The organism is Microbacterium sp. (assembly GCF_047602155.1).
In the GTDB taxonomy this organism is placed as follows: domain Bacteria; phylum Actinomycetota; class Actinomycetes; order Actinomycetales; family Microbacteriaceae; genus Microbacterium.
This window is the reverse complement of the sequence record NZ_JASGHZ010000001.1, coordinates 1,076,253-1,133,923: the sequence shown is the minus strand read 5'-3', so window position 1 is coordinate 1,133,923 and position 57,671 is coordinate 1,076,253. Positions and strand designations below refer to the sequence as shown.

At 72.1% G+C, this 57,671-nt stretch carries 48 protein-coding genes and 1 pseudogene (2 of these 49 cut by a window edge); 24 read left to right on the top strand and 25 right to left on the bottom strand.

Annotated features, from left to right (window positions below; all coding sequences use genetic code 11):
- Positions 1-538: the 3' portion of a universal stress protein gene (locus tag QM720_RS05400; protein WP_415125126.1), read on the top strand. It extends 353 nt beyond the left edge of the window; only the last 538 of its 891 coding nucleotides appear in the window; the start codon falls outside the window, past its left edge; the stop codon is at positions 536-538.
- Between the two features lie 135 nt (positions 539-673).
- Here QM720_RS05400 and QM720_RS05395 read toward each other — a convergent pair whose 3' ends face one another.
- The 3 genes from QM720_RS05395 to QM720_RS05385 all read right to left on the bottom strand — a co-directional run bounded on the left by QM720_RS05395 (position 674) and on the right by QM720_RS05385 (position 4,600).
- Positions 674-1,168: a methylated-DNA--[protein]-cysteine S-methyltransferase gene (locus QM720_RS05395; protein ID WP_415125125.1), complete on the bottom strand. Its 495-nt coding sequence runs from the start codon at positions 1,166-1,168 to the stop codon at positions 674-676.
- A gap of 346 nt (positions 1,169-1,514) precedes the next feature.
- Positions 1,515-2,903 carry an APC family permease gene (locus QM720_RS05390; RefSeq protein WP_415125124.1) on the bottom strand — a complete coding sequence of 463 codons (1,389 nt, stop codon included), beginning with the start codon at positions 2,901-2,903 and terminating at the stop codon, positions 1,515-1,517.
- The gene (locus QM720_RS05385) at positions 2,900-4,600 is read right to left on the bottom strand and encodes an amidohydrolase (protein WP_415125123.1); all 1,701 of its coding nucleotides are present in this window, start codon (positions 4,598-4,600) and stop codon (positions 2,900-2,902) included. The genes QM720_RS05390 and QM720_RS05385 overlap by 4 nt, the downstream gene beginning before the upstream one ends.
- 90 nt (positions 4,601-4,690) lie before the next feature.
- Here QM720_RS05385 and QM720_RS05380 point away from each other — a divergent pair, with 90 nt between their 5' ends.
- The gene (locus QM720_RS05380) at positions 4,691-5,290 is read left to right on the top strand and encodes a TetR/AcrR family transcriptional regulator (protein ID WP_415125122.1); all 600 of its coding nucleotides are present in this window, start codon (positions 4,691-4,693) and stop codon (positions 5,288-5,290) included.
- Positions 5,291-5,311: 21 nt separating this feature from the next.
- Here the strand turns inward: QM720_RS05380 and QM720_RS05375 are convergent, their stop codons facing one another.
- On the bottom strand, positions 5,312-8,476 hold the full coding sequence (locus QM720_RS05375) for an aminotransferase class III-fold pyridoxal phosphate-dependent enzyme (RefSeq protein ID WP_415125121.1): 3,165 nt from the start codon (positions 8,474-8,476) through the stop codon (positions 5,312-5,314).
- Between the two features lie 55 nt (positions 8,477-8,531).
- A complete protein-coding gene (locus QM720_RS05370; RefSeq protein WP_415125120.1) occupies positions 8,532-9,179 on the bottom strand; it encodes a DUF4386 domain-containing protein in 648 nt (215 codons plus the stop codon).
- Positions 9,180-9,247: 68 nt separating this feature from the next.
- On the opposite strand from QM720_RS05370, the gene QM720_RS05365 reads away from it, so the two are divergent.
- Positions 9,248-9,904: a TetR/AcrR family transcriptional regulator gene (locus QM720_RS05365; protein WP_415125119.1), complete on the top strand. Its 657-nt coding sequence runs from the start codon at positions 9,248-9,250 to the stop codon at positions 9,902-9,904.
- Between the two features lie 15 nt (positions 9,905-9,919).
- On the opposite strand, the gene QM720_RS05360 is transcribed toward QM720_RS05365, so the two are convergent.
- The gene (locus QM720_RS05360) at positions 9,920-10,855 is read right to left on the bottom strand and encodes an aldo/keto reductase (protein WP_415125118.1); all 936 of its coding nucleotides are present in this window, start codon (positions 10,853-10,855) and stop codon (positions 9,920-9,922) included.
- 44 nt (positions 10,856-10,899) lie between these two features.
- Positions 10,900-12,531, bottom strand: a complete 1,632-nt coding sequence (locus QM720_RS05355) for a sulfatase (protein ID WP_415125117.1) — start codon at positions 12,529-12,531, stop codon at positions 10,900-10,902.
- A 323-nt stretch (positions 12,532-12,854) separates the two neighbouring features.
- Here QM720_RS05355 and QM720_RS05350 point away from each other — a divergent pair, with 323 nt between their 5' ends.
- Positions 12,855-13,616: an HAD-IA family hydrolase gene (locus tag QM720_RS05350; RefSeq protein ID WP_415125116.1), complete on the top strand. Its 762-nt coding sequence runs from the start codon at positions 12,855-12,857 to the stop codon at positions 13,614-13,616.
- Between the two features lie 238 nt (positions 13,617-13,854).
- Here the strand turns inward: QM720_RS05350 and QM720_RS05345 are convergent, their stop codons facing one another.
- Positions 13,855-14,781 (bottom strand): DUF808 family protein, encoded by a 927-nt coding sequence (locus QM720_RS05345; protein ID WP_415125115.1) that lies wholly within the window; start codon positions 14,779-14,781, stop codon positions 13,855-13,857.
- A gap of 197 nt (positions 14,782-14,978) precedes the next feature.
- Here QM720_RS05345 and QM720_RS05340 point away from each other — a divergent pair.
- Positions 14,979-16,534 (top strand): annotated as a pseudogene (locus QM720_RS05340) (MATE family efflux transporter).
- A gap of 50 nt (positions 16,535-16,584) precedes the next feature.
- A complete protein-coding gene (locus QM720_RS05335) occupies positions 16,585-17,352 on the top strand; it encodes an alpha/beta fold hydrolase (RefSeq protein ID WP_415127821.1) in 768 nt (255 codons plus the stop codon).
- Positions 17,353-17,359: 7 nt separating this feature from the next.
- Here the strand turns inward: QM720_RS05335 and sufU are convergent, their stop codons facing one another.
- The 7 genes from sufU to QM720_RS05300 form a co-directional block, all read right to left on the bottom strand.
- Positions 17,360-17,803, bottom strand: coding sequence for a Fe-S cluster assembly sulfur transfer protein SufU (sufU, locus tag QM720_RS05330; protein WP_415125114.1), 444 nt, complete (start codon positions 17,801-17,803; stop codon positions 17,360-17,362).
- A gap of 5 nt (positions 17,804-17,808) precedes the next feature.
- A complete protein-coding gene (locus QM720_RS05325; protein ID WP_415125113.1) occupies positions 17,809-19,128 on the bottom strand; it encodes a SufS family cysteine desulfurase in 1,320 nt (439 codons plus the stop codon).
- Between the two features lie 466 nt (positions 19,129-19,594).
- Positions 19,595-21,673 carry an APC family permease gene (locus tag QM720_RS05320; protein ID WP_415125112.1) on the bottom strand — a complete coding sequence of 693 codons (2,079 nt, stop codon included), beginning with the start codon at positions 21,671-21,673 and terminating at the stop codon, positions 19,595-19,597.
- A 60-nt stretch (positions 21,674-21,733) separates the two neighbouring features.
- Positions 21,734-22,639 (bottom strand): hypothetical protein, encoded by a 906-nt coding sequence (locus QM720_RS05315; protein WP_415125111.1) that lies wholly within the window; start codon positions 22,637-22,639, stop codon positions 21,734-21,736.
- Positions 22,636-23,850: an amidohydrolase gene (locus tag QM720_RS05310; protein ID WP_415125110.1), complete on the bottom strand. Its 1,215-nt coding sequence runs from the start codon at positions 23,848-23,850 to the stop codon at positions 22,636-22,638. The genes QM720_RS05315 and QM720_RS05310 overlap by 4 nt, the downstream gene beginning before the upstream one ends.
- A gap of 24 nt (positions 23,851-23,874) precedes the next feature.
- Complete coding sequence (locus tag QM720_RS05305; RefSeq protein ID WP_415125109.1) at positions 23,875-24,888, bottom strand: LacI family DNA-binding transcriptional regulator; 1,014 nt, start codon at positions 24,886-24,888, stop codon at positions 23,875-23,877.
- Between the two features lie 70 nt (positions 24,889-24,958).
- Positions 24,959-26,638, bottom strand: a complete 1,680-nt coding sequence (locus QM720_RS05300; protein ID WP_415125108.1) for a glycoside hydrolase family 13 protein — start codon at positions 26,636-26,638, stop codon at positions 24,959-24,961.
- Between the two features lie 98 nt (positions 26,639-26,736).
- On the opposite strand from QM720_RS05300, the gene QM720_RS05295 reads away from it, so the two are divergent.
- A complete protein-coding gene (locus QM720_RS05295) occupies positions 26,737-27,255 on the top strand; it encodes an adenine phosphoribosyltransferase (protein ID WP_415125107.1) in 519 nt (172 codons plus the stop codon).
- Between the two features lie 153 nt (positions 27,256-27,408).
- On the opposite strand, the gene QM720_RS05290 is transcribed toward QM720_RS05295, so the two are convergent.
- Together QM720_RS05290 and pucL are read right to left on the bottom strand one after the other, a co-directional pair.
- Positions 27,409-28,935, bottom strand: coding sequence for a nucleobase:cation symporter-2 family protein (locus tag QM720_RS05290; RefSeq protein ID WP_415125106.1), 1,527 nt, complete (start codon positions 28,933-28,935; stop codon positions 27,409-27,411).
- Positions 28,936-28,986: 51 nt separating this feature from the next.
- Complete coding sequence (pucL, locus tag QM720_RS05285; RefSeq protein WP_415125105.1) at positions 28,987-29,904, bottom strand: factor-independent urate hydroxylase; 918 nt, start codon at positions 29,902-29,904, stop codon at positions 28,987-28,989.
- Positions 29,905-30,064: 160 nt separating this feature from the next.
- Between pucL and QM720_RS05280 the strand changes: the two genes are divergently transcribed.
- On the top strand, positions 30,065-30,697 hold the full coding sequence (locus QM720_RS05280) for a helix-turn-helix domain-containing protein (protein WP_415125104.1): 633 nt from the start codon (positions 30,065-30,067) through the stop codon (positions 30,695-30,697).
- Positions 30,698-30,706: 9 nt separating this feature from the next.
- Here the strand turns inward: QM720_RS05280 and uraH are convergent, their stop codons facing one another.
- Both uraH and uraD read right to left on the bottom strand, forming a co-directional pair.
- Positions 30,707-31,027 carry a hydroxyisourate hydrolase gene (gene uraH / locus QM720_RS05275; RefSeq protein WP_415125103.1) on the bottom strand — a complete coding sequence of 107 codons (321 nt, stop codon included), beginning with the start codon at positions 31,025-31,027 and terminating at the stop codon, positions 30,707-30,709.
- Positions 31,028-31,053: 26 nt separating this feature from the next.
- Complete coding sequence (gene uraD, locus QM720_RS05270; protein WP_415125102.1) at positions 31,054-31,554, bottom strand: 2-oxo-4-hydroxy-4-carboxy-5-ureidoimidazoline decarboxylase; 501 nt, start codon at positions 31,552-31,554, stop codon at positions 31,054-31,056.
- 198 nt (positions 31,555-31,752) lie between these two features.
- Between uraD and allB the strand changes: the two genes are divergently transcribed.
- The 6 genes from allB (at position 31,753) to QM720_RS05240 (ending at position 40,152) form a co-directional block, all read left to right on the top strand.
- The gene (gene allB, locus QM720_RS05265; protein WP_415125101.1) at positions 31,753-33,147 is read left to right on the top strand and encodes an allantoinase AllB; all 1,395 of its coding nucleotides are present in this window, start codon (positions 31,753-31,755) and stop codon (positions 33,145-33,147) included.
- Positions 33,137-34,240, top strand: a complete 1,104-nt coding sequence (locus QM720_RS05260; protein ID WP_415125100.1) for an acetamidase/formamidase family protein — start codon at positions 33,137-33,139, stop codon at positions 34,238-34,240. The genes allB and QM720_RS05260 overlap by 11 nt, the downstream gene beginning before the upstream one ends.
- A complete protein-coding gene (locus QM720_RS05255; RefSeq protein WP_415125099.1) occupies positions 34,237-35,847 on the top strand; it encodes an AtzH-like domain-containing protein in 1,611 nt (536 codons plus the stop codon). Before QM720_RS05260 ends, QM720_RS05255 begins: the two co-directional genes overlap by 4 nt.
- Positions 35,848-35,944: 97 nt before the next feature.
- Entirely contained in the window at positions 35,945-37,102 is a 1,158-nt protein-coding gene (locus QM720_RS05250) for a pyridoxal-phosphate-dependent aminotransferase family protein (RefSeq protein ID WP_415125098.1), read from the top strand.
- Positions 37,099-38,391 (top strand): allantoate amidohydrolase, encoded by a 1,293-nt coding sequence (locus tag QM720_RS05245; protein WP_415127819.1) that lies wholly within the window; start codon positions 37,099-37,101, stop codon positions 38,389-38,391. Before QM720_RS05250 ends, QM720_RS05245 begins: the two co-directional genes overlap by 4 nt.
- A 114-nt stretch (positions 38,392-38,505) precedes the next feature.
- Positions 38,506-40,152, top strand: coding sequence for a MinD/ParA family ATP-binding protein (locus QM720_RS05240; protein WP_415125097.1), 1,647 nt, complete (start codon positions 38,506-38,508; stop codon positions 40,150-40,152).
- 609 nt (positions 40,153-40,761) lie between these two features.
- Here the strand turns inward: QM720_RS05240 and QM720_RS05235 are convergent.
- Entirely contained in the window at positions 40,762-41,694 is a 933-nt protein-coding gene (locus QM720_RS05235) for a 2-hydroxyacid dehydrogenase (protein ID WP_415125096.1), read from the bottom strand.
- 61 nt (positions 41,695-41,755) lie between these two features.
- On the opposite strand from QM720_RS05235, the gene QM720_RS05230 reads away from it, so the two are divergent.
- Positions 41,756-42,187, top strand: coding sequence for a DUF1761 domain-containing protein (locus QM720_RS05230; protein ID WP_415125095.1), 432 nt, complete (start codon positions 41,756-41,758; stop codon positions 42,185-42,187).
- 17 nt (positions 42,188-42,204) lie between these two features.
- On the opposite strand, the gene purQ is transcribed toward QM720_RS05230, so the two are convergent.
- Positions 42,205-42,912, bottom strand: a complete 708-nt coding sequence (purQ, locus tag QM720_RS05225; RefSeq protein WP_415125094.1) for a phosphoribosylformylglycinamidine synthase subunit PurQ — start codon at positions 42,910-42,912, stop codon at positions 42,205-42,207.
- The gene (purS, locus tag QM720_RS05220) at positions 42,909-43,157 is read right to left on the bottom strand and encodes a phosphoribosylformylglycinamidine synthase subunit PurS (RefSeq protein ID WP_415125093.1); all 249 of its coding nucleotides are present in this window, start codon (positions 43,155-43,157) and stop codon (positions 42,909-42,911) included. The genes purQ and purS overlap by 4 nt, the downstream gene beginning before the upstream one ends.
- A 471-nt stretch (positions 43,158-43,628) precedes the next feature.
- Here purS and QM720_RS05215 point away from each other — a divergent pair, with 471 nt between their 5' ends.
- From QM720_RS05215 to QM720_RS05195, 5 genes are all read left to right on the top strand, one after another.
- The gene (locus tag QM720_RS05215) at positions 43,629-44,912 is read left to right on the top strand and encodes an ABC transporter substrate-binding protein (protein ID WP_415125092.1); all 1,284 of its coding nucleotides are present in this window, start codon (positions 43,629-43,631) and stop codon (positions 44,910-44,912) included.
- A gap of 178 nt (positions 44,913-45,090) precedes the next feature.
- A complete protein-coding gene (locus QM720_RS05210) occupies positions 45,091-46,155 on the top strand; it encodes a carbohydrate ABC transporter permease (protein ID WP_415125091.1) in 1,065 nt (354 codons plus the stop codon).
- Positions 46,152-47,069 (top strand): carbohydrate ABC transporter permease, encoded by a 918-nt coding sequence (locus QM720_RS05205; RefSeq protein ID WP_415125090.1) that lies wholly within the window; start codon positions 46,152-46,154, stop codon positions 47,067-47,069. Before QM720_RS05210 ends, QM720_RS05205 begins: the two co-directional genes overlap by 4 nt.
- Before the next feature lie 44 nt (positions 47,070-47,113).
- Positions 47,114-48,613 carry a GH1 family beta-glucosidase gene (locus tag QM720_RS05200; RefSeq protein WP_415125089.1) on the top strand — a complete coding sequence of 500 codons (1,500 nt, stop codon included), beginning with the start codon at positions 47,114-47,116 and terminating at the stop codon, positions 48,611-48,613.
- A complete protein-coding gene (locus QM720_RS05195) occupies positions 48,610-49,629 on the top strand; it encodes a LacI family DNA-binding transcriptional regulator (RefSeq protein ID WP_415125088.1) in 1,020 nt (339 codons plus the stop codon). Before QM720_RS05200 ends, QM720_RS05195 begins: the two co-directional genes overlap by 4 nt.
- A gap of 174 nt (positions 49,630-49,803) precedes the next feature.
- On the opposite strand, the gene QM720_RS05190 is transcribed toward QM720_RS05195, so the two are convergent.
- The gene (locus QM720_RS05190; RefSeq protein WP_415125087.1) at positions 49,804-51,147 is read right to left on the bottom strand and encodes a uracil-xanthine permease family protein; all 1,344 of its coding nucleotides are present in this window, start codon (positions 51,145-51,147) and stop codon (positions 49,804-49,806) included.
- A 277-nt stretch (positions 51,148-51,424) separates the two neighbouring features.
- Entirely contained in the window at positions 51,425-52,306 is an 882-nt protein-coding gene (locus QM720_RS05185) for a phosphoribosylaminoimidazolesuccinocarboxamide synthase (RefSeq protein WP_415125086.1), read from the bottom strand.
- 134 nt (positions 52,307-52,440) lie between these two features.
- On the opposite strand from QM720_RS05185, the gene QM720_RS05180 reads away from it, so the two are divergent.
- From QM720_RS05180 to QM720_RS05170, 3 genes are all read left to right on the top strand, one after another.
- Positions 52,441-53,388, top strand: a complete 948-nt coding sequence (locus tag QM720_RS05180) for an intradiol ring-cleavage dioxygenase (RefSeq protein ID WP_415125085.1) — start codon at positions 52,441-52,443, stop codon at positions 53,386-53,388.
- A 65-nt stretch (positions 53,389-53,453) separates the two neighbouring features.
- A complete protein-coding gene (locus QM720_RS05175; protein WP_415125084.1) occupies positions 53,454-54,077 on the top strand; it encodes a helix-turn-helix transcriptional regulator in 624 nt (207 codons plus the stop codon).
- Between the two features lie 146 nt (positions 54,078-54,223).
- Positions 54,224-55,633 (top strand): DHA2 family efflux MFS transporter permease subunit, encoded by a 1,410-nt coding sequence (locus QM720_RS05170; protein WP_415127817.1) that lies wholly within the window; start codon positions 54,224-54,226, stop codon positions 55,631-55,633.
- Between the two features lie 499 nt (positions 55,634-56,132).
- On the opposite strand, the gene purD is transcribed toward QM720_RS05170, so the two are convergent.
- Positions 56,133-57,404: a phosphoribosylamine--glycine ligase gene (purD, locus tag QM720_RS05165; protein ID WP_415125083.1), complete on the bottom strand. Its 1,272-nt coding sequence runs from the start codon at positions 57,402-57,404 to the stop codon at positions 56,133-56,135.
- Between the two features lie 126 nt (positions 57,405-57,530).
- Here purD and QM720_RS05160 point away from each other — a divergent pair, with 126 nt between their 5' ends.
- On the top strand, positions 57,531-57,671 hold the 5' portion of the coding sequence (locus QM720_RS05160; protein WP_415125082.1) for a sterol carrier family protein. Its footprint extends 228 nt past the window's final position; the window shows 141 of its 369 coding nt (coding positions 1-141); it begins with the start codon at positions 57,531-57,533; the stop codon falls past the right edge of the window.

Genomic DNA, 57,671 nt, shown 5'->3' with positions numbered 1-57,671 from the left:
CGTACGACTGACCTCGAAGACCGACCGGCTGGTGCACTCCTCGACGCTGCCGGTCGCGATCGCGCCGCGCGGCTACCGCACGACGAGCTCGGTCACGCGGGTCACGGTGGGGTTCCGCGACGACGATGCCAGCTGGTCGCTGCTCACGCGCGTCGCCGAGCTCGTGCGCGAGGTGGGTGCGCGACTGCGGGTCGTCACCTTCATCGTCACGCCCGCGGCGCCGGTGACCAACAGCGTCACGCACGCGCAGACGCAGGTGATCGAGCTGTGGTCGATGCAGGCGACGGCGGCGCTGCGCGAGGCGGAGGAGTACCTGCGCTCGCTCGACCTCGGCGTCGACCTGGAGTTCCACGTCGCGGCCGGCGTCGACTGGCCCGCCGCCGTCGCGGCGGCCGGCTGGGAGGACGGCGACGTCCTCGTGGTCGGATCGTCGTCGACGCACCGGCTCGCCCAGGTGTTCCTCGGGTCGAGCGCGTCGAAGATCCTGCGCAGTTCGCCGGTGCCGGTCGTGATCGTGCCCGGCGCGCGCGCCGACTGACGCCGCGGCGGGCGCGGGTCGCACGCGAGAACAGGAGATTCACCGAGAACAGGACGAAACCGGCGGCATCCGTCCTGTTCTCGCGTGATCTCCTGTTTTCGGCGGCGGATGCCGGTGCCGCTGGGATGCCGGCCGTCAGAAGAGCGCCGGGGGCAGGACGCCCTCGAGCTCGAGCAGCCGGCGCTTCGTGGCGAGACCCTGGCCCGGCGCCCCGCCGGAGTAGCCGCCGAGGCCGTCGCCGGCGAGCACGCGATGGCACGGGACGACGATCGGCAGCGGATTCGCGCCCATGATCGCGCCGATCCCCCGCGCCGGGATGCCGGTGCCGCTGCGCGCGGCCAGCTCGCCGTACGTGACGGATGCGCCGTAGCCGACGGTGTCGTACAGGGTGGTCAGCACCGCTCGCGTGGTCTCGGACTGCGCGCCGAGGTCGAGCGGCAGCTCGAACCGCCGCAGCGCGCCGGCGAAGTACGCCGCGAGCTGCCGCAGCGCCTCTTCGAGCAGCGGACCGGGAGCGTCCCCGGCATCCACCGGAGGCGTCGCGGACCACGTCACGCGGGTCACGGCGTCGCCGCTGCACGCGACGCCGAGCGTGCCGAGGGGGGTCGCGAGCGTGCCGAACGACGACATGCCCGAAGCGTACCCCGCGCGTCCGACACGGACGCGCCAAGATGCAGGAGCACCTGTGACAGAAGTCACCTCGACCCGCCGCTGCGGCGGGTTCTGTCACAGGTGCTCCTGCATCCTGGGGCGGTGACGACGGATGCCGGGCGCCGCCGCGTCGGTAGACTCGATGCAGCGTCGCGTGCCGCAGACCGTGAGGAGAACGCCATGTGCCAAGCAGTCACCTGTGAGACCTGCGGGAAGACGACCTGGGCCGGATGCGGCCAGCACATCGAGCAGGCCCTCGCCGGAGTCCCCGCCGAGCAGCGCTGCCCCGGCCACTGACCGCTCCGTCCCTGACCGCCCTGCCGGCTTACGGCTCGGCGCTGCCGCGCTCGATCTCCAAGGGGCCGGCGAGGGCGGGGGCGGGCTTGCGGAAGAAGCGCGTGTTCCACAGCAGGTAGGCGACGCCGACGAGGGTCCAGATGCCGCCGACGAGCATCGCACTCGGCTCGAGGCTGAACCACAGCAGCACGTTGGCGACGACGCCGACGATCGGCACGACGACCCACCCGATAATCGCCTTCGCGCCCGTCGAGCCGCGCTCGTGGCCGAAGCGGTAGTACGTGAACACGACCGACAGGTTCACGAAGATGAACGCGACGAAGGCGCCGAAGTTGATGAGGGATGCCGCCTGGAACAGGTCGAGGAACACCGCGGTGCCGGCCAGCAGCGCGACCAGCAGCAGGTTCAGCGTCGGCACGCCGCTGCGGCCGACCTGGCCGAAGACGCGCCGCGGCAGCACGCCGTCGCGGCCCATCGCGTAGAGCAGGCGTGCCGCCGACATCTGCTGCGTGATGCCGCAGCCGAGCACGGCGATCATGTACCCGCCGATGAAGACGGCCTGGAAGGCGGCGCCGCCGATGTGCTTGGCGATCTCGGGCGAGGCGCCCACGATGTCGCCGACGACGCTCACGTCGGGGAAGAGCAGCTGCATCGCATAGGTGACGACGACGAAGAACACGCCGGCCGAGGCGACGATGATGAAGATCGCGCGCGGGATGTCGCGGCGCGGGTTCTTCGCCTCCTCCGACATCGTGGTGACGGCGTCGAACCCGAGGAACGACAGCGCGAGGATCGCGGCGCCCGAGACGACGGCCGGGAACTGCCCCGGCTCGATCGTGATCGGCGCCCAGTCGAAGACGGCGCCGTCGGCGCCCTGCGCGATGTTGCGGATCGCGAGCACGACGAACGCGACCGCCGTCACGATCTGGATGATGACGAGGGCGAGGTTGACCTGTGCGGCCAGGCGCACGCCGACGATGTTCAGCACCGTGCACACGACGATCGTGCCGATGATCCACACCCACGCGGGGATCTCCGGGAACGCGACCGTCATGTAGATCGACGACAGCAGCGCGTTGATCATCGGCAGGAACATGTAGTCGAGGGTCGCCGCCCATCCCACCAGGAAGCCGACGTGCGGATTCACCGACTCGCGGGTGTAGGTGTACGCCGATCCGGCGCGCGGATAGGCGCGCACCATGCGGCTGTAGCTCCACGCCGTGACCGCGACCGCGCCGAACACGACGATGTACGCGAGCGGCACGTGCCCGGAGGTGACGTCGGCGACGATCCCGAAGGTGTCGAAGACGGCCATCGGCGCCATGTAGGCCAGGCCCAGGAAGACGATGTGGCGCAGCGACAGTTCGCGCCGCAGATGCGGCATCCCGACGGTGTCGAGGGTGGGTTCGGCGGTCATGCGGGGTTCTCCTCGGCGTGGTCGTGTTGCGCGTGGTGGGAGTGGGTGACGGGCGGGACGAAGGGGAGCGGGACGGATGCCGGGGCCTCGGCGTCGTGCACGACGACGCCGTCGACGATCGTGAGGGCGGCGTGCTGCTGCAGCAGGGCGGCCGGTTCGTGCTCGTGGGCGTAGAGGTTGTCGCTCCAGGCGACGAGGTCGGCTCGGGCGCCGACGCGCAGGGTGCCGAGCTCGTTCTCGGAGTGCCAGGCCCACGCGCCCTCGGCGGTGTAGCCGCGGATCGCGTCGTCGAGCGTGAGGCGCTCGTCGGGGGTCCAGGCCTCTCTGCCGTCGATGCTCGCCCGGGTGAGTGCGCAGTAGTACCCGACGAGCGGATCCATCTCGCCCACCTGCCAGTCGCTCGACAGCGCGACGTGCGCGCCCGAGGCCATGAGCGAGCGGAACCGCCAGGCGCGGTCCCAGCGCTCTTCGCCGACGTTGTCCATCCACGTGCCGGCGACGAGATCCGGTGAGCAGTGCCGCGGCTGCATCGCGGCGACCACGCCCAGCTCGGCGAAGCGGGGGAGGTCGGCGGGGTCGATGCACTCCACGTGCACGACGCCGTGCCTGCGGTCGATCGTGCCGTTGACGCGCGCCGCGTGCTCGATCGCGTCGAGCGCGAGACGGATGCCGCCGTCGCCGGTGGCGTGCGTGTGGGTCTGGAACCCCAGCGCGTCGAGCTGGGTGACGATGCGCGTCAGTTCGCCGAGCGCCGTGCTGGGGTGGCCGCGGTGGCCGGGCCGGTTGGCGTAGTCGTCGAGCATCCATGCCGTGTGGGGTTCGATGACGTCGTCGGCGTAGAGCTTGACGGGTCCGAACCGCAGGTGCGCGTCGACCGGTGCGCCGTCGACGGCCTCGCGGAGGGCGGCGCGGAAGGCGTCGTCGGCATCCACGGGGTGGAACAGTGCGGCGATGACTCGCGAGCGCATGCGACCTTCGCGGCGCGCCCGCAGCACGAGGTCGAGCTCGGCGAGCGGCACCTGCGGCTCGACCGCGGTGGTGATGCCGAGGGATGCCGCCATGTCGAGGCTCGACAGCATCCGTCGGTAGCGGCGCTCGGGGCTGTAGAGCGGGATGTCGCGGCGGATCGCCGCGATGCCGGCCGAGGTCATCGCGCTCGTGTAGAAGTCGGTGACCCAGCCGGTCGGCGTGCCGTCGGCGGTGCGCTCGGGGCGCCCCCAGGCGATGTCGACGCCGTCGGAGATGCCGAGGATGCGCAGCGCCACGTCGTTGAGCCAGACCGAATGCTGGTCGTACGTCGTGACGAAGACGGGCCGGTCGGTGATGCCGGCGAGATCCCGCGCGTCGGGCCTGCGGTTCTCGACGATCGAATAGACGGCGTTCTCGCCGCAGATCCAGTCGAGGTCGGGTCGGGTGTCGGCCAGGTGGATGAGCCGGCGCCGCACCTCGTCGAGGGTCTCGGCGCCCTCCAGGCTCACGGCGTCGGCGTCGAAGCCGAGCAGCAGGTGGTTGTGGCTGTCGACGATGCCCGGGGTGACGAGGGCGCCTTCGAGCGAGCGGGTCTCGCGCGCCTTCGGGGCGTCGGCGGCGGGCCCGACGTAGGTGATGCGGCCGTCGGTCATGCCGACGGCCTCGGCCCAGGGCGCGTGTGGATCGAAGGTGCGCACCGTGGCATCGGTCAGGAGCAGATCGGTCATCTGAGATCCTTCGGGGTCCTTACGGGTTTTTTGACGACAGTGTCAAAGAATTACCCGAGTGTGGCACGCCCGTTGGGATAGTGTCAAGGCGTGGCACGGCCCCGACGTCAGGAGGAGCGGCGCGCGAACCTCGTCGAGGCGACGCTCGCCGCCGTCTCGGAGCGCGGGCTGCGCGAGATCTCGCTCACCGACGTGGCCGCCAGCGCCGGGCTGACGCGCGGCGCGATCCTCTACTACTACGACGACCTCGACGAGCTGCTCGTCGAGGCCCATCGCGCCGGGGTGGAGCGGTTCTGCGACCACCGCGACGCCGAGGTGGCGGCGGCCGGCGATGCCCGGCAGCAGCTGGCGGTGGCGATCCGACACGGGCTGCCGAGCGGCCCCGACGACGCGTTGCTGCGGCTGCTGTACGAGTTCGACGTGCTCGCCGGCACATCCGAGCTGCACGACCGCCTCGTGGAGACGATGTACGACCGCCAGCTCGGAACCTACGCCGGGATTCTCGCGCGCGGGGTCGCGTCGGGGGAGTTCGCGCCGGAGCTCGACGAGCACACCCTCGCCATGACCCTCGTCGCCCTGGAAGACGCCTACGGCCTGCACATCGTCGCCGGCAACAGCCGCATCACCGTCGCCGAGGCCGACCGCGCGATGCGTGCCGCCGCGGCGGCCCTGGGGGCTGCGCCGGCGTGAGCGGTGCGGCGCGGGGAGCGGTCACCACCCGGTCGTGAGCACGCGGTCGAGGGCGTCGACGAACAGGTCGGCGTGGGCGCGGGTGAGACACAGCGGCGGCTTGAGCTTGAGGATGTTCTGGCGCTCGCCGGTGCGCTGGATGATGACGCCGAGCGTGCGCATCCGGTCGCAGATCGCGGCGGTCTCCGCGGTCGCCGGCTCTTTCGTGGCGCGGTCGCGCACCAGTTCGACGCCGAGGTAGAGCCCCGATCCGTGCACGGCGCCGATGAGCGGATGCCGGTCGGCCAGCGCTTCCAGGCGCCGCTTCAGGTGGCCGCCGATCTCGGCCGCGTTCTCCTGCAGCCTCTCGTCGCGGATGATGTCGAGCACCGTCGAGCCGACGACGCTGGAGACCGGGCTGCCGCCGGCGGACGAGAAGAAGTAGCCCTCGCCCCGGTACGCCTCGGCGATCGCGCGCGTCGTGATGACCGCGCCGAGCGGATGACCGTTGCCCATCGCCTTCGCCACCGCCACGATGTCGGGCGTCACGCCCTGCTGCTCGAAGCCCCAGAACCACTGCCCGAGCCGGCCGTAGCCCACCTGCACCTCGTCGGCGACGGCGAGGCCGCCGTGCATGCGCACCGCGGCATATACTCTCGCGAGGTAGCCGTCGGGCAGCGCCATGCCGCCCGCGTTGCCGTAGTAGGTCTCGGCGACGAAGGCGCCGACAGGGTGACCTGAGGCGGCGAGGCGGTCGATCTCGGCGACGGCGGCGTCGGCGTAGCCGCGGGCCGCATCGCCGGTGAGCCGGCCGCGGTAGGTGTTGGGCGCCTCGACGGTGTGCACCCAGTTGGGGCGGGTCTGGAGTGCGGCGGGGTTGTCGGCGGTCGAGGTGGAGACGGCGTCGGAGAGGTCGGTCCAGCCGTGGTACGCCTCGCGCATCGCGAGCACGTCGCGCCGGCCGGTCGCCGCGCGGGCGAGGCGCAGCGCGAGGTCGACGGCCTCCGAGCCGGAGTTCACGAGGAAGACCTGATCGAGCCCGGTCCGCTCGCCGTGCAGCGTCGCCGCGAGCTTCTCGGAGAACTCCACGATCGCCCGGTAGTGGAAGCGGGAGTTCGTGTTCAGCCGCTGCCACTGGCGGTGGACGGCGTCGGCGAGCCGCGGATGCGCGTGCCCCACCGACGTCACGTTGTTGACGGCGTCGAGGTAGGGGCGCCCGTCGCGATCGATGAGCAGGTCGCGCCACCCGCGCACCAGCTCCGGCGGATCGTCGTAGTAGTGCTCCTGCACGGCGGCGAGCACGCGGTCGCGGCGGGCGAGGAGGTCTGCCGCGGTGCCGGCATCCGTCGTGGGCCCGGCATCCGTGGGCGAGCCGGCATCCGCGGGCGAGTCGGCATCCGTCGGCGAAAACAGGAGATCCCCCGAAAACAGGCCCGTTTGGGGCGATTGCGTCCTGTTCTGGGTGAATCTCCTGTTTTCGCGCGCCGCGCGGGATGCCGGCACCACGAGCCCGGCCGGATCGGCGCAGAGCGTCAGCCACGCGGGGGCGGTCTCCGCGGTGGTCCACTCCGGCACGGCGGCGTGCGGTGCGGTGAGCTGGATGCGGGCGGGGATGCCGGCGGGCAGCGTGGCGAACGGCGCGCCTGGGGAGACGGCGGCTGGGGAGACGGCGGCTGGGGAGACGGCGCCTGGGGAGACGGCGGCTGGGGAGACGGCGGTTTGGGAGATCGCGCCTGGGGAGACGGAGCGCGACGGCTCCGCGCCGCGGACGACGAGGTCGGCATGCGCGGTGCGCAGGACGACCCCGTCCGGCGTCGCGATGACCTCGCCGCCGGCGGGCGCCCGCAGCGTCACCGACGCGGCGGGCGTGACCTCCAGGTGCAGCGGCACGTTGGCGGGCGGCGCGAAGCCGGCCTCACCGGACCGGGTGAGGCGCGGCGCGCCGAACGGGACGACGACGAGCTCCGCACCGGCGGCCAGTGCCGCGGCGCGCAGGGTGCCCTCGAGGTCCGGTTGCTGCCAGCGTCCGTCGTCGACCAGGTCGCTGTCGGCGGTGAGGTCGAGCACCGCGACCTGCAGCTCCGCCGCCTCGACCAGAGGGGCGAGCGCACCGGGCGTGAATTCCGCCGAAGGCATATTCACGGCACCCACCGCCCGCTGCACGAGCGCGGTCCCCACGGCGAGGGGGACGGAGGTGGCGGCATCCAGGATCGCGAGTTCGTGGGTGAGATTCTCGCGGGCGTAGTCGTTCGCCGGATCCTCCGTGAGCACGCGGTGGGCGCTGGCCACGAGCACGGCGCCGCGCACGACGAGCAGCGGCCAGAACGCGGCGACCTCGGCGCCCGACAGCGGGCGTGCGCGGTGGTACGCCGTCACCGCTTCGAGCGCCGCGACGACCGAGACGCCGTCGTGGTGCAGCAGCGACGAGAAGCAGATCGCGAGCTCGCCCACCGTCCAGGTGAGGGCGAGGTCGCCGAGGTCGATGACGCCCTCCGGAAGGCGCGTGAGCGGGTCGGTCCAGAGGACGTTGTCGTCGGTGAGGTCGCCGTGGATCGGCTGCACCGGCAGGTCGTCCGCGATGGCCGCGACGACGGCCAGGGCCTCGGCCGCCGCATCCTCCACGCGCGTGCGCAGCGCATCGTCGGCGATGAACGGCGTGAGCTCACGCAGCGCCCGCTCGGCGTGCCGGAGATCCCATTCGGTCGTGCGGAGAGGGTGCTCCGGGGCGAACGAGGCCAGCGCCGTGTCGACCTCGGCGGCCAGGGTGCCGAACGCCCGGACGACGGCGGGCGAGAGGTAGTCGCTGCCCGACCACGTTTTCCCCTCGAGGAATGTCAGCACCCGCGTGGCCATCGCCTGGCCGGCGATCACCGGCAGGGTCACGAGGTCGCCGCCGAGCGAGGGGCGGGTCTGCGGCACGCGCACGCGCGAGTGCCGGGCGAGGTGGTCGGCGGCGAGCGACTGGGTGAGGGCATCCGTCGCCGACTGCGTCGGATTCGCGAGCTTCAGCAGAAACCGCTCGTCGCCCGTGTCGACGCGGTAGTTGATGTCCTGGTGGCTGCCGAGCGGCGTGAGCGCACCGGTCAGGCCGTAGTGCTCGGCGAGCAGCTGCGCGGCCATCGCCGCATCGACCTCGGGCGGTGCGTCGGAGGTGAGTGTGGGCTCTTCGGCGTCGGCGGGGTGGGGGTCAGAGGGCGCGGGGCTCATGAGCACTCACGGTAGCGAACCGTGCCGCCCTCCTCAGCGCCGCCGCGCCGCGGTGTCATCCCGTCGCCGTCGTCCGTCCTGCGCCGCTCGTGACGGATGCCGCGGCCCACCGCCCCGGCCTGAGGATGAGGTGCAGCGCCAGCCAGATCTCGAACGCGAACACCGGCACGGCGCAGATTCCCGCGGCGGTGCCGTTTCGCGGGATGATGCCGAACAGCTGGGCGAGATTGCTCGTCAGCACGAGCAGCCCGCCGCCCACGCCGAGCAGGGCCAGCGCGCGCTGCACGACGCCGGCGTCGTGCAGCAGCCAGCCGAGCACGACCGTGTTGACGCTGATCACGAGCCCCTGACCGACCAGGAACGATGCCGTGTGCACGTCGGCGAGGGCGTCGCCGAGGGGGGTGCCGGCGGCATCCTCCGTCCACAGCAGCGCGACCATCGGCAGCGTGCCGGCGACGATGACGGCGGCCTCGACCGTCCGCAGCAGCGCGAACGTCACCGCGCGCACGGTGCCGCGGGTGCGCAGGAGCGCCCAGAGCAGGATGCCGGTGCCGACGCACCCGAGCGCGAGCGCGAGCTCGAGCGCCACACCGCCGGCGACGGCGTCGTGGGCGTAGGCGACGACGGCGGTCACCGACGTGACGTGCGTCGTCAGGTACAGGATGCCGGCGGCGCGGGCGTACGTCTGCGGGCTGCGGTGCATGGGGGCTCTCCTCGATGAGGTATACGGCGTAAACTAGTCGAGATCGACGATAGGTCTACGCTGTACACATGTCAAGGTCGAGCGCGCGCGGCACCCTCACCCGCGCCCGGATCGTCGAGGCCGCCGTCGTCTTCGCCGACCGGAACGGGCTCGAGGCGACGACGATGCGCCGGCTCGGCGAGGCGCTGGGCGTGACGCCGATGGCGCTGTACAAGCACGTCGCCGGCCGGGAGCAGCTCATCGACGACATGGTCGACCACATCGTGAGCCAGATCCCGGCCGCCGCCGCGCAGGGGTGGAAGAACGCGGTGCGCACACGCATCCTCACGGCGCGCGGCGCACTGCGCTCGCACGCGTGGGCGCAGGACGCGATCGAATCGCGGACGATGGCGAGCCCGGTCGTGCTCGGCTACATGGATGCGCTCATGGCGGCGATGTTCGCCGGCGGGCTGTCGGCCGACCTCGTTCACCACGGCATGCACGCCCTGAGCACCCGGATGTGGGGGTTCACGCGCGACGTCATGCCGACGCCGGCGATGCCCGCCGACCCCGCCGAGCGTCAGGCGATGCTCGCCGCCGCCGCCGTCGCCTTCCCGTCGATCGTGCGCATGGCCGCCGCGCACGCGGATGCGGCCTGCGACGACGACGCCGAGTTCGCGTTCGCGCTCGACCTGCTGCTCGACGGCATCGAACGTCGCCATCGGGAGGGCTGGGTCTCCCGCTGACCCGCGCCGCGCTCGCTACGGCACCGTGTAGCCGGCGGCGCGGAACAGCTCGTACCACTCGGCGCGGGTGAGGGGCAGCGCCGACCCCGCCGCCGCCGCGGCCACGCGCGAGGGCGTGGTGGTGCCGAGCACGACCTGCATGTTCGCGGGATGCCGGGTGATCCACGCCGTCGCGATCGCCTCGCCGGACACCCCGTACGCCGCCGCGAGCCGGTCGATCACGGCGTTCAACTCCGGGTAGTCGGGGTTGCCGAGAAACACCCCGGTGAAGAACTTCGCCTGGAACGGCGACCACGCCTGGATCGTGATGTCGTGCAGCCGGCAGTAGTCCACGATGCCGCCGCCGTCGAGCGTCACCGACTGATCGAGCCCGTGCATGTTGGACGCGACGCCCTGCGCGATGATCGGCGCGTGCGTGATCGACAGTTGCAGCTGATTGGCCACCAGCGGCTGCGTCACCGACTTCTTCAGGAGCTCGATCTGGCGCGGCGTGTGGTTCGAGACGCCGAAGTAGCGCACCTTGCCCGCGCTGTGCAGCTGGTCGAACGCCCGCGCGACCTCATCCGGCTCGACGAGCGCATCGGGCCGGTGCAGCAGCAGGATGTCGATGCGGTCGGTCTCCAGCGCCTGCAGCGACCCCTCGACCGACTCGACGATGTGCGCGGAGGAGAAGTCGAAGTACGGGCCGTCCTTGACGATCCCGGCCTTCGTCTGGATCGTCACCGCATCGCGCTCACTCGGCGTCAGCCGCATCGCCTGCGCGTAGCGCCGCTCGCACTCGTGCAGTCCCGGCCCGTAGATGTCGGCGTGGTCGACGAACTGGATGCCGGCATCCCGCCCCGCGTTCACCAGCTCGCGGATCTGCTCGTCGGTCTTGTCGGAGATGCGCATGAGGCCGAGGACGATGTTCGGTGCGACGATGTCGGTGCCCGGGAGGGTGAAGGTCTTCATGCTCCCATCCTGGCCCCTGCGCGGGGGCGGCGGGGTCGCCGGGCTCAGGGCGCGACGGTGCGCTCCGCGCTCGGCGCGTAGCCGAGCCGCCACGCCTTCGTCACGATCGGGCCCTCGGCGATGGGCGCCGTGTACGGCCGCCACGGTCGCGGGTCGTCCTCCAGGCCGAGCAGCGCCCGCCAGACGTCGGCGTCGTGCGTCGGCGGACCGGAGACGGCGGCCGCCGAGGCGGGCGCCGCGGATACCGGCATCCAGCCGATCATCGCGCCCTCGGTCTCGCACGTCAGCGCGAGGCCGCCGTCCGCCGCGACGGCCACCACGGGCGCCGTCTGCCGCCGCAGCCCGCCGGGCCGCCACTGCGCGATGAGGTCGCACTCTGCGATCGCCCCGAGATCTCCGACACGATCGAGCCACTCATCGAGCGCCGTGCGAAGCCGGTCGAGGTCGGCCGCGCACCCGGGGTCGTCGACGAGGTTCACGAGTTCGTGCGGATCGGCCCGGATGTCGTAGAGCTCCTCGGCCGGCTTGCCGGCGGCGACGACGCGGCGCTGCACCTCGGTGAGCCGGTCGCGCGGCTGGCCGACCGCGAGCTGGCCCGCCTCCTCGAACATCAGCCGGCGGAACTCCTGCCAGGTCGCCAGGTGTTCGGCGTAGTCGTGGTGCTGCATCGGCGAGCGGTCGGGGTGGTAGTGGCGGATGTAGCGGAAGCGGTCGTCGCGCACGGTGCGCGACCGATCCTCCTGCTCGTCCATGCGGTCGCGCCCGCTGTAGGCGTACGCCGGCAGCTGCGCACCCAGCCATGACGTCCCCGGGATGCCGGCCGGCGCCGCGATACCGCACGCCTCGAGCAGCGTCGGCGCGAGGTCGACGAGGCTGACGACGCGCCGCTCGACGCGTCCCGGGGCGATGACGCCGGGCCACCGGACGATCAGGGGCTCGCGCAGGCCCGCCTCGGTCGCCCAGCGCTTGGCGCGCGGCATCCCCAGCCCGTGGTCGCTGACGAACACGACGATCGTGTCGCCGTCGAGCCCGTCTTCGGCGAGCTGGTCCAGGAGCGTGCCCACCCAATGGTCCATCTCGGTGATGAGGTCGAGATAACGCGCCCACGACCGCCGGAACACCTCGGTGTCGGGGTGGTAGGGCGGCAGGGCGACGCGGGCGGGGTCGTGCCGCTGGTCGGCGGTGACGTGCGAGGTCGCGGCAGCGAAGGCCTCGTCGTCGAGGTAGAGCTGCGACTCGTGCGTCGTCATGCCGTGGAACTGCGCGAAGAACGGGGTGCCGTCGGGGCGGCCCCGCCAGTGCGCGCCGGGACTGATGTCGTCGAAGACGAGCGGCGGCACCTCCAGCTGCAGGTCGGTGTAGTACGCGTTGGTCGTGTAGTAGCCCGCCTCGCGGAATACGTGCGGCAGCAGCCGCACGTCGGGCGGCGGCACCGCCTTGGTGCGCATGTGCATGGCGCCGGCCTCGATGGGGTGGCGCCCGGTCATCATCGCGAAACGCGACGGTGCGCAGACGGGGGCGGCGGCGATCGCCTGGTCGAAACGCATGCCCTCGGCGGCCAGGGCATCCAGTCGTGGCGTCGTCGCCTGCTCGGCGCCCGGCCAGATGCCGGCATACGTCCCGAGATGCGGATTGATGTCGTGCGTCGTGATGAGGAGCACGTTCGGTCGGGTCATGCGGCATCCTTACCGTTCGGCGGATCGCTCGCATCCCCCGCGATCACCTGCTCACCGTACAGCTCGGCGCTGTGTGCGGTGCGGATTGCCCGACGGGCCGCTGCGAGCGCTGAGCCGGCGACGATGCGGGAGCGCGCGGGGCGTGCAGCGCCCGGCATGCGTCTCGACGAATCGTCCGCGCAAGGAATCCGCGCGAGGAAAGGGCGGCCGGCGTGCCAAACGCAGGGCGGATCGACGTTGTGGGGCTGGAATCGGGCCGGAGTGGCCGGTTCGCCCTGCGTTTGGCACGCGTCGCCCGCGCGCCGGGCTCGTAGGCTGGAGCCATGACCGACTCCGTCCGCGCCGCGGCGCTGCTGCTCGACATGGACGGCACGCTCGTCGACTCGCGCGCCGTCGTCGAGCGGCTCTGGCTGCGGTGGGCGCAGGGTCACGGGCTCGACCCGGAGCGGGTGCTCGCCGTCATCCACGGCCGGCAGGGGCAGGAGTCGATGGCCGAGCTGCTGCCCGACCGCCCGCACGCGCTGAATCTCGCCGAGAACGAGCTGTTGCTGGCCGCCGAGACGGCCGAGACCGACGGCGTCGTCGCGATCGCCGGGGCCGCTACCCTGCTGGCGGCGCTCACCGGGCCGCCCGCGCTGCCGCACGCCCTGGTCACGTCGGCGACGCTCGCGCTCGCGACGGCGCGGATGGATGCCGCGGGCCTGCCGATGCCCCGCCTGGTCGTCTCGGCCGCCGACGTTGCCGCGAGCAAGCCGCATCCGGAGGGCTTCCTCACGGCGGCGCGCCTCCTCGGCGTCGATGCGGCGGACTGCATCGTCGTCGAGGACTCCGCCAACGGCATCGCGGCGGGCCTCGCCGCCGGCATGCGCGTCATCGGCGTGGGCCCGCACGCCGCCGCGCTGCGGTCGGTCGCGACGGGCGCGCCGGGTTCCGCCGCCGCGCTGTGGGCCGTCGCGACGGGCGCGCCGGGTTCCGCGGCGCTGCGGGCGGCCGCGGCGGGCGCCGCGCCGACGTGGACGGTCGCCGACTGCACCGGCATCCGCGTGGTCCCGGATGCCGGCGCGATCGCCGTGACGATCGGCTGACGCGCTCCGCCGCGCAGCCCGCCGTCGCTTCCTCGCACCGAGACCCGCTCCGCGCATCGAGACCCGGCACCCCAACCCGGGTCTCGATGCGGAGAGCGGGTCTCGGGAACAGGGGGCGGAGGCCGTCGGGGCCGGATGCCGTCAGCGCCCGGGCCGCGGGTGGCGCGCCATCGCCGGGGCGCGAGTGGCGCGCCGTCGCCGGGCCGCGAGTGGCGCGCCGTCGCCGGGGCGTATCGCGTCAGTGGGATGCGGCATCCGTCGTCTGCGCGCGGTGGGCCTCGTCGAAGCTGACGTTCTTGCCGAAGGCCTTGCCGATCAGCAGCACGACACCGACGACGACGAGACCCAGCGCGAGCCCGGCGACGGCCGAGACCAGCGTCTCGCCGGCCCACGCCACGACGGCGCCCAGCGGCTCGAGCACGTGCGACACCCCGTGCAGCAGCTCGGCGGGCGGCGCCCAGCCGACCTCGCCGAGGTTCGCGAGCACGAGGTGGCCGCCGACCCACAGCATCGCGATCGTGCCGACGACGCTGATGACGCGGAAGACGGCGGGCATCGACCGCACGATGCGCGTGCCGGTGTGCCGCACGCGCACCGACGAGCTCTTGGCCATCTTCAGCCCGATGTCGTCGAGCTTCACGAGCAGCGCGACGGCGCCGTAGACGAGGCCGGTCATCGCGAGGGCGATGAGGGCGAGCACGGCCAGGCGCATCCAGAATCCGAGGCCGGTGTCGATCGCGGCGAGCCCGATCAGCATGATCTCGGTCGAGAGGATGAGGTCGGTGCGGATCGCGCCCCACACGAGGCGGCTCTCGTCGCGGGTCTCCTCCTCGGCATCCGTGCCGTGATGCAGGCCGAACCACTCCAGCACCTTCTCGGCGCCCTCGAAGCACAGATAGGTGCCGCCGACGATCAGCAGCCACGGCAGCACGCCCGGCGCGACGGCCGTCAGCACGAGCGCGATCGGGATGATGATGACGAACTTGTTCGCCAGCGACCCCAGCGCGATGCGCCCGACGACCGGCAGTTCGCGCGCGGGCGTCAGCCCCTGCACGTATTGCGGGGTGACGGCGGCGTCGTCGATCACGACCCCGGCCGACTTGGCCGACGCCTTCAGCGCCGCACTGAGGATGTCGTCGACGACGGCGAGCAGGCCCACGGACATGCGTGCAAGGCTACCGGGCGCCGGCGTGGGCGGCGAAACCGCCTCTGCGCGTCGAGACCCGGCATCCGGCCGCGGGTCTCGACGCGCAGAGCGGGTCTCGGGCGGGCGAGGGTGCGGATGCCGGGGCTGCGGGCGACGGCATGCGTCCAGCGCGCGGTCAGGTCCAGCCGAATCGATTCGATACACTGGAAGAACTCATGTCCCGCACGTCTGTAAACCCCCGCACCGCCACGCTCACGACGGGCCGCCCCTGGCGCGTCATCCTCGCGTTCGCGGTGCCGCTGCTCATCGGCAACGTCGTGCAGCAGCTGTATCAGGTGGCCGACGCGATCGTCGTCGGCCGTCACCTCGGCGTCGAGGCGCTCGCCACCGTCGGCGCCACCGGCGGCCTGATGTTCGTGCTGATCGGGTTCGCGTGGGGTCTGACGAGCGGTTTCGCGATCCCGACGGCGCAGGCCTTCGGGTCGGGCGATGCCGCCGCCGTGCGCCGGTCGGTCGCGGCCGGCACGATCCTCACCGCGGTCGGCGGCGTGATCCTCACGGTCGCCGGGCCCTGCTCAGCCGCCCGGCGCTCGAACTGCTGCAGACGCCGACCGACCTGCTCGACGGCGCGACGCTGTTCGCGCAGGTCAGCTTCCTCGGCGCGGGCGCCACGATGGCGTTCAACTACCTCGCGGCGATCATCCGCGCCATCGGCGATTCGCGCACGCCGCTCGTGTTCCTCACGATCGCGTGCGGGCTCAATGTCGCGCTCGTCATGCTCATGGTCGGGCCGCTCGACTGGGGTCTGGGCGGCGCAGCGCTGGCGACCGTCGTCTCGCAGGCCGTCTCGGTGCTGCTGTGCCTCGAGTTCCTGCGGCGCCGGATGCCGGCGCTGCACGTGCGGCGCGCCGACTGGGCCGTGACGCGCGCCGACCTGGTCGCGCACCTGCGGATGGGCGGGCCGATGGCGTTCCAGGCATCCATCATCTCGGTCGGGACGCTCACCGTGCAGGTGGCGCTCAACCGCCTCGGTGCCGACGCCGTCGCCGCCTACACGGCCGCGTCGCGCGTCGACGGCCTCGCGGTGGCGCTGCTGGCGTCGCTGGGGCTCGCGGCATCCATGTACGCGGCGCAGAACCTCGGCGCGCGCCGGCCCGACCGCATCCGCCGCGGTGTCGTCCAGGCCGTGTGGATCGCGATGGCCGCGGGCGCCGTGCTCGGCGTCACGCTCATCGCGGCGGGGCCGCAGATCCTCCGCCTGTTCGTCGCCGAGGGCGGCGGCGCCGACGAGGTCGTGCACCTGGCCGCGCAGATGCTGATCGTCAACGGCGTGACCTACTGGGCGCTCGGCGTGCTGTTCGTGCTGCGCGGTGCGCTGCAGGGGCTCGGCAGCGCGATCATCCCGACCGTGACCGGCGTCGTCGAACTCGGGATGCGGGTCGGCGCCGCGGTCGTGCTCGGCGCCGCGTTCGGCTTCGTCGGCGTCGCCTGGAGCAACCCGCTCGCCTGGCTCGGCGCGATGGTCATTCTCATTCCGGCATATGTCCGCGCGCACCGCGCGCTGGGCCGGATGCCGGTCGATCCGTACGAGCCGACGGTCACCGTCCCGGTCGCCGTCATCGGCCCGAAGGACGGCTCGCGAGTGGTCGATGCGGTCGTCACGCAGCCGGTGGCGGTCGTGGCGGCGCCGGGCGTCACTGCCGAGTCGTGCACGACGCGCGAGGTGCGCACCTCACGCCTGGCGCGCTTCCGCGGCAGAATCAAGGTGTGACCCCCGAGCCGTCCTCTCCTGGTGTGCCGGCTCTTCCCGCCCTCACTCAGATGCCCGAGCCGCAGTTCATCATGGTGGGCGACGGCCTGCGCATCGCCACCTACTCGTGGGGCGAATTGACGCAGCCGACGGTCGTCGTCGTGCACGGGTTCGCGTCGAGCACGAGGGACAACTGGGTCGCGACCGGCTGGGTGCGCGACCTGCTGCGGGCGGGGTACCGCGTCATCGGCCTCGACCAGCGCGGGCACGGGGCGAGCGAGAAGCCGCACGATCCGCACGACTACGACGTCCGCCAGCTCGCCCGCGACGTCGAGATCGTGCTCGACACGTACCTCGTCGACGAGGCGTGCTACGTCGGGTACTCGCTCGGCGCCCGCGTCGGGTGGGAGGTCGTGCAGGATCTGTCCGGCCGCATCCCGCGGGTCGTGCTGGGCGGAGTGCCCGACGGCGTGCCGCTGCGTCGGCTCGACCTCGACCAGGTGCGCGCGTACGTCTCGGCGGGCGTGCCGGTGACCGACCCTGTCACCCAGAACTACCTCCGCCTCACCGAACGCGTCGAGGGCAACGACCTGCGGGCGCTGCTGGCGATCGCCGAGGGGATGCGGATGTCGCACACCGTCGACCCCGACCCGCAGTGTGCGCCGCGGCAGCCGATCCTGTTCGGCACGGGGTCGCTCGACGCCATCATCGAGGGCTCGAAGGCTCTCGCGGCGGCGTGCCCGCGAGGCCGCTTCCTGGAGATCCCCGATCGGCACCACTTCAACGCGCCCGGTTCGCGGGTGTTCCGCGAGGCGGCCATCGCCTTCCTCGGGGAGTGAGGGGTCGTCACGCCTTGGCGATCGCGTCTTCCAGGGCGACCCAGGCGAGCATGGCGCACTTGACGCGCGCCGAGAACTTCGACACCCCCGACAGTGCGGCGGCGTCGCCGTAGACGTCTTCGTCGAGTTCGATCGTGCCGCGCGAGCGCAGCGCCTCGCGGAATCCCTCGACGAGGTGCAGCGCCTCCTCCCGGGTGAGTCCCTCGTCGGCGACGAGGTCGGCGAGCATGGATGCCGAGGCCTGCGAGATGGAGCAGCCGCGCCCCTCCCACGACACCTCGGCCACGACATCGCCGTCGACGTGCGCGCGGAGGGTGATCTCGTCGCCGCACACGGGGTTCTTCTGGTACGAGGTGCCGGTGCCCTCGCCGTCGGCGGCGAGCCCGAAGTGCTGCGGGTGCTTGGAGTGGTCGAGGATCAGCTCGCGGTACAGGGCATCGAGGTCGTTCATGGCTCTCAGGCTCCGAAGTAGGGACGGATGCCGGCGACGGCATCGACGAACCGATCGACGTCGTCGGTCGTGTTGTACAGGGCGGTGCTGGCGCGCACGCTCGCGGTGACGCCGTAGCGCGCGTGCAGCGGCGCCGCGCAGTGATGCCCCACCCGCACCGCGATGCCCAGCGCGTCGAGGTACTGCCCGGCATCGTGCGCGTGCACGCCCTCGACGTCGAACGACCACAGGCCGACGCGCTCGGCGTTCGGTGCGTCGCCGAGCAGGCGGATGCCGGGGATCTCGACGAGCGCCGCACGCATGCGCTCCGCGAGCATTCCCTCGTGGGCATGAATGCGCTCGAGCCCCACCCGTTGCAGGTAGCGGACGGCGGCGGCGAGCCCGATCGCTGGCCCGACGGGCTGCGTACCGGCCTCGAAGCGCTGCGGCGGCGGCAGGTACTCGGCCTCGTCGAGGGTGACGGTGGTGATCATCGACCCGCCGGTGAGAAACGGCGGCAGCGCCTCGAGCACGTCGCTGCGGCCGTAGAGCGCGCCGACGCCGTAGGGGCCGAGCATCTTGTGCCCGCTGAAGACGGCGAGGTCGACCCCGAGCGCGGGCAGGTCGAGCGGCAGGTGCGGGGCCGACTGGCACGCGTCCATGACCGTCAGCGCGCCGACGCGCTGCGCGAGCGCGACGAGCTCGGCGACGGGGCCCACGATCCCCAGCACATTCGAGACGTGGGTGAAGGCGACGATGCGCGTGCGCGCGCCGATGAGCGCTGCCGCGGCATCCAGGTCGAGCGTCCCATCGTCGTGCGCCGGAATATGACGCAGCACGGCACCCGTGCGCCGTGCCAGCTCCTGCCACGGCAACAGGTTGGCGTGGTGCTCGATGGCGGTCGCGACGATCTCGTCGCCGGGGCGGAGGGCGAGTCGTGCGCTCGCTGGGGCGCCGCTCCCTGCCGACGCATTCCCGATGGAGTATGCGATGAGGTTGAGGCCCATCGTGGCGCCGCTGGTCCACACGAGCTGCTCCGGCCGCGCGCCGACGAAGCCCGCGACGGTGGCCCGGGCATCCTCGAACAGCTCGGTCGCCTCGGCGGCGAGGGTGTGCGCGCCGCGGTGCACGGCGGCGTTGGCGTGCGTGAGGAAGTCGCGCTCGGTGTCGAGCACGGCAAGCGGCTTCTGGCTGGTCGCCGCCGAGTCGAGGTACACGAGCGGATGCCCGTTGACCTGCTCCGCCAGAATCGGGAAGTCCTCGCGCAAGCGCGCAGCATCCAGAGTCACCGGCAGGCCCGCGGCATCCCGGGTTGCGGCGGCGGTCGGGACGGGCGCGGAAGTCACCCCTCTAGGCTACGCCCCGGCATCCACCCCGGCTCCGGCGGCGCCGCGCCGGTGGCGCGCACGCGGCGGCGCGCCCGAGAACAGGAGATCGCGCGAGAACAGGACGTTGGATCGTGCAAACGTCCTGTTCTGGAGTGATCTCCTGTTTTCGGTGACGGGGGGACGGGGTGACGGGTGGGGTGACAGGGGCGGCGCGCACGCGGCGGCGCGCACGAGTACAGGAGATCGCGCGAGAACAGGACGTTGGATCGTGCAAACGTCCTGTTCTGGAGTGATCTCCTGTTTTCGGTGACGGGGGGACGGGGTGACGGGTGGGGTGACAGGGGCGGCGCGCACGCGGCGGCGCGCACGAGTACAGGAGATCGCGCGAGAACAGGACGTTGGATCGTGCAAACGTCCTGTTCTGGAGTGATCTCCTGTTTTCGGTGACGGGGCGATGGGAGACGGGGGACGGGATGCCGGCGCGCTACTCGGCGGCGTCGGGGTTGTCGGTGTGGGCCACGAGGCCGTAGGTGGCCATGCGGCCGGCGCGGTCGTCGCCGGGCAGCGGCCGCGAGCGGCGGCCGTAGATCAGCTCCGACGAGTCGAGCAGCCAGGGCACGAGGGTGATCTGCACGCCGTGCACGAGCATGAGCTGCTGCGCGATGCGCCGGGCGCGGCGGTTGTGCAGCAGGTTCTCCCACCAGTGCCCGACGATGTACTGCGGCAGGTACACCGTGACGAGGGTCGACCCGTGCCGCGCCCGGTACTCGGCGATGAACTGGGCGACCGGGGCCGCGTAGTGGCGGAACGGCGACTCGACGATGACGAGGGGGACCGGCATCCCGTGCACCTCCCAGTCGGTCTGCACCTCGTGTGCCTGCTCCGCGGTCACGGCGATGTGCAGGGCGATCGTCTGGTCGTGCCTGGCCGCCAGAGCGTAGTCCACGGCTTTCGCGACCGGCTTCTGCAGCCGCCCGACCAGCACGATCGCGATGTCGCCGGTGGCGCCGTAGTGCACCGCGTCGTCCATCGCGGTCTCGTGCGCGACGTCGCGGTAGTACCGGTGCACGCCGATCATGAGCAGGGCCAGCACGGGAATCGCGATGAAGACCAGGTACGCGCCGTGCGTGAACTTCGTGATCGTCACGATCACGAGCACGACGATCGTGAACGTCGCGCCCAGCGCGTTGATCGCGAGCCCCACGAGGGCCTCCCGGCGTGCGGCGGGCGTGCGCAGGTACCGCCGCTCGCGCCGCCAGTGCGTGACCATGCCGAGCTGGCCGAGCGAGAACGACACGAACACGCCGATGATGTACAGCTGGATGAGAGTCGTCAGCTTCGCCTGGAACACGATCAGCACGGCGACGGCCGCAAGCCCCAGGATGATCATGCCGTTCGAGTAGACGAGCCGGTCGCCGCGCGTGTTCAGCGCCTTGGGCGCGTAGCCGTCGCGGGCGAGCACCGAGCCGAGGAGCGGAAACCCGTTGAAGGCCGTGTTCGCAGCCAGCAGCAGTACGCAGGCCGTCGCCGCCTGCACGATGAAGAACGGGATGCTGCCACTGCCGAACGTCGCCGCCGCCACCTGCGCCATGAGGCTCGGCTGCACCGCGCCCCGGCAGTCGAACCCGACCAGATCGCAGGGGTTCTCCGCATAGTGCACCCCGGCGAGGAGGGCGAGGAGGGTGAGGCCGGCGAACATCACGATTGCCGTCGACCCCATGAGCACGAGGGTCCGCTGCGCGTTGCGCACCTTCGGCGTGCGAAACGCCGGCACGCCGTTCGAGACGGCCTCGACGCCGGTGAGGGCGGAGCATCCGCTGGAGAACGCCCGCAGGATCAGCAGGATCACCGCGGCCTGGCTGAGGTCTTCGGCGTGCACCGCGAACTGCGCGCTCTCGGCGACGGGGGCGTCCCCCAGCATCCATCGCACGAGGCCGGTGACGATCATGATCATGACCGATCCGATGAACAGGTACGTCGGGATCGCGAACGCCGTCGACGCCTCGCGCACCCCGCGCAGGTTTACCAGGATGATGAGCACCACGAACCCGACGGCGAGCTCGACGCGCCAGCCGGCGAGGCCCGGCAGCGCCGAGATGATGTTGTCGACGCCGGATGCCACGGACACGGCGACCGTCAGGATGTAGTCGACGAGGAGGGCCGCGGCAACGACCACGCCCGCCTTCTCGCCCAGGTTCGTGCGGGCCACCTCGTAGTCGCCGCCGCCCGACGGGTACGCCTTGATGAGCTGCCGGTAGCTGAGGACGACGACGATCAGCAGGGCCACGACCGCCGCCGCGACCCACGGGCTGAACGCGAGGAACGCCGTGCCGCCGACGAGCAGGATCATCAGCAGCTCCTGCGGGGCGTACGCGACCGACGACAGCGCGTCGGACGCGAAGATCGGCAGTGCCATGCGCTTGGGCAGCAGCTGCCCGTCCAGTTCTTCGCTGGTCAGCGGTTCGCCGATGAGGATGCGCTTGGCGATGGGGGTGTCCTCACCGGCGCGAGGGTCGGGGATGTCGTCGCTGTTGCGACTGTCAGGTGCCACGGCGGGCGACATTACGCCGGACGCGGCGCCGCCACAAGAGGGCTCCGTCTCGCCGGGGAAGCCGTCGCGGCGTCAGAGGCCCAGCGGGACGTAGCGGTAGACGATCTCGGTGACCTTCGCGCCGTCGGTCTCGACGCGGACGCCGTAGGTGCGCGCGCCGTCGACGTAGAAGGTGTTGCGGTCGTTGCCGAACAGGAACTCGGCGGGGGTGATGCTCAGCTCGTCGTCGGGGCCGAGCGCACGCACCTCGGCGAGGGTCTGCCCGATGCGCAGGCCGAACTCGGCCTCGATCTGCACGCCGTCGACCTCGTTGGCGCTGAAGGCGGCATAGGTGGGCGCGTCGACCTCCTCGCGAGGCTTGTTGCCCTCGCCGAGCAGCACGTCGCAGAAGCGGAAGCCGTCCCAGTGCGCGCAGGTGTAGGCGTAGAGGTCCGTGTTGCCGGCCTCGACCTCGGTCGTCGGCTCGGCGCCGAACGCCGCGGTCAGCGCCGCGATCGCCGGTGCGGCGTCGTCGGCCCAGGCGTGGGTGAAGGTGTCGCCGTCGCTCCCGCGGAGCGTGAATCCGCTCGCGGAGAAGGTGATCGTGGCCTCGGCGGCGGTCTCGGACGGGCTCGGCACGGCGGTGGCGGAGCTCGTCGCCGGTGCGGGAACGACGACCGGGTCGGACTGGTCGCCGCCCGTGGTGTCGGGCGTGCGGGTCAGCGCGATGACGAGGACGACCGCGACGGCCAGCGCCAGCACGCCGGCGATGATGCCGAGGATCACCGTGGGGTTCCTGCCCGATCCGCCGGGTGCGCGGGGCGCCCGCGCCGCGCGGGGCGGCTTCGGCGGCTTCGGCTCGCGCGTCGGCTTCGGTTCGCGCGCGGGCTTCGGTTCGCGCGGTTCGCGCGACCGCCGTGTGTGCCGGCGTTCTTCCGGCTCTTCGGGCTGCTCCGGCTCTTCCGGCTCCGGCAACCCGAACAGCTCCTCGAGGCTCATCCCAGGAACTCGCGCGCCGCGACGACGAGGGCGTCCACGCCGCGCTCGATCGTCGGGTGCAGGATCGGCGCGAAGTACGCGGAGTGGTTCGTCGGGATGTCTTCGTTGACGGTGCCGCGGGCGACGGCATCCGCGTACACCTGCGGATCGAGCCCGCCCCAGAACCAGAACACGAGCGGCACGCCCGCCTCGCGGGCGAACCACGAGACGTCCTCGCTGCCGGTGAACATGCCCGGGTCGACGACGGTGCCGGTGCCGAAGGCAGTGTCGAACGCGGCGGTCAGGCGCGCGGTCGCGGCGGGGTCGTTGATCGTCGGCGGCAGGGTGTGGTCGATCTGGATGACCGGCTCCCGCTCGGCTCCGGATGCCGCCGCCTCCGCCCGGATGACGCGCTCGACGCGCGTCATGACGTCGGCGCGGGCGTCGTCGTCGGGGTAGCGCAGGCTCAGCTCGAGCTTCGCCTCGGCGGGGATGATGTTGTTCTTCAGCCCGGCGTGGATCGAGCCGACCGTGACGACGGCGACGCCGCGCGGGTCGACCTCGCGCGAGACGACGGTCTGCAGCCGCATGACGGTGGCCGCGGCCATGACGACGGGGTCGATCGTGGAGTGGGGGCGCGAGCCGTGCCCGCCGCGGCCGAGGAGCGTGACGGTGAGGCCGTCGCTGGCGGCCATCTGGGTGCCCGGGCGCACGCCGATCGTGCCCGCGGGCAGCGGCGTGAGGTGCTGGCCCAGCACGATGTCGGGCCTCGGGAAGCGGTCGAGCACGCCGTCGGCGATCATCGCCTGCGAGCCCGCGCCGTGTTCTTCGGCGGGCTGGAACACCGCCACGACGGTGCCGCTCCACTCGCCCTGGGTCTCCTGCAGGCGTTCGAGGGCCCCGAGCAGCGCCGTGACGTGCATGTCGTGGCCGCACGCGTGCATGACCGGCACGTCGTGCCCCGCGGGGTCGACGCCGTGCACGGTGCTCGCGTAGGGGAGGCCGGTGAGCTCCTCGACGGGCAGGGCGTCCATGTCGGCGCGCAGCCACACGACCGGGCCGTCGCCGCTGCGGATCACGGTCGCGATGCCGGTGCGCCCGAGCCCCTCGACGAACTCGAGGCCGAGCGCGGTCAGCTCGCGGGCGATGACGCCCGCCGTGCGGGTCTCCTGGAACGACAGCTCCGGATGCCGGTGCAGATCGATGTACAGCGCTTCGAGATCGATGCTCATGCGAGTGAGCCTACGCGGTGCCGCCTATGGGTGGCCGGGGCGTGGCGGGGGCGCGGTCGAGGTGCGGACGACGAGCTCGAAGGGGAGCGGGGCGGCGGCTGCTTCCGTGACCCCCAGCGCGGCGAGGATCGCGTCGCCGGCGCGCGCACCCTGCCCGTGCGGGAACTGGTCGATCGTCGTCAGCCCGAACAGCTCGCCGAGGTCGTGGCCGTCGACGCCCACGACCGACAGGTCGCGGGGCACGCTCAGCCCGAGCTCGCCGGCGACGGCCAGGACGCCGTAGGCCATCTCGTCCGACGCCGCGAAGATCGCCGTCGGCCGGTCGGGGCCCGTCAGCAGTTCGCGGGCGGCGGCACGGGCGCCGGCGACGGTGAAGTCGGCTTCGGCGAACCGCGGGCGGGCGATGCCGGCATCGCCCATCGCGGCCTCGAACCCGCGGCGGCGGCGCGAGGGGATGTCGAGCTCCGGCGAGGCGCCGGGCGGGAGCGTCTGGCCGATGTGGGCGATGTCGCGGTGCCCGAGCGCGAGGAGGTGCGCGGTCGCGAGGCGGCCGACCGCGGTGTCGTCGACGCGGAGCGCGGGAAGCTCGGGCCGGGGCACGCCGAGGCCGACGATCGGCAGGCCGAGGGCACCCAGTCGCGCGATCTCGTCGTCGTCGAGATGCACCGACAGCACGATCAGCCCGTCCACGCGCTGCCGCCGCAGCGACCGCTCGAACACGCCGCGGCGCTGCTCGGGATCGTCGCCGAGGTGGTACAGGGTCAGGTCGTAGCCGCGCGGGGTGAGTCGCGACGCGATGCCGTCCAGCACCGTCGCGAAAAACCACGGCCCGCGCAGCGGCGCCACCACGCCGACGTTCTCGGTGCGGCCCGACGCCAAGGATGCCGCCGCCGCCGAGCCGACGTATCCCAGCTCGTCGGCCGCCCGCCGCACCCGTTCGCGCGTGCGCTCGGAGACGCGCCCCCGGCCGCTGAGCGCGCGCGACACGGTGGTCGTCGACACGCCCGCGGCGCGGGCGACCTCGTCGATGCCCGTCATGCGCCCTCCGTCCGGCCGTTCCGTTCGATCGCCCGGCCGTCTCGACGACTCGGCCGCGCGGCTCGCCCGCTCAGCCCGCGTGCATCCAGACGGCGGTGTCCACGGGCAGCTGTGCGCCACCGGCCGGCACGCCGGGCGCGCTCGCGACCAGGACGGTGCCCGACGGCAGTGTGATGGAGCGGTCGCCGAGGTTCGCGATGACCGTGATATTCCCGTTGCGGAATGCGAGGACGTCGTCGCCGTAGCCGTCGAGCCATTCCAGTGCGCTCGCGCCGAGCCCCTCCGCCCGGCGGGTCGCCAGCAGCGTGCGGTACAGCCACAGCGTCGAGTCGGGGTCGTCCTCCTGCGCGTCGCGCGCCAGCGCCGCCCACTCCGCCGGCTGCGGCAGCCACGAGGCGCCGTCCGGACTGAAGCCGTACGCGGGAGCGGCCGCGACCCACGGCAGCGGGACGCGGCATCCATCGCGTCCGTAGCGCTCGCCGCCGGTGCGCAGCCACGACGGATCCTGGCGAGCCTCGTCGGGCAGCTCGATCACCTCGGGCAGGCCGAGCTCTTCGCCCTGGTAGAGATACGCGGAGCCCGGGAGGGCGAGCATGACGGTGGATGCCGCCCGCGCACGCCGCAGGCCCGACACCGGGTCGGGCTTGACCGGGGACAGCGGCCCGAGACCCTCGTCGTGCCGCCCGCCCGGAGGCAGGTCGAGCCGGGAGGCGTGCCGGATCACATCGTGGTTGGACAGCACCCACGTCGCGGGCGCGCCGACGGCAGGGTAGGCGGCCAGCGACTCGGCGATGACGCCCCGCAGCTCGCCGGCATCCCAGCCGGTCACGAGGTAGGGGAAGTTGAACGTCTGCTGCATCTCGTCGGCGCGGACGAACATCGCGGTCTTCTCGATCGTGGGCGCCCACGCCTCGCCGCACAGCGCCCGGTCGCCGTCGTACTCGGCGATCACGCGGTGCCAGTCGCGGTAGATCTCGTGCACGCCGTCCTGCCCCCAGTACGGGGCGTCCTGCAGGCTGAGCTCGGTGGCCTCCCGATCGATGGGCGGGAGGTGGTCGGAGAAGTCCTCCGGCTTGATGAGACCGTGCGCGACGTCGACGCGGAACCCGTCGACGCCGCGGTCGAGCCAGAACCGCAGGATGCTGCGGAACTCCTCCTGCACCTCGGGGTTCGACCAGTCGAAGTCGGGCTGACCCGGGTCGAACAGGTGCAGGTACCACTGTCCGGGGCGGCCATCGGGCTCTGTGACGCGCGTCCAGGCCGGGCCGCCGAACACCGACTCCCAGTTGTTCGGCGGCAGTTCGCCGTGCGCGCCCGTGCCCTCGTGGAACAGGTAGCGCCCCCGCGCGGCGCTGCCGGGCGCGGCGGCCAGCGCCTCCTGGAACCACGGATGCTGGTCGGAGCTGTGGTTCGGCACGAGGTCGACGATGACCCGGATGCCGCGGGCGTGCGCCGCGGCGAGCATCTCGTCGAAGTCGTCGAGGGTGCCGAACAGCGGGTCGACGTCGCGGTAGTCCGCGACGTCGTAGCCGGCATCCTTCTGCGGCGAGCGGTAGAACGGGCTGAGCCACACGGCGTCCACGCCGAGCGAGACGAGGTCGTCGAGGTGGGCGGTCACGCCCCGCAGGTCGCCCGTGCCGTTGCCCGACGCGTCGGCGAACGAGCGCGGGTAGATCTGGTAGATCACGGCGGTGCGCCACCACTCGGCGCCGGGGTGGTTCTCGCGCAGGGCTGCGGGGGTCTGAGGCATGCGCACCAGCGTAGCGCAAGCGCTTGCGCACGGACGGCGGGCGGGCGGCGCGTGATGCTGCGGGCGGTGCGGGACGTGCGGGACGCTACGCTGGGCGCGTGAGCTCCGCTGCCCTCGCCCGCGCCGAGTCGCTCATCGCGACGATCCCCGACTTTCCCGAGCCCGGCATCCTGTTCCGCGACATCTCGCCGCTGCTGGCCGACGCCGTCGCGCTGCGCACCGTCGTGGACGCCGTCATCGAGCCCTTCGCCGACGAGTTCGATGTCGTCGCCGGGGTCGAGGCGCGCGGGTTCCTCCTCGCCGGCGCCGTCGCCATCGCCGCCGGAGTCGGGATGGTCCCCATCCGCAAGGCGGGCAAACTGCCGCGGCCGGCGGCATCCGTCGCGTACGCGCTGGAGTACGGCACGGCCGTGATCGAGATGGCCGACGACCTGCCGCGGGGTACCCGCGTGCTGCTCGTCGACGACATCCTCGCCACCGGCGGCACCCTGCGGGCGGGGCAGCAGCTGCTCACCGAGCTCGGGCACGTCGTCGTCGGCACCGCCGTGCTGATGGAGCTCGACGGTCTCGGCGGCCGCGACGTCTGCGGCCCCGTCCACACCGTCTTCCGCGTCTGATCCGAACGGCCGCCGCGGCGCGCTCGCCGCGCAAGGATGCAGGACCGACTGTGACGGAAGTCGTCTGGACCCGGCCCAGACGCCAGCATTTTCACACCGGATCCTGCATCCTTGCGGAGGGGGGTGAACCGCGGCCCGCAACGGGGCCGCGGGTCAGGCCTCGTCGCGGGGGTCCTTCGCGACGGTCCCGTCGACGCGCAGGTCGGGTTCGTACGACGACGCGTCGAGCGTTCCGCCTTGGCTGAGCACCTGGATCTCGGTGGTCTGCACGCGCAGGGGCGGGGCGGCGGCGAGGTTGTCCGGCTCTTCGGGCGTTCCGGGCAGGAACACGTTGAAGAAGAGGTTCAGCAGCACCGCGACGATCGCCGCCGAGCTGATGCCGGAGTGGAAGATCGTCACGAACCAGGCCGGGAACGCGTGCCAGAAGTTCGTCGACACCACCGGGATGAGGCCGAACGCGATCGACGTCGCCACGATGACGAGGTTGTTGTTGCCCTGGTACGAGACCTTCGACAGGGTGCGCACGCCGCTGGCGGCGACCGACCCGAACAGGACGATGCCGGCGCCGCCGAGCACCGGCCCGGGGATGAGGCTGAACACGGCCGCGGCCATCGGCGAGAGACCGAGGAGCACGAGCAGCAACCCGCCGGCGGCGACCGCGAAGCGGCTCTTGATGCCGGTGAGGGCGACGAGCCCGACGTTCTGGGCGAATGCGGATGCCGGGAACGCGTTGAACAGCGGGGCGATGAGCGACGCGCCCATGTCGGCGCGGAGGCCGTTGCCGACGCGGCGGGCGTCGACCTTGGTGCCCACGACCTCGCCCACGGCGAGGATGTCGGCGGTGGTCTCCACCATGATGACGAGCACGACGATCACCATTGAGATGATCGCGCCGACCTCGAACAGCGGCATCCCGAACGCGAACGGCTGCGGGAAGGCGAACGGCGCCGCCGCGCCGACGGTCGTGACGTCGACCTTCCCGAGGAGGAGGGCGACGATGGTGCCGACCGCGAGCCCGAGCAGCACGGCGAGCCGCGACAGCGTCGGGATCTTGCTCAGGATGAGGACGACGAGCAGCGTGAACAGGGCGAGTCCGATGTTCTCCAGGGAAGCGAAGTTCGGATTGTCGACGACCTCGCCGTCGACGGTGATGGTCGCCTGCCCGGTGATCCAGCCCGCCGCGACCGGCATGAGGGACAGGCCGATGACGGTGATGATCGAGCCGGTCACGACGGCGGGGAAGAACCGCACGACGCGCGCGAAGAACGGCGTGATGACGAGGCCGACCGCGGCGGCGGCGATGATCGCGCCGAACACGTGCTGCAGCCCCGTCGTGCCGTCGTCGCCGATGATCGCGAGGATCGTCGAGACGGCGGCGAACGAGGTGCCCTGGACGAGCGGCAGCTGCGAACCGAAGTACGGGACGCCGAGGGTCTGCAGCAGGGTCGCGAGACCGCTCACGAACAGGCCGCAGGCGACGAGCAGGGCCTTCTCGGCCGGTTCGAGGCCCGCCGCCCCGCCGACGATGAGCGGCACGGCGATGACGCCGCCGAACATCGCGAGGATGTGCTGGATGCCGTAGCCGAAGGTGCGGCCGAGCCCGAGGCGTTCGTCCTCGGGGCGGGTGGTGGAGGAGGTGGAGGTGGGGGTGGTGCCGGTGGTGCTTATGTTGTGAGACATGTCAGTTCCTTGGAGGGTGTGCCCGTTGCCGGCGCGGTGGGCGGTGAAAGGTCAGATGAAGGTGGGGATGTCGACCCACGCGTCGGGCGCGGGCGCGGCGCCGTCGCGCACGACGGTGCCTTCGATCAGGCCGTAGGGCCGGTCGGCGGCGATGAAGACCTCGTTCGGGTTGTCGAGCCCGAACGGCGAGAGGTCGTAGACGAAGTGGTGCTTGTTCGGCATCTGGAAACGGACCTCGGCGATCTCGGGCCGCGCGGCGATGGCCGCCTTGCCCATCTCGAACAGCGTCTGCTGCAGCGCGAGGGAGTGCACGGTCGCGAAGGTCGACAGCAGAACCGCCGAGACCTCGGCGTAGAGGCCGTTGTAGTCGATGCCCGCCTCGACGGCCTCGGGCAGGAACCGCCAGCGCCCGGTCACCGAGGTCGCCATGATGCGATCGTTGGTCTCGACGAGGGTCGTGTACTTGTCGCGCGGGAACCCGGCGAACTCGCTGCCGGTGGACTTCAGGACGGTGAGATCCTTCACGCCGCCGGTGACGTGCGTCTGGCCGTCCTGCTTGGTCACGGTCGCCAGGCGCGTGCCCTGACCCTTGCGGACGAACGAGTGATCGTGGCCGGCGCCGTCGACGAGGATGCGATCCCACTCGTACTGCTCGGCCTGCCACACCCCGCCCTCGATCCAGTCGAACGACGAGACGAAGTGCTCGCCGAGGGTCAGCAGGTACTCCTCCGGGGAGGGGATGCCGTACTCCTTCGCGAACGCGAACGCGGTGTTCTTCTGCGTGTCGGTGGCGACGACGAGGGCGTTGTCGCCGACCAGGTACGAGTCCACGAGCGCGGCGCCGCGCAACTGCGACGTGACGTTGAGGTCGATGATCTCGTGGCGGGCGGTGTCGCGCACGATGCGCACGACCCGGTTCTCGGCCTTGCCGTACTTGTTGGCGCCGAGGCTGACGCTGATATCGGTCATGGGTGATCTCCAGATAGGGTTGAAGGGACGGCTCTCTTCGTGAAGCTATCCCTTAAGGCACCCCGCGGCGTTGCGGGCACGTAAAAGGGTTGTTTCGACTTCGGGGGCCTCAATGAGTTCCGGCGAAACACCCGGGGCGGGCATCGACGAGGGGGATGGTGTGACGGATCGATCGGTCACCAACGGCTCGATCGGCGCTCGTCTGCGGCAGTTGCGCATCGAGTCGGGGCGTTCGCTGCGTTCGGTCGCCGAGGCGATCGGCATCTCCTCGAGCGCGCTCTCGCAGATCGAGACCGGCGCGATGCAGCCGTCGGTCAATCGCCTGATCGAGATCGTCAGCGTGCTCGAGGTGCCGGTGGCGGCGATCTTCGACGACCACGACGTGCTGCGCCCGGTCGAGCTCGAACACGGGCGCACGTCCGAGCCGATCCCCGGGGTGACGGTGGCGACCGCGGGCGCGGGGGCGCAGACCGTGCTGGGGCAGGGGGTGCTCTACCGGCGCCTCACTCCCGTGCGCCTGGACGGGGTCGACCTGTTCGAGACGGTGTATCCGCCCCTGACCTCGTCGAGCGTCGACGGCGCGATGCTCGTGCACGAGGGCTACGAGGCCGGTCGCGTGATCAGCGGATCCCTGTCGTTCGAGTTCACCGAGGGCACGGTCGCGCTCGGCCCGGGCGACTCGCTGTCGTTCTGGGCGACGCGCCCGCACCGTGTCGTGAACGAGTCCGTCGACACCGCCGCCGTCGCCGTGTGGCTGACGCTGCGGGGCTCACGCACGCCCGCGCCCGAGTAGGCGCGTGGCTCAGCTGCCCCGGTACGTCGAGTAGGCGAAGGGACTCAGCAGCAGCGGCACGTGGTAGTGCGCCGCGTCGGCGACGGTGAAGGAGATCTCGACGCGCGGATAGAACGTCTCCACCCCGCGGCCCGCGAAATACTCCCCGACCGCGAAGCGCAGGGCGTACTCTCCGGGCGCCAGCACGTCCGGCCCGAGCGCGAGCCGGCCGTCGGCATCGGTCGTCCCGGCGGCCACGACGGCGCCGTCGGCGTCGACGAGTGCGACCGCGACGGCGGATGCCGGTGAGCCCGACGCCCCGTCGAGAATGTGAGTGGTCAGGTGTGCCATGCGTTCTCCTCTCGGTCCAGCCTCGCTCAGTGCAGCGTCGAACGCAGCCGCAGCAGCGCGATCTCGCGCAGCTGGCCGAGGGCCTCGGCCGTCTCGACGTCGGGGGTGTTGTCCAGTCGCCGGCGGATCTCGGCGAGCATCTCGTCGGGGGTGCGGCCGGCGGCGCGGATGAGGAAGACCCGCTCGAATCGGGCGTCGTAGGCCGCGTTGGCCTCGGCCATCGCGCGGGCGATCTCGTCGGAGGCGCCGGCCATCGCGGCCTGCTCGCTGCGCGAGGCGGCGGCCTCGGCGCCGCCTCCGCCGGGCCTCTCGCCGATGCGCGGGTGGTGGGCGAGGGCGGCATCCAGCTCGGCGGCGCCCCACGACGCGGCGAGCGCCGCGGCGCGCTCCGCCAGGGCGTCGACCGAGGCGTACGGCCGTGCCTCGACCACGGCATCCACCCACGCGGGGACGGCCGCCCACACCGACACCGTCGCGGCGGCGTCTGCCGCGGCCAGGTCGTTGAACTCGTCGAGATCCATCGTCATGCGTTCATCCTCACCGGGCGCGACCCGCTCGCGCCACCGACGACTCCGTCGGTCACAAAGGCGTTACAGGCCCGAAACCAACCGAGGTACCTTAAGCAATAGCTTGACATCGACGGCACGCCCGTCCCCACCCGCCGTCTGGAGCACGCCATGACCGTCACCCCGCCCGAGGGCACGACCGCACCCGCGGGGAGCTGAATGCCCCGGTCGCGCTTCGCCGTCCGTTCCCGACGGGCTTTCGTCGACGGTGGCTTCCGCCCCGCGGTCGTCGTCGTCGAGGCGGGCCGCGTCGTCGACATCCTGGATGGCACGCGCCGCTCGCCCGCCCGCACCCGCCTCGTCACGGTTCCCGACGATGCCGTGCTGCTGCCGGGCCTGGTCGATGCCCACGTGCACGTCAACGAGCCGGGGCGCACCGAGTGGGAGGGGTTCCGCTCGGCCACGCTCGCGGCCGCGGCGGGCGGCGTGACGACCATCGTCGACATGCCGCTGAACTCGCTTCCGCCGACGACGTCGGCGGAAGCGCTGGAGATCAAGCGCGCCGCGGCGGCCCCGTCGGCGTACGTCGACGTCGGCTTCTGGGGCGGCGCGGTGCCGGAGAACCTGGGGGCGCTGGCGCCGCTGCACGACGCCGGCGTCTTCGGGTTCAAGTGCTTTCTCGCGCCGTCGGGGGTCGACGAGTTCGGTCACCTCGACCGCGCCCAGCTGGGCCGGGCGATGGCCGAGGTCGCCGCCCTCGGCTCCCGCCTGATCGTGCACGCCGAAGACGCCGCGCTGCTGTCCGACCCGGGCGCGCTGGGGCGCGGCTACGACGCCTTCCTGCAGTCACGCCCGCCCGAGAGCGAGCGTGCCGCGATCGCCGCCGTCATCGACGCGGCGCGCAGCACGGGCGGTCGCGCGCACATCCTGCACCTGAGCGATGCGCGGTCGCTGCCGATGATCGCGGCGGCCCGCGCCGAGGGTGTCGACCTCACCGTCGAGACGTGCCCGCACTATCTGGCGATCGCCGCCGAGGACGTCCCCGACGGCGCGGGGGAGTTCAAGTGCTGCCCGCCCATCCGCGAGGCCGACAACCAGGATCTGCTCTGGGCGGGGCTGATCGACGGCGTCATCGACGCCGTCGTCAGTGACCACTCCCCGTCCACGGCCGAGCTCAAGCGGGCCGGCGGCGGCGATTTCGGCCTCGCCTGGGGCGGCATCTCGGGCCTGCAGGTGGGCCTGTCGGTGGTGTGGACCGAGGCGCGGCGCCGCGGCATCCCGCTCGACGTGCTCATCCCCCTCTTCACGACGGGGCCCGCCCGCGTCGCGGGCCTCGACGCGGGCCGGATCGAGGTCGGCGGGCCCGCGAACCTGACGGTCTTCGGCGTCGACGACACGATGCGCATCGAGGCCGCCGCGCTGCGGCACCGGAACGCGATCTCGGCGTACGACGGCGCCACCCTGCGGGGGCGGGTGCGGCGCACGTGGTTGCGCGGCGAGTCGATCTTCGACGTCACCGAGGGCCGCGCCGGTGAGGCGCCGCGCTTTCGGGGCGCGCCGACCGGCAGACTGCTGCGGAGGAACGCTGCACGACGGGAGCACGATGGCCGCTGAGATCCTGCAACCGGGGGTCGGGCCGATCCCCGGCGACCACTACCTGCGCGCGAGCGTCGACACCGTCCTGTGGGGACGACTGCCGTGCGCCGCCGACGCCCCGGTGCTGACCATCGCCTCCGGCGACACCGTCACGATCGACACCGTGAGCCATGAGGGGGTGCTCGAAGACCAGGGCAACGATCCCCTCGCGTTCTTCACCGCTCACGGCGTCGCCGCCGGAGAGGTGCTCACGGACGCTATCGAGATCGCCGCCGCGCGGGTGCGCGATCCGCTGCGCGACGGGCCGCACGTCGTCACCGGCCCCGTCCATGTCACGGGGGCGCTGCCCGGCGACCTGCTCAAGATCACGGTCGAGCACCTCGCCCCGCGCGTGCCGTACGGGGTCATCTCGAACCGCCACGGCCGGGGCGCGCTGCCCGGCATCCTGCCGCGCGGGCCCGAGAACGTCAGCGTCTTCACCCCCGTGGTCGACGGCCCCGACGGCCCGGTCGGCGCGCTGCCCCTGACCGAGGGCGGCGAGCGCGTCGTCGCGTTCCCGCTGGCGCCGTTCCTCGGCACGATGGGCGTCGCGGTGCGCGGCGACGAGCGGCCGCACTCGGTGCCTCCCGGCAGCCACGGCGGCAACATCGACATCAACCTGCTCACGGAGGGGAGCGTGCTCTACCTGCCGGTGCAGGTGCCCGGCGCCCTCGCGTACGTGGGCGATCCGCACTTCGCGCAGGGCGATGGCGAGGTCGCCCTGACGGCGCTCGAGGCGTCGCTGCGTGCGACCCTGCGCTTCGACGTCGTGCCGCGCGCGCGTGCCGTGGCCGCCTTCGGCGAGGTCGCAGGGCCCCTCGTGCGCACGAGCGAATACCTCGTGCCCACCGGCATGGATGCCGATCTCGACGAAGCCATGCGCCGGTGCGTGCGGGCCGCGCTCGACCTGCTGACGGCGCGCTACGGCATGGCCGAGCACCTCGCCTATGCGTACCTGTCCGCGGCGACGGACTTCGACATCTCGCAGGTCGTCGACATCGTGTGCGGCGTGCACGCGCGCATCCGCGAGGCGGACTTCGCCGCCGTCGCGCTGCCGGAGGGAACCGAATGACCGCCATCCCCGACACCTCTGCCCTCCCCGAAGATCTCCGCGAGGCCTTCGAGGCGTACGAGGCGGCGATCGTCTCCAACGACGTGGAGGCGCTGGATGCCGCCTTCGCACGGGGGGCGACGACGATGCGCGGCGACGCCGCGGGGCTCCTCGTCGGCCACGACGCGATCAGCGCGTTCCGGGGCGGGCGCGGCGGAGTGCCGCCGCGCACGATCGAGCGCATCGAGTACCGCCCGCTGGGCGATGCGGTCGCGCTGCTGGTGTCGGTCTCGCGCTACCTCGGTGGCGGCACCGGGCTGCAGACCCAGGTGTGGGAGCGGATCGACGATCGCTGGCTGATCACGGCGGCGCACGTGACCGGGCGGGCGCAGGCGCTCGACCGATCGGTCTGGCGCACCGTCGGCGACCCGCTCTGGCAGGGCGCGTGGGAGGGCCCGCTGCAGGGGCTGACGGTCGCGGTGAAAGACGTGTTCGCCATCAAGGGCTACCGCATCGGCGCCGGCAACCCCACGTTCCTCGACGCAGCGCGCGCCGAGACCACGACCGCCCCGGCCGTGTCCGACCTGATGCGCGGCGGCGCCTCGCTGCGCGGCATCGCGCGCACCGACGAGTTCGCCTACTCCATCGCCGGCGACAATCCGCACTACGGCACGCCCCCGAACGGAGCGCTCGCCGGGGCGCTGCCCGGAGGCTCGTCGAGCGGGCCGGCATCCGCCGTCGCCACCGGTCAGGCCGAGATCGGGCTCGCCACCGACACCGCCGGATCGGTGCGGGTGCCGGCGTCCTATCAGGGGCTGTGGGGGCTGCGCACGACGCACGGACTGGTGCCGCGGCAGGGCCTGCTGCCGCTCGCGCAGAGCTTCGACACGGTGGGATGGCTGGCCCGCGACGGCGACACCCTGCAGCGGGTCGCCGACTGGTGCCTCAGCTACGACGGGTCGGAATCGACGGAGAGCGTGTACGGCGAGTCGGGCGCAGACCTGCCCTGGCGCTTTCTCGTGCCGCACGAGGTGGTGGATGCCGCGGAGCCGGCCACGCGGGAGGCGTTCGACGCGCTGCTGGCGCGGCTCGTGGCATCCGATCGCCCGCCGCAACTGCGCCGCGTCTCCATCGGCCCTCTCGACGACCACTACGAGCCGTTCCGCATCGTGCAGGCGGCGGAGGCCTGGCGCAACAACGGCGACTGGGTGCGCGCGAACGGGCCGGGAGCCCTGAGCCCCGCGGTGGCGGAGCGGTTCGCCTTCGCCGCGCAGGTCACCGCGGAGGCCGAGCGTGCGGCGCGCGCACACCTCGCCCCGCTGCGCGAACACCTGACGGGTCTCGTGCACGGCGACCTGCTGCTCATGCCGACCGTGCCCGGCCCCGCGCCGGGACGCACGGCGGCGGGCGACCGCGTCGAGGCCGTCCGCCGCGCCACGCTGCGCATGACGAGCCCCGCGGCCGTCGCGGGCCTTCCGGCGGTCTCGGTGCCGCTGCTGACCGTCCCGTCGTCGCTCGGGCCCGCGCCGGTGGGGGTATGCCTCGTCTCGCGCGCCGGCACCGACATCGCACTCGTCCGCGCGGCGCGGGCGCTCTTCGCACTCCTTGACGAAAGGCGGTCCCGGTGACCACTGCGGCCAGCACCATCCCCGGACCGATCGACCCGCCGGCCCGTCTGCTGATGGGGCCGGGGCCATCTCGGCGTATCCGAGCGTGCTACGCGCGATGGCGGCGCCGCTGGTCGGGCAGTACGACCCGTTCATGACGACGGCGATGGCCGAGACGCAAGAGCTGTATCGCGGCGTCTGGGGCACCCGCAACGACGCGACGCTCCTCGTCGACGGCACCTCGCGCGCGGGCATCGAGGCGGCGATCGTCTCGCTCGTGCGGCCCGGTGACCGTGTGCTCGTTCCCGTCTTCGGGAGGTTCGGTCACCTGCTCGCCGAGATCGCCGAACGGGCGCTCGCCGAGGTGCACACCATCGAGACCGAGTGGGGGCAGGTGTTCCCGGCATCCGTCGTCGAAGACGCCATCGTGCGGGTGCGCCCGACGCTGCTCGCCCTCGTGCAGGGCGACACGTCCACGACGATGAACCAGCCGCTCGACGAGATCGGTGCGATCTGCGAGCGGCACGGCGTGCTGTTCTACACCGACGCGACCGCGTCGCTCGGGGGCAATGCGTTCGAGGCGGATGCCTGGGGGCTCGACGCGGCGACGGCCGGTCTGCAGAAATGCCTCGGCGGGCCGAGCGGCTCGTCGCCGATCACCCTCTCGGAGCGCGCCGTCGAGGTGGTGCGGTCGCGGACGAAGATCGAGGCGGGGATTCGTGAACCGGGCGACGCCTCGGCGCCCGACTTCGTGCGGTCGAACTACTTCGACCTCGGCATGATCCTCGACTATTGGGGGCCGCGGCGGCTCAACCACCACACCGAGGCGACGTCGATGCTGTATGCGGCGCGCGAGTGCGCGCGCGTGCTCCTGCTGGAGGGACGCGACGCGGTCATCGACCGGCACCGGCTGGCAGGTGCTGCGATGCTCGCCGGTGTGCAGGCGCTCGGGCTCGCGGTGTTCGGCGACCTCGCCCACAAGATGAACAACGTCGTCGCCGTCGAGATCCCCGCGGGCGTGCCCGGCGACGCGGCGCGCGCGGCGATGCTGAGCGACTTCGGCATCGAGATCGGCACCTCGTTCGGCCCCCTGCACGGCCGCGTCTGGCGCATCGGGACGATGGGCTACAACGCGCGTCAGGACGCCGTGCTGACGACCCTCGCCGCTCTCGAGGCGGTGCTGCGCCGGTTCGGCGTCGCCGTGCCGGCCGGCGGGGGTGTCGAGGCGGCGCAGGGCGTCTACGCCGCGTCACCCGCGGGATCCCTCTCGTGGTGACGTCCCGCCCGTTGGTGCAGGCGACGCCGGGTGACATCGCCGCGGCGGCCCGCCGCGTGATGGCGCGCTGCGACGAACTGGCGCGCGTGAGCGCCGCCCCCGGGCGGATCGAACGCGTGTATCTCTCGCCCGAACACGCCCGCGTGAACCGCCTCGCCGCGGAATGGATGCGCGAGCTCGGCATGCGCACGTGGCAGGACGCCGCCGGCAACCAGGTGGGGCGCCTCGGGGCGGCGGAAAAGCCCGCGCTGCTGCTGGGCTCGCATCTGGACACCGTGCTCGATGCGGGGCGCTACGACGGCATCGTCGGGGTGCTGATGGCCCTGGAAGTCGTGCGGCTGCTGCGCGTGCCGACCGGCGACGGGTGGACGTGCGGCCTGCCGTTCGCTCTCGAGGTCGTCGCCTTCTCCGACGAAGAGGGCACGCGCTTCGGCAAAGCCCTGCTGGGCTCGTCCGCCGTCGCGGGATCGTGGGACGACGCGTGGTGGGCGCTGCAGGATGCCGATGGCGTGAGCCTGCGTCAGGCGTTTCTCGAGTTCGGGCTCGACCCCGGGCGCATCGACGAGGCCGCCCGGCGGCCGGGCGAGGTGGTCGGCTACCTCGAGGCGCACATCGAACAGGGGCCCGAGCTGGACCGGGCCGCCGAACCCCTCGCGGTGGTGTCGTCGATCGCGTCCGCGCGACGGTTCCAGGTCGTCGTCGAGGGCGAGGCGCGCCACGCCGGGGGCACGCCCTACGACATGCGCCACGATGCGCTGCTCGGGGCGAGTGAGGCGGCGCTCGCCGTGGAACGGCTGTGCTCCGCCGAGCATCACGTCATCGGCACGGTCGGCCGCTTCGAGGCCTTTCCCGGCGCCGTCAACGTGATTCCCGGCGAGGTGCGGTTCTCGCTCGATCTGCGCGGCGAATTCGACGGCGAGCGCGATCGGGTGTGGCTCGCGCTCGCCCGCGACCTCGACGAGATCATGGGCCGCCGGGGTCTGCGCTGGTCAGCCCGTGAAGTGCACTCCGCCCCCGCCGTGTTCTGCGCGCCGCTCCTGCAGGATGTCGTGGCCGCCGGCATCCGTTCGACATTGCCGCCGCGCTCCGAGGCGCCCCCGGTGATCTTCAGCCGCGCCGGGCACGACGGCATGGCCCTCGGCGCGATCACCGACGTCGGCATGCTCTTTCTGCGCAACCCCGGCGGAATCAGCCATCACCCCGACGAAGGGGTCTCGACCGGGGACGTCGCGCACGGCATCCGCGCGCTCGCCGAGTCGGTGCTGCAGATCGCGGCCGAGCCCCGCTGAGCGCTGCGCGCGCCGCTCGTGCGGCGCCGTACGGCGCGGGATCACGGGCCGCGCCGTCGCCGGATGGGATACTCGCGGCAACGCGCGCGACGCGCACCCGACAGAAGGACCCCCGTGAGCACCGTCACCTACGAACCGATCGTCCGTTTCTCGTCGAACACCGTGGCCCAGATCCACGTCGGCGGCGAGATCGACGAGGTCTTCGCCTCGACCGAGGAGGGACTGCGCGACCGCATCGTCGAGTCGATCCGCCGGCTCGCGGCGTCGGTCGGCGAGCCCGTGACGGCGATTGTCGTCGACGGCGAGACCCGCTGGCCGCTGATCGTCGAGCCCGATGGCACCTACCTCGAGGCCGCCGTGCTGGCCACGGGTGCCGGTGGTGAGGCGGATGCCGACTCTCGGACGGATGCCGCGCCCAGCGAACTCGCCGCACCCGCCGCACCGCTGCCCGCGGAATCCATCGGCGACGGTCTGGTGCGGCTCGCTGCGCCTGCTGCGCCCGGTGCGCCGGTCGTGCCCGCTGCATCTGCCGCCGCGCCCGCTGCGCCGGTCGTGCCCGCTGCGCCCGCCGCAGCTGCCGCAGCTGGCGCCTCTGCCTCCGCTGCGCCCGCTGCATCTGCCGCCGCTGCCGCCGCTGCCGCCGCTCCCGCCGCTCCCGCCGCTGCCGCCGCTGCCGCCGCTGCCGCCGCAGCGGGGGCAGCGATGGCCGCGCCGACCTCCGGCCCCGTCCCCACCGCCGGTCCGCTGCGCAGCGACCACTCCCGCAGCGACCACGCGCGGCGCGAGAGCGCCCCGCGCGACCCGGCGGGTTCTCGCGAGGGGCGCAGCGCCCCGACGGTCGAGGACCTGCTCAACTCCCGCACCGACCGGGTCAAGCCGCGCGCGACCGAGGGGTGGCGGGGCGCCGTGCGGCGCGCCACCGGCGGCGCCATCTCGCCGCGCCCCGGCAAGGCCGAGCAGTCGCGCCTCGACCGCGAGCGCGTCGTGCAGCGGCGGCTCGACGCTCCGCGCACGATCGTCGTGCTCAACCCCAAGGGCGGTGCCCACAAGACCACGTCGACCCTGCTGCTGGCGGCGACCTTCGGCACGCAGCGCGGCGGCGCGACCCTCGCCTGGGACAACAACGAGACCCGCGGCACCCTCGGCTGGCGGGCGCAGAACGCCCCGCACCACCGCACCGCCGTCGACCTGCTCGACGACCTCGACCGCTTCACGACGCCCGATCAGGCGAGTCTGGCCGCCCTCGACACCTACGTGCGCACGCAGGTCGACGCCCGCTTCGACGTGCTCGCGTCCGACGAGGATGCGGCGGCATCCTCCACCATCGACGCCGCCGCGTTCGACCGCCTGCATGGCGTGCTCTCGCGCTACTACCGGCTGCTGATCGTCGACACCGGCAACAACATGCGGGCGTCGAACTGGGTGGCATCCGTCGCCGCGGCCGACCAGCTCGTCATCGTCTCGACGGTGCGCGAAGACACCGCCGCGAGCGCCGCATGGCTGCTCGACGGTCTGCGCGAAAAGGGCTTCGACAGCAAGATCGACGAGGCCGTGACGATCCTCGCGGCGCCGTCGGCCCGACCGGATCGCAAGCTCGCCGACCGCCTCGAGCACCACTTTGCGCAGGTCACCTCGACCGTCGTGCACGTCCCGTTCGACGCCGCGCTCGTCGACGGCGGCCCCATCGACTTCGACGCCCTCTCGCCCGAGACCCGCGACGCGTGGCTCACCGCCGCCGCCGCGATCGCCGAGCGCCTCTGACCCGTCGCGCCCGTCGCGCCCGCGCCCGTCGGGTCGCGCCCGCCGCCCGCCGCCGCGCCGCCGCGGCGGTGGTGCCCGGCTTCATCCGGCGCGAATCGCGGTTGTCGGGCCGGATAGCCGTTGTGTGTGACGGATGAAATCTGGATGCCGCCCGTCATCCGGCGCGAATCGCGACGATCGGGCCCGGTGGCGGTGTTTTGTGACGGATGCAGCGGTCGTCGCACCCGCGCGCGCCGCGCCGTCGCGCCGTCGCGTCCGCGCCCGCGCCCGTCGTGTCGTGCCCGCCGCCCGCCGCCGCGGCCGTGGTGCACGGCTTCATCCGGCGCGAATCCCGGTTGTCGGGCCGGATAGCCGTTGTGTGTGACGGATGAAATCTGGATGCCGCCCGTCATCCGGCGCGAATCGCGACGATCGGGCCCGGTGGCCGTGTTTTGCGACGGATGACGCGGCCGTCGCGCCCGCCGCACCCATCGCGCCCGCCGCACCCATCGCGCCCGCCGCACCCATCGCGCCCGCCGCACCCATCGCGCCCGCCGCGCCCGCCGCACCCATCGCGCCCGCCGCGCCGTCGCGCCCGCGCCCGCCGCACCCGTCACGGCCGGCGCGGCCTCAGGTGCGCAGCACGACGTTCTCGGGTTCCTCGCCCGCGAGCAGGTGCGCGATCTGGCGGCGCACGAGCGCCGCGATGCGCGGATGCATTGCGCTGGATGCCCCGCCGACGTGCGGTGAGATCAGCACGCCGGGAAGACCCCACAGGGGGTGGCCCGGCGGCAGGGGCTCGGGCTCGGTGACGTCGAGGGCGGCACGGAGACGTCCGGTCGCGACGTGCCGCACGAGGGCGTCGGTGTCGATGAGCGAGCCGCGGCCGACGTTGACGACGAGTGCGTCGTCGGGCAGCGCCGCCAGCTCCGCCTCGCCGATGAGGTGCCGCGTCGCGTCGCCGCCGGGGAGCGTCAGGATCACGATGTCGGCCGTCGGCAGCAGCTGCGGCAGTTCGGCGATGCCGTGCACCCGCACGCCGTCTTCGTCGCGCGCGTGCGACGCGACCGGTACGAGGTCGACCTCGAACGGGGCGAGCCGTGCGGCGACGGCCTTGCCGACGCCGCCGTAGCCGAGCAGCAGCACGCGACGGTCGGCCAGGCTCTGCGTGAACACCGACGCCCAGCGCCCCTCGTGCGTGTCGGCCGCGAAGGCGTCGAGGCGACGCTGCACCGCGAGGGTGAGGGCGACGGCCAGCTCGGCCGTCGAGGTCTCGTGCACGGTCGCCGCGTTGGCGAAGACGGTGCCGGCCGGCAGCAGTTCGGCGACGCCTTCGTAGCCGATCGACTGTCCCTGCACGAGGCGCGTCTGCACCCCCGCGAGCGCGGGCAGGGCGCGATGCATCGTCAGATACGGCGGCACGACGAGGTCGATGCGCGCCCGGGGCGGGGGCTCGTCGGCCGCCATCGGCCACACGATCACCTCCACGTCGCCGGGGGAGCCGGGCAGGGGCTCCAGGGACCGGGCGAGTTCGGGGCGCGGGACGGAGACGACGAGGGTCACCCTTCGACGCTACCCCGGTGGCGGCGCCCCGGGCACGGTAGCCTCGGCGGTAGGAGGCGAGATGATGCCCGAGATCAACTACTGGGCCGTGCTGCTGTCGACCGTCGCGAGCATGATCGTCGGCTCGATCTGGTACACGCCCAAGGTGTTCGGAAACCGCTGGATGACGCTGGCGAAGGTGACCCCCGCCGGCACGAACATCGGCGCGTGGCTGCCGCTGGTCGTCTCGGTCGTGCTGTCGTTCCTGCTGGCCTGGGTGCTCGCGGGCGCCGTGACGATCGCGTGGCACTTCTACGGCGGATCGTACGTCTCGTCGTCGATCGTGACGGCGTTCACACTGTGGGCGGGCTTCACCGCCGGTCGCATCATCGTGCACGACATCTTCGAGGGCCGGCCCTCGAACCTGACCGTGCTCACCATCGCGCACGAGCTCGTGACCGTGCTCGCGATGGCGGTCGTCATCGGCGTGTGGCCGCCCGCCGGCACCGTCTGACGCGGCGATGGATGCCGTCAGGCCGCGGCGCCGACGACGGCGGCGACGGCCGACGTGAAGAACGCGAGGCCGTCGGTGCCGGAGCGCATCGCGGCGGGGGTGCCGGGCCCGAAGCCGGGCTCGACGGCGTGCTCGGGGTGCGGCATGAGTCCGACGACGTTGCCGCGCTCGTTGGTCAGTCCCGCGATGTCGTCTAGCGATCCGTTCGGGTTGACGCCGAGGTAGCGGAACGCGACGAGACCCTCGCCCTCGATGCGCTCGAGGTCGGATGCCGAGCAGATGTACCCGCCGTCGGCGTTCTTCAGCGGGATGGTGATCTCCTGCCCGACCTCGTACTGCGAGGTCCACGCCGTCGAGGCGTTCTCGACGCGCAGGCGCTGGTCGCGGCGGATGAACTGCTGGTGGGCGTTGCGGATGAGCCCGCCCGGCAGCAGGTGCGCCTCGACGAGCATCTGAAAGCCGTTGCAGATGCCCAGGACCGGCATGCCGCGGCCGGCGGCATCCTTCACCTCGGTCATGATCGGGGCGAGGGCGGCGATCGCTCCCGCGCGCAGGTAGTCGCCGTAGCTGAAGCCTCCGGGCAGGACGAGCGCGTCGACGCCGTCGAGGTCGTGCGAACCGTGCCACAGCGCGACCGGCTCGGCGCCGGCCAGGCGGATCGCGCGACGCGCGTCGCCGTCGTCGAGCGAACCGGGGAAGGTGATGACCCCGATGCGGACGGTCACTCCACGACCTCGATGCCCACGACGTCCTCGATCACCGAGTTCGAGAGCACCTCGTCGGCGAGCGTGCGCGCCTGCGCGAGCAGCGCGTCGTCGACGGTGCCGTCGACGGTCAGCTCGAAGCGCTTGCCGATGCGCACGTCCGAGAACCCCTCGATGCCCAGGCGCCCGAGGGCGCCGGCGACGGCCTTCCCTTGCGGGTCGAGCAGCTCGGCCTTGGGCATGACGTCGACGACGATGGTGGGCATTCGAGCTCCAGGTTCACGCGGGTCGGTTTCGCCCCCATCCTACCGGCGCGACGGCGCTGCCCTCGGCCGTCGGCGCGCGAGACCGCATCCGTGCACCGAGACTGCAGCGGGAGCGTGCAGTCTCGGTGCACCACTGCAGTCTCGCGGGAAGTGGGGTGGGGCGGGGCGGGGTGGGGAGTGGGGACGCGGGGCGACGCGGGGCGGGGGCGGGGGATGCCGGGCGCCACGGATGCCGGGGGCGACGGATGCCGGGGGCCACGGATGCGGCGGCCGCGAAGCCCGGACCGCCGGCCCGAACCGTCTGTTACGGAACCGTGACCGAATCTGTGGGAGCGCTCCCTTGCGCTCGTGGGAGCGCTCCCGTAACGTGACCAGCGTCCGGTGAGAGCGCTCCCACAGCTCGGTCGACGTGACCGCGCGAAAGCACGAGGGAAAGCGGCCCACGCACTTACACACCACAAAGGAGTGACCGTGAACACACGTGCACTGCGACGCGTCGGCCTGGTGGCCGCCGTCGCGACCACCTCCGCGATCGTGCTCGCCGGCTGCGGCGGCAGCGGCGGCAGCGGAGACGCCTCGACCGACCCCGACGCGAAGATCACCCTGACCCTCGCGACGTTCAACGACTTCGGCTACACCGACGAGCTCCTCAAGGAGTACACCGACGCGCACCCGAACGTCACGATCGTGCACAACAAGGCGGCGACCTCCAACGACGCGCGGGCCAACTACTTCCAGAAGCTCGGCAAGACCGGCCTCGCCGACGTCGAGGCGATCGAGGTCGACTGGCTGCCCGAGGTCATGAAGTACTCCGACCTGCTCGCACCGGTCTCGCCCGACCTGAAGAGCCGCTGGCTCGACTGGAAGACCGAAGCCGCCACGGATGCCGACGGCAACCTCATCGGCTACGGCACCGACATCGGCCCCGAGGCGATCTGCTACCGCGCCGACCTGTTCGAGGCGGCGGGCCTGCCCACCGACCCGGCCGAGGTCGCGACCCTGCTCAAGGGTGACTGGGCCACCTACTTCACGGTCGGCCAGCAGTACACCGACGCGACCGGCAAGGCGTTCTTCGACTCGGCCGGCGGCACCTACCAGGGCATGATCAACCAGGTCGAGGCGGCCTACGAGGACCCGAGCACCGGCAAGATCGTCGCGACGACGAACTCCGACGTCGAGGACATCTACAACCAGGTGCTCGACGCCAGCGCGACGCAGTCGGCGCACCTCGGCCAGTGGTCCGACGACTGGTTCGCCGGGCTGTCCAACGGCGCGTTCGCGACGATGCTCTGCCCGGGCTGGATGCTCGGCGTCATCTCCGGCAACGCCGAGGGTGTCGACGGCTGGCGCATCGCTGACGTCTTCCCCGGTGGCGGCGGCAACTGGGGCGGCTCGTACCTGACGGTGCCCGCAAACGGCGAGAACGTCGCGGCCGCGCAGGAGCTCGCCGACTGGCTGACCAGCCCCGAGACCCAGATCAAGGCCTTCGAGAACGCGGGCACCTTCCCGAGCCAGACCGAGGCGCTGACCAACGACACGCTGCTGGCCAGCACCAATGACTTCTTCGACGGTGCGAAGGTCGGCGAGATCTTCTCGAACCGCGCCAACGCGGTGACGGTCGCTCCGTTCAAGGGCGAGTTCTACTTCCAGGTCAACGACGCGATGCAGCAGGCGCTGACCCGTGTCGAGGACGGAACGCAGGACAAGGCCGCGTCGTGGGCCCAGTGGGTCTCCGAGGTCGAGGCCATCGGCTGATCCGGCTCGACGCGCGGTCGATGCGTTTCGTCTCGTCGCTGCGCGGCTCGCTCAACGACCGGGGGTTCTCGGTCGTTGAGCGAGCGCGGCGGGGTCGCGGTCGTTGAGCGGGCGCAGCGAGACGAAACGCCCGCGACGGGCACGAACGGCAAGAACACGAACGGCACGAAGGAGAGAAATGAGCACCGCCACGATCAAGGCGCAGCGCAGAATCGGGTTCGGCAGCAGGCTGAGCGCGTGGGATCTGAAGATCTCGCCCTACCTCTACATCTCGCCGTTCTTCGTCCTGTTCATCATCGTCGGGCTGTTCCCGATCGCATACACCGCGATCATCTCGTTCATGGACTGGGATCTCGTGCGCGGGACGGGCCAGTTCATCGGGTTCGGTCAGTACGAGTGGATCCTCGCCAACCCGAAGTTCTGGATCGCGCTGCGCAACACGTTCAGCATCTTCCTGCTCTCCAGCGTCCCGCAGCTGATCGTCGCGGTCTTCATCGCGGCGATGCTCGACCAGAACATCCGCGCCAAGACCTTCTGGCGCATGGGCGTGCTGCTGCCCTACGTCATGGCCCCGGTCGCGGTCGCCCTCATCTTCTCGAACATGTTCGGCGACCAGTACGGCATCGTGAACACGGGGCTCGGCGCGATCGGCATCGATGCGGTCAAATGGCACTCCAACGCCTTCGCCAGCCACATCGCGATCGCGACGATGGTGAACTTCCGCTGGACCGGGTACAACACCCTCATCCTCCTCGCCGCGATGCAGGCGATTCCACGCGACTACTACGAGGCGGCGACGGTCGACGGCGCCGGCAAGATGCGCCAGTTCTTCTCCATCACGCTGCCGAGCCTGCGCCCCACCCTCATCTTCGTCATCGTCACCTCGACGATCGGCGGACTGCAGATCTTCGACGAGCCGCGCATGTACGACCAGTACGGCACCGGCGGCGCCAACTCGCAGTGGCTGACGATCACGCTCTGGCTGTACAACATCGGCTGGGGCGAATGGAACTTCGGCCGCGCGGCGGCGCTCGCGTGGATCCTCTTCCTCATCATCCTCATCATCGGCGTCATCAACCTGTTCGTCACGCGCTCGCTCGTGCGCGACGAGGGCGGTCGCTCGCCCCTGACGCGTGCGCAGGTGCGCGCGGCGCGGCGCGCGGCCAAGGCGCAGGTGGCGGCGTCCCGCCGCCAGGCGGCGCACGCGATGGATGCCGCCCCGACGCAGGAGGTGTCGCGATGACCACCGCAGCCACGACCCCCGAAACCGCGGCGAGCGCCGCGCGCGAGGATGCCGGCATCCCGCGTCGGAACAGGCGCCCGCGTTACATCCGCGGCACGCGCCCCGGCTGGTTCGTCTACGGCTGCCTCGGCGTCGTGCTGCTGGCGAGCATCTTCCCGTTCTACTGGTCGCTGCTGATCGGGTCGGGCACCTCGTACACGATCCGCGACCCGCACATGTCGTGGATCCCCGGCGGCAACTTCTTCAGCAACGCCGCGAAGGTGATCGGCGACCCGGCGGTGAACTTCTGGGTGGCCCTGGGCAACTCGATCATCAGCTCGGGGCTGATCGCGCTGTCGGTCGTCTTCTTCTCGACGCTGGCCGGCTGGGCGTTCGCGAAGCTGCGGTTCCGCGGGTCGAGCGTGCTGCTCGTGTTCGTCATCGCGACGATGGCCGTGCCGATGCAGCTGGGCGTCGTGCCGCTGTACATCCTGTTCAGCGAGATCGGCTGGACCGGCAACCTCGGCGCCATCATCGTCCCCGCCCTCGTGAGCGCCTTCGGCGTGTTCTGGATGACGCAGTACATCCGCCAGGCCGTGCCCGACGAGCTCATCGAGGCGGCGCGGGTCGACGGAGCGAGCGCGTTCCGCACGTTCCTCACGGTCGGCGTGCCGGCCGCGCGGCCCGCGGCGGCGATGCTCGGGCTGTTCACGTTCGTGTCGGCGTGGAACAACTTCTTCTGGCCGTTCATCGTGCTCGACCGGCAGAACCCGACCCTGCCGGTGGCACTGTCGCTGCTGCAGTCGAACTACTTCGTCGACTACTCGATCGTGCTGGCGGGCGTGCTGCTGTCGACGATCCCGCTCATCATCCTGTTCATCTTCGCGGGGCGGCAGCTCGTGAGCGGCATCATGCAGGGCGCGGTGAAGGGCTGAGGCCGCGCACCGGGATCAGAAATCCAGATCAGAAGGACCACCCCATGACGTCTGCGTCCCCGCGCTCCCGCGCCTTCCCCGCCGACTTCGTCTTCGGCGCCGCCACGGCGGCGTACCAGATCGAGGGCGCCGCGTTCGAAGACGGGCGCACGGCATCGATCTGGGATGCCTTCGCCCGCGTGCCCGGCGCCGTCATCGACGCCGACAACGGCGACGTCGCCTGCGACCACTACCACCGCTACCGCGGCGACGTGGCGCTCATGAAGGAGCTCGGGCTCGACACGTACCGGTTCTCGGTGTCGTGGGCGCGGGTGCGCCCCGACGGCGGGGCGGTCAACCAGGCGGGCCTCGACTTCTACCGGCGTCTCGTCGACGAGCTGCGGGATGCCGGCATCGCGCCCTGGCTGACGCTGTACCACTGGGATCTGCCGCAGGCGCTCGAAGACCGCGGCGGCTGGACGGTGCGCTCCACGAGCGAGAGGTTCGCGGAGTACGCGCTGTCGGTGCACGACGCGCTCGGCGACCGGGTGCACACCTGGACGACGCTCAACGAACCGTGGTGCTCGTCGTTTCTCAGCTACACCGCCGGCATCCACGCGCCGGGGCGTTACAGCGTCACCGACGGCGTGCTCGCGGCGCACCACCTGCTGCTCGGGCACGGGCTCGCCGTGCAGCAGCTGCGCGCGCGCGACGCGAGCCTGAACCTCGGGCTCACGCTGAACCTCACCGTCGCCGACCCCGTCGACGGCTCGGCCGCCGCCGACGTCGATGCGGCGCGGCGCATCGACGGCCAGTTCAACCGGTGGTTCCTCGACCCGGTGTTCCGCGGGTCGTATCCCCCGGATGTCGTCGCCGACATCCGGGCCGTCGACCCGGCGGCGATCGATGCGCTGGATGCCGCCGTCCTCCCCGGCGACCTCGACACCATCGCGACGCCCCTCGGCACCCTCGGCGTGAACTACTACCACGGCGATTACGTCAGCGGCTCCCCCGACCCGACGCCCCCGCCTCCGGGCGACGCTCCGACCGGCCGGCGGGCGGCCTCGCCGTTCCCGTCGCACGCCGGCATCCACTGGCACGAGCGGAAGCTGCCGCGCACCGACATGCACTGGGAGGTGCAGCCCGAGGGGCTCACCCGGCTGCTGCAACGGGTGTGGGCCGACTACGCGCAGCCGGCCGGCACGGTGCTGTACGTCACCGAGAACGGCGCGGCGTACGACGACGAGGTGACGACCGACGCCGGGGGCGCGCAGCGCGTGCACGACGCCGCGCGCGCGGAGTTCCTGCGGGCGCACCTCGGGGCGATCCTCGACGCGCGGGATGCCGGCGTCGACGTGCGCGGCTACTTCTCCTGGTCGCTGCTCGACAACTTCGAGTGGGCGTGGGGGTACGCGAAGCGGTTCGGCATCGTGCGCGTCGACTACGACACCCAGGTGCGCACGCTGAAAGACAGCGCGCTGGAGTATCGTCGGGTCATCGCCGACAGGGCGATCGATGTTGCCGCGGTGCCTGCGGCATCCCTCGTGGGGAGAGAGAGCCCGTGACCATCGAGACGCCGCGTGCGGCCCCGACCATCGAGCAGGTCGCGGCGGTGGCGGGGGTGTCGCGGTCGACGGTGTCGCGCGTCGTCAACGGGTCGACCGCCGTCAGTCCGGCGGCGCTCGCGGCCGTGCGCGACGCGATCGCGGCGCTCAACTACGTGCCCAACCGGGCCGCCCGCTCGCTCGCGAGCCGCGCCACGATGGCGATCGCGCTCGTCGTGCCCGAAGACACGACGCGCTTTTTCGGCGACCCGTTCTTCGCGTCGATCGTGTCGGGCATCAACGCGCGGCTGAGCCGGTCGGACTACGTGCTCAACCTCATCATCGCCAGCGACCACCCGCGCGACAAGACGACGGCATACATGCGCAGCGGCGCCGTCGACGGCGCGATCGTCGTCTCGCACCACACGAGCGACACCTTCATCGAGCGCATCGCCCAGGCGGTGCCGGTGGTCTACGGCGGGCGCCCCGTGCGCGAGCGCGAGGGCGACTACTACGTCGACGTCGACAATGTCGCGGGCGGCCGGGCGGCCACGCAGTACCTGCTCGACAAGGGTCACCGGCGCATCGCGACCGTCGCGGGGCCTTTCTCGATGCCGGCCGGCATCGACCGGCTTGCCGGGTTCCGCGCCGCGCTCGCCGCGGCGGGGCTCGAGCCGGTCGGTGTCGAAGACGGCGATTTCACGGTCGCGGGGGGAGCCGCGGCGATGCAGCGGCTGCTCGACGCCGTCGGCGCCGACGGATTCGACGCGCTGTTCGTCGCGAGCGACCTCATGGCCCGCGGCGTGCTGGCGACCCTGGGGCGGGTGGGCGCGCGGGTGCCCGACGACGTCGCAGTCATCGGCTTCGACGACTCGCCGGTCGCCGTCACCGGCAGCCCGCTGCTGACCACCGTGCGGCAGCCCTCGCACGACCAGGGCGAGCAGATGGCCGATGTGCTGCTCGCGCTGCTCGCCGGCGGCACTCCGCCGCACGTGACGATGCTCCCCACCGCACTGATCGTCCGCGACTCGGCCTGACGCGGCGGCCGCCGCTGCCCGCCCGCCGCTGCCTGCCCGCCCGCGTCGCGCGCGCCCGCCCTGCCGACCGCCCGCCCTGCCGACCGCGAAACCTCACAAATGTACGCAGATTCTCGCTTTTGGGCTCAGAAACGGGACATTTGTGAGGTTTCGCGGGGGTGGGGGGTGCGGGGGTCAGGCGTCGGGGTCGCCGCCGAGCTGGCCGATGGGCACGATGGGGCCGCCGTCGTCGGCGCCGGTGCGGCGCCAGCGGGCGATTGCGTTGCCGCCGTGGTAGATCACGAGGGCTGCGAGGGTGCCGAGGATGATGCCGCTGAACGAGAGCTGCCCGAGGTCCATCGTGAAGTTCGCGATCGCGACGACGAACGACACCGCGACCGTGAACTGGTTGACCGGGCGCGAGAAGTCGACGTGGTTGTCGACCCAGATCTTCATGCCGATGACGCCGATGAGGCCGTACAGCGCCGTCGTCACGCCGCCGATGACCCCGCCCGGGATCGTGAACAGCAGTGCGCCCACCTTCGGTGAGAAGGCGAGCAGCACCGCGATCGACCCCGCGACCCAGTACGCCGCCGTCGAGTAGACGCGGGTCGCGGCCATGACGCCGATGTTCTCGCCGTACGTCGTCGTGCCTGAGCCGCCGAACGCGCCGGCGATGGTCGTCGCGAGGCCGTCGGCGACGAGGGCGCGGCCGGTGTGGCGGTTGATGCCGGCATCCCCCGTCATCGTCGCGACACCCCGCACGTGGCCGACGTTCTCGGCGATGAGCACGAGGACGACCGGCAGGAACATCGGCAGAACGCCCCACGCGGCGGGGTCGCCGAAGGCGGGCAGGTGGAAGGCGGGCAGCCCGATCCAGTCGGCATCGTTGACCGAGGTGAAATCGACCTGCCCGGTGAAGACGGCGACGAGGTAGCCGACGACGACGCCGAGGAAGATCGAGATGCGGCCGAGGAATCCACGGAACAGCACGGCGAACAGCACGCATGCCGCAAGCGTGATGGATGCCAGAACCGGCTGCGCTTGGAAGTTGTTCCACGCCGCGGGCGCGAGGTTCAGCCCGATCAATGCCACAATCGCACCAGATACCACCGGCGGCATGAGCTTCTCGATCCAGCCCGTTCCGGTGGCCTGGACGAGGAAGCCGACGCCTGCCAGCAGCACGCCGGCGACGAAGACGCCGACGAGCGCCTGGCTGATCTGCTCTCCGGTCTGAAGCGCGTTGCCGCCGTTCAGCGCCGTGATCGGGGCGATGAACGCGAACGACGAGCCGAGATAGCTGGGCAGCTTGTTGCGGGTCAGCGCGAGGAACAGCAGCGTCCCGAGACCCGAGAACAGCAGCGTCGTCGAGACGGGGAAGCCGGTCAGCAGCGGCACGAGGAACGTCGCGCCGAACATCGCGACGACGTGCTGCGCGCCGATCGCGATGGTGGCGGGCCAGCCCAGGCGCTCGCCGGGGGTGACGACGGCGCCGGGGGCGACGGTGCGGCCGTCGCCGTGCAGGGTCCAGACGGGCATGCGGTACTCCTTGGCGGAAAGGTCGGGTGGATGCCTGGCGCCAGGCTAGCTGAGTGAACGCTGTGAGCCGGGACGCGCGCCGTCGGATGCGGCATCCGCCATACCCGGCTCGGAACTGCCCGAGTTATGCGCCGGCCGTCGAACCCGCCGGGTGCGCACGACCCGGCCGCTTACGAACGGTGCGCAACCGGCAGGGTCGACAAGATGGGGCGGGTTCGACGGCGTAGCGGGGCGACGAAGCGGCACGGACGCGGAACGCGGCGGCGCCCGCGAGACCCTACGCCGTCAGCTTCTCGAGCAGCTCGCGGTACTTCCCCGCCGTCCGCGTGACGATGTCGGCGGGCAGCTCGGGCGGGGTGCCCGTCTTGTCCCAGTTGGCCGCGAGCCAGTCGCGCACGATCTGCTTGTCGAAGCTCGCCATGCGCTCGGCGGGAGTCGTGCCGGCCGCCCACGCGGCGCCGTCCCAGTACCGCGACGAGTCGCTCGTGAGCACTTCGTCGGCGAGGGTCAGCACGCCGTGGGCGTCGACGCCGAACTCGAACTTGGTGTCGGCGAGGATCAGCCCCCGCGCCCGCGCGGTCGCGGCGGCGCGGCGGTAGATCTCCAGGGACGTGTCGCGCAGCTCGGCTGCCCGCTCCGCACCGACGAGCTCCTCGGCGCGGGCGAACGAGATGTTCTCGTCGTGCTCGCCCAGCGGCGCCTTGTATGCGGGGGTGAAGATCGGTTCGGGGAGACGGTCGCCATCGCTCAGCCCTGCCGGCAGGGGGATGCTGCACACCGTCTGCGCGGTGCGGTACTCGGCCCAGCCCGAGCCGGTGAGGTAGCCGCGCACGACGCACTCGATCGGCAGCATGTCGAGCTCGCGCACGATCATCGCGCGGCCCGTGACCGCGGCCGGAACATCCCCACCGGTCAGGTGGTTCGCAATCGCCCGGCCGCCGTCGGCGCCGGCCAGCCGGCCGAACCACCACAGGCTGAGGGTCGTCAGCAGCTCGCCCTTGCCCGGGATGCCGGGGCTCAGCACGTGGTCGAACGCACTGACCCGGTCGCTCGCGACGACGAGCATGCGGTCGCCCTGGCCGTCCGCGGGGCGATACAGGTCGCGCACCTTCCCGGAGTACACGTGGGTCCAGCCGGGCAGGTCGAGGGCATCCGTCACCGGTCCATTATCGCGGGTGCCTCCCCGGATGCGGGAGCGATGCGCGAGGCGACGCCCGCCGACCCTCGGCATCCATAGCAAACAGATAGCGGATGCCGAGGAGTCACCGAACTGGCCGGAGGTACAGTGCTCGTATGATCCCCGAACCAGACCAGACCCCCGCCGGCCCCGCCTACGAGGGGCGCACGCTGCCGCGTCCCGACGAAGAGGTCGTCGACCAGGGCGCCGCGTTCGACCTCGGCACCCTGCTGAGCCGTCGCCGCATCCTCGGTCTTGTCGGCATCGGCGCCGGTACGGCGGCGCTGGCCGCGTGCTCTGCCGTGTCGAACGCCGCATCGACGGCGACCGCGACCGCGACCGCGACCTCCACGCCCACGCCCACGCCGACCGCGACGGCGACCTCCGAGACGCTTCCCGCCGGCGAGATTCCCGACGAGACGGCCGGCCCGTACCCGGGTGACGGGTCGAACGGCCCCGACGTGCTGGAGCAGTCGGGCATCGTGCGCAGCGACATCCGCACCAACGTCGACGGCGGCACCGCTGTCGACGGCGTGCCGCTCGAGTTCACGCTGCGCATCACCGACATGGCGAACGGCGACGTCCCGTTCGAGGGGGTCGCCGTGTACGCCTGGCACTGCACGGCGCAGGGCGAGTACTCGATGTATTCCACGGGTCTGGAAAACGACACCTTCCTGCGCGGTGTGCAGGTCGCCGACGCCGACGGCCAGGTCACGTTCACCTCGATCGTTCCCGGATGCTACTCCGGCCGCTGGCCGCATATCCACTTCGAGGTGTATCCCTCGGTCAGTGACATCACCGACTCGGGCAACGCGATCGCCACGTCGCAGATCGCCTTCCCCGAGAGCGTGCTCACGGAGGTCTACCAGCAGGCGGCGTACAGCGGATCGGCGGGCAACCTGTCGCAGATCACCCTCGCCACCGACAACGTGTTCGGCAATGACGGCGGTGTGCTGCAGCTGGCGACCGTGACCGGCAGTGTCGCGGCCGGCTACCAGGCCACTCTCGTGGCCCGGGTCGACACCGCGACGGCGCCGACGGGCGGGAGCGCGCCCGGGCGGTGACCGCGGTGACAACGCTCCGCAGAAGCGATATAGTCCACATGGACTAGTCGAAGCGGAGTAATCGGATGTCGGATGCCGTCGCCCGCCTGACGCCCCTGAGCGTCATGGTGCTCGCGCTGCTGCGCGAAGACGACATGCATCCGTACGAGATGATCCGGCTCATGCGTGAGCGGCACGACGACCGCATCGTGCCGCTCACGAACGGCACGGTGTATCACACCGTCGCGCGGCTGCAGCGGTGCGGCCTCATCGCCGAGGTCGGCACCGACCGCGAGGGCAACCGTCCCGAGCGCACGACCTACGCCCTGACGGATGCCGGGCGCACCTCCCTGCCCGACTGGGTGCGCCGTGAGCTTGCGCGCCTCGACCACCCGACCGAGTTCCGCGTCGCGCTCGCCGCCGCGCACGACCTCGACCGCGCCGAGGTGATCGCGCTGCTGACGGCGCGCGCCGAAGCGCTCGACGCCTCGCGCGAACTGCACCGCGCGGGCCACGCCAAGGCGCTCGCGAAGGGCGTGCCCGAGCAGTACATCATCGAGGTCGAGCGGCAGGCGTTGCTGCTCGACGCCGATCTGACCTGGGTGCGGGGCATGATCGAGCGCCTCGCCGACCCCGATTTCTCGTGGGGGCCGTCGCCCTGCGGCCCCACCGACCGCTACCTCGCACAGAGAGAAGCCGCACGGACATGACCGATCCCACGCCGCACCACGATCCCGCCGCCGCGCAGCCCGCGGCATCCGTCGCCACCGGTTACCGCGCCGAATCCGGCACGCTCGGCACCACCGCGACCGGGTCGGTCAAGACTCCGCGCAGCCCGTGGCCCGCCCTGTGGGCGATGGTCATCGGGTTCTTCATGATCCTCGTCGATACGACGATCGTCTCGGTCGCGAACCCCGCGATCAAGGCGGCGCTCGACCCCGACACCAACAACCTCGACAACGTCGTGTGGGTCACCTCGGCCTACCTGCTGGCCTACGCCGTTCCGCTGCTCATCACGGGGCGCCTCGGCGACCGCTTCGGCCCGAAGAACATCTACCTCATCGGCCTCGCCGTCTTCACCCTCGGATCGCTCGGCTGCGGCCTGTCGGGTTCGCTGGCGATGCTCGTCGCCTTCCGCGCCGTGCAGGGCGTGGGCGCCTCGATGATGACACCGCAGACGATGGCCGTCATCACGCGCACGTTCCCGCCGCAGCGCCGCGGGGCGGCGATGGGCCTGTGGGGCGCCACCTCGGGCGTCGCGATGCTCGTCGGCCCGCTCGCGGGGGGTCTGCTCGTCGACGGCTTCGGTTGGGAGTGGATCTTCTTCATCAACCTGCCGGTCGGCGTCATCGGTTTCGTGATGGCCTGGATTCTCGTGCCCAAGCTCGAGACCCACCAGCACCGCTTCGACATCGTCGGGGTCTTCCTCAGCGCGGTCGCCCTGTTCCTCATCGTGTTCGGTCTGCAGGAGGGCGAGCACTACGACTGGGCCGGGTGGGTCTGGGCGATGATCGTGGGCGGAGTGGTCGTCATGGGCCTGTTCATCTGGCAGCAGGCGAAGACCCGCAGCGAGCCGCTGGTCCCGCTCGATCTGTTCCGCGATCGCAACTTCTCGGTCGCGAACCTCGGGATCACGACGGTCGGGTTCACCGTGACGGCCATGTCGCTGCCGATGATGTTCTACTACCAGCTGGCGCGCGGACTCACTCCGACCGAATCGGCGCTGCTGCTCATCCCCATGGCCGTGCTCGCCGGCGTGCTCGCGCCCTTCGCGGGCCGCCTCCTCGACCGCGTCGACCCGCGCTTCCTGCTCGTGCCGGGCCTACTGCTGACGGCGATCTCGCTGTTCTGGTACGCGGCGCTGATGAACCCCGACACGGAGATCTGGATGTTCCTGCTGCCGTCGGCGCTCATGGGCATCGGCCAGTCGGGCATGTGGGGGCCGCTGGCCACCACGGCGACCCGCAACCTCGCGCCGCGCCAGGCCGGTGCCGGCTCGGGCATCTACAACACGACCCGCACCATCGGCTCGGTGCTCGGGTCGGCCGCCATCGCCGCGTTCATGCAGGGGCGGCTGGAGGCGAACCTGCCCGGAGCCGCGGATGCCGGCGGCGACTTCGGCTCGGGCCAGCTGCCCGACGTCGTCGTCGCGGGGTTCTCCGACGCCATGGCGCAGTCGGTGCTCCTGCCGGCCGCCGTCATGCTCGTCGGCGTCGTCGTGGTGCCGTTCCTGCGCCGGCCCGAGCACCTCGCCGCGCGCCGCTGACGCGGCTCCGGGGTGTTGCGGCTCGGGGGATGTTGCGGCTCGCGGATGTTGCGGCTCGGCTCGCGGGATGCCGCGGCTCCCGGCTCGCGGCATCCCCGTTCATCCGTCACAAACCGCGCCCACACAGTCCGATAGTCGTCGTTCGTGACGGATGAGGGCGCCGCAGGCGGGGCCGCGTCGCTCGTTGATCCGTCACAAACCGCGGTGAAGCGGCCCGGTGGCCGTTGTTTGTGACGGATGAGGGTGGCGGGCGGGGACCGCCGCTCGCTGATCCGTCACAAATCGCGTCCACATGGTCCGGTAGCCGTCATTCGTGACGGATGAGCCGGCGCGTCGCTCGTTGATCCGTCACAGAACGCGTCCAAACGGGCCGGTCGCCGTCGTTCGTGACGGATGAGCCGACGCGCCGTTCGTTCATCTGTCGCAGAACGCGTCCAAACGGGCCGGTCGCCGTGGTTTGCGCCGGATGAAGGCGCGGGCGGCGACGTCGCGCGGGCGGCTAGGCGACGCGCGCGGCGATGTCGGTGCGGAAGTGCGCGCCCTCGAGCCCGATCATGCCGATCGCGGCATATGCACGTTCGCGCGTCTGCGCGAACGTGTCGCCGGTGGCGACGACGCACAGCACCCGGCCTCCCGTCGCGACGAGCGCTCCGCCGTCGACGCGGGCGGTGGCGGCGTGCGCGAGGTGGACGCCCGGGACGGATGCCGCGGCATCCGTCCCCGTGATCGTCCGCCCCGTGACGGGCTGCTCGGGGTAGCCCTCGCTGGCGAGCACGACCGTGATCGCGGCGGTGTCGGCGAAGACCGGATCGGGTTCGTCCTCGAGGTGCCCGGCCGCGGCCGACATGAGCAGCCGCGACAGCGGGCTCGTCAGACGGGCGAGCACGACCTGGGTCTCGGGGTCGCCGAAACGGGCATTGAACTCGATGACCTTGACGCCGTCGTCGGTGAGGATGAGCCCGGCGTAGAGCAGCCCGATGAAGGGCGTGCCCTCGGCATCCAGCTGCCGGATCACCGGCTCGGCGACGGTGCGGGTGACCTCGGCGACGAACTCGGCCTCGCTGCCGAAGCGGTCGTTCAGCCAGGGCAGCGGCGAGTAGGCGCCCATGCCGCCGGTGTTCGGGCCGGCGTCGCCGTCGTACGCGCGCTTGAAGTCCTGCGCGGGGCTCAGCGCGCGCACGGCGTCGCCGTCGCTGACGAAGAACAGCGACACCTCGGGGCCAGCCAGGAACTCCTCGACGAGCACCGCGCCCGAGGCGAGGTACGCGTCGGCATGGGCGAGGGCGGCGGCGCGGTCGCCCGTGACGATGACGCCCTTGCCCGCGGCGAGGCCGTCGGCCTTCACGACGTGCGGCGCGCCGTAGGCGTCGAGCGCGGTCTCGACCTCGGCGCGGGTGGTCGCACGGGTGGCGCGGCCGGTCGGGACGCCGGCGGCGTCCATCACGCGCTTGGCGAAGGCCTTCGAGCCCTCCAGCTGGGCGGCGGCCCGGCCGGGGCCGAACACCGGGATGCCCCGCTCGCGCAGCGCGTCGGCGACGCCCGCGACGAGCGGCGCCTCGGGGCCGACGATGACGAGGTCGATGTGCTCGTCGTTCGCGAATGCCGTGACCTGCGCCGGGCTGTTCGGGTCGAGGTCCGCCGCGATCGTCGCGTCGGCGGCGATGCCGGCGTTGCCGGGGGCGGCGAACAGCTCGTGACCGGCATCCTCTCCCTTCAGCGCGAGGAGGATGGCGTGCTCGCGGGCACCGGAACCGAGGACGAGAATGCGCACCCGGCCAGCCTACCCGCGGCGCCGTGGCCGCTTTCTGGGCGCATGACTCAGGCAGATTCGCGGTTTCGGCGCCGCCGGTGGGGGCGGGCGCGTCGGGGGCGGGCCCGGTCGGGCTAGCGTGGAGGCATGGCGCGCAGGATCGGGACCGAGGCGGGGCGGGCCGCCCTCGCCGCCGTCGCTGCGGCGGACGCCGTGCAGACCGCGCCCGCCCGCCCCGACCTCGCCACCGCGGTGCGGTACCTGCTGGAGCTGCTGGCCGAGAAGGCG

What these genes read in the sequence shown, in the direction of transcription:
- QM720_RS05395 (WP_415125125.1), bottom strand. Translation starts at nt 1,168, where the DNA reads ATGTCGTCGTTCGGCACGCTCGCGACCCCCCTCGGCACGCTCGGCGTC.
- QM720_RS05390 (WP_415125124.1), bottom strand. Translation starts at nt 2,903, where the DNA reads ATGACCGCCGAACCCACCCTCGACACCGTCGGGATGCCGCATCTGCGG.
- QM720_RS05385 (WP_415125123.1), bottom strand. Translation starts at nt 4,600, where the DNA reads ATGACCGATCTGCTCCTGACCGATGCCACGGTGCGCACCTTCGATCCA.
- QM720_RS05375 (WP_415125121.1), bottom strand. Translation starts at nt 8,476, where the DNA reads ATGAGCCCCGCGCCCTCTGACCCCCACCCCGCCGACGCCGAAGAGCCC.
- QM720_RS05370 (WP_415125120.1), bottom strand. Translation starts at nt 9,179, where the DNA reads ATGCACCGCAGCCCGCAGACGTACGCCCGCGCCGCCGGCATCCTGTAC.
- QM720_RS05365 (WP_415125119.1), top strand. Translation starts at nt 9,248, where the DNA reads ATGTCAAGGTCGAGCGCGCGCGGCACCCTCACCCGCGCCCGGATCGTC.
- QM720_RS05360 (WP_415125118.1), bottom strand. Translation starts at nt 10,855, where the DNA reads ATGAAGACCTTCACCCTCCCGGGCACCGACATCGTCGCACCGAACATC.
- QM720_RS05355 (WP_415125117.1), bottom strand. Translation starts at nt 12,531, where the DNA reads ATGACCCGACCGAACGTGCTCCTCATCACGACGCACGACATCAATCCG.
- QM720_RS05350 (WP_415125116.1), top strand. Translation starts at nt 12,855, where the DNA reads ATGACCGACTCCGTCCGCGCCGCGGCGCTGCTGCTCGACATGGACGGC.
- QM720_RS05345 (WP_415125115.1), bottom strand. Translation starts at nt 14,781, where the DNA reads ATGTCCGTGGGCCTGCTCGCCGTCGTCGACGACATCCTCAGTGCGGCG.
- QM720_RS05335 (WP_415127821.1), top strand. Translation starts at nt 16,585, where the DNA reads ATGCCCGAGCCGCAGTTCATCATGGTGGGCGACGGCCTGCGCATCGCC.
- sufU (WP_415125114.1), bottom strand. Translation starts at nt 17,803, where the DNA reads ATGAACGACCTCGATGCCCTGTACCGCGAGCTGATCCTCGACCACTCC.
- QM720_RS05320 (WP_415125112.1), bottom strand. Translation starts at nt 21,673, where the DNA reads ATGTCGCCCGCCGTGGCACCTGACAGTCGCAACAGCGACGACATCCCC.
- QM720_RS05315 (WP_415125111.1), bottom strand. Translation starts at nt 22,639, where the DNA reads ATGAGCCTCGAGGAGCTGTTCGGGTTGCCGGAGCCGGAAGAGCCGGAG.
- QM720_RS05310 (WP_415125110.1), bottom strand. Translation starts at nt 23,850, where the DNA reads ATGAGCATCGATCTCGAAGCGCTGTACATCGATCTGCACCGGCATCCG.
- QM720_RS05305 (WP_415125109.1), bottom strand. Translation starts at nt 24,888, where the DNA reads ATGACGGGCATCGACGAGGTCGCCCGCGCCGCGGGCGTGTCGACGACC.
- QM720_RS05300 (WP_415125108.1), bottom strand. Translation starts at nt 26,638, where the DNA reads ATGCCTCAGACCCCCGCAGCCCTGCGCGAGAACCACCCCGGCGCCGAG.
- QM720_RS05290 (WP_415125106.1), bottom strand. Translation starts at nt 28,935, where the DNA reads ATGTCTCACAACATAAGCACCACCGGCACCACCCCCACCTCCACCTCC.
- pucL (WP_415125105.1), bottom strand. Translation starts at nt 29,904, where the DNA reads ATGACCGATATCAGCGTCAGCCTCGGCGCCAACAAGTACGGCAAGGCC.
- uraH (WP_415125103.1), bottom strand. Translation starts at nt 31,027, where the DNA reads ATGGCACACCTGACCACTCACATTCTCGACGGGGCGTCGGGCTCACCG.
- uraD (WP_415125102.1), bottom strand. Translation starts at nt 31,554, where the DNA reads ATGACGATGGATCTCGACGAGTTCAACGACCTGGCCGCGGCAGACGCC.
- allB (WP_415125101.1), top strand. Translation starts at nt 31,753, where the DNA reads ATGCCCCGGTCGCGCTTCGCCGTCCGTTCCCGACGGGCTTTCGTCGAC.
- QM720_RS05260 (WP_415125100.1), top strand. Translation starts at nt 33,137, where the DNA reads ATGGCCGCTGAGATCCTGCAACCGGGGGTCGGGCCGATCCCCGGCGAC.
- QM720_RS05255 (WP_415125099.1), top strand. Translation starts at nt 34,237, where the DNA reads ATGACCGCCATCCCCGACACCTCTGCCCTCCCCGAAGATCTCCGCGAG.
- QM720_RS05250 (WP_415125098.1), top strand. Translation starts at nt 35,945, where the DNA reads ATGGCGGCGCCGCTGGTCGGGCAGTACGACCCGTTCATGACGACGGCG.
- QM720_RS05230 (WP_415125095.1), top strand. Translation starts at nt 41,756, where the DNA reads ATGATGCCCGAGATCAACTACTGGGCCGTGCTGCTGTCGACCGTCGCG.
- purS (WP_415125093.1), bottom strand. Translation starts at nt 43,157, where the DNA reads ATGCCCACCATCGTCGTCGACGTCATGCCCAAGGCCGAGCTGCTCGAC.
- QM720_RS05210 (WP_415125091.1), top strand. Translation starts at nt 45,091, where the DNA reads ATGAGCACCGCCACGATCAAGGCGCAGCGCAGAATCGGGTTCGGCAGC.
- QM720_RS05205 (WP_415125090.1), top strand. Translation starts at nt 46,152, where the DNA reads ATGACCACCGCAGCCACGACCCCCGAAACCGCGGCGAGCGCCGCGCGC.
- QM720_RS05200 (WP_415125089.1), top strand. Translation starts at nt 47,114, where the DNA reads ATGACGTCTGCGTCCCCGCGCTCCCGCGCCTTCCCCGCCGACTTCGTC.
- QM720_RS05190 (WP_415125087.1), bottom strand. Translation starts at nt 51,147, where the DNA reads ATGCCCGTCTGGACCCTGCACGGCGACGGCCGCACCGTCGCCCCCGGC.
- QM720_RS05180 (WP_415125085.1), top strand. Translation starts at nt 52,441, where the DNA reads ATGATCCCCGAACCAGACCAGACCCCCGCCGGCCCCGCCTACGAGGGG.
- QM720_RS05175 (WP_415125084.1), top strand. Translation starts at nt 53,454, where the DNA reads ATGTCGGATGCCGTCGCCCGCCTGACGCCCCTGAGCGTCATGGTGCTC.
- QM720_RS05170 (WP_415127817.1), top strand. Translation starts at nt 54,224, where the DNA reads ATGGTCATCGGGTTCTTCATGATCCTCGTCGATACGACGATCGTCTCG.